The organism is Micromonospora sp. NPDC000121 (assembly GCF_042899165.1).
Lineage (GTDB): Bacteria > Actinomycetota > Actinomycetes > Mycobacteriales > Micromonosporaceae > Micromonospora.
This window is the reverse complement of record NZ_JBIAZP010000004.1, coordinates 225462-282055: the sequence shown is the minus strand read 5'-3', so window position 1 is coordinate 282055 and position 56594 is coordinate 225462. Positions and strand designations below refer to the sequence as shown.

Annotated in this window: 54 protein-coding genes, 3 pseudogenes and 1 riboswitch (1 of these 58 only partly in view); of the genes and pseudogenes, 24 read left to right on the top strand and 33 right to left on the bottom strand. The window is 72.5% G+C overall.

The window, feature by feature from the left end; genetic code table 11:
* Positions 1 to 24: 24 nt before the first annotated feature.
* Positions 25 to 1311: a threonine synthase gene (gene thrC, locus ACFY23_RS14800; RefSeq protein WP_350686173.1), complete on the bottom strand. Its 1287-nt coding sequence runs from the start codon at positions 1309 to 1311 to the stop codon at positions 25 to 27.
* A gap of 10 nt (positions 1312 to 1321) precedes the next feature.
* A riboswitch (SAM riboswitch) is annotated at positions 1322 to 1457 on the bottom strand.
* 172 nt (positions 1458 to 1629) lie between these two features.
* Between thrC and ACFY23_RS14795 the strand changes: the two genes are divergently transcribed.
* Entirely contained in the window at positions 1630 to 2355 is a 726-nt protein-coding gene (locus ACFY23_RS14795) for a hypothetical protein (protein WP_350686172.1), read from the top strand.
* Positions 2356 to 2403: 48 nt separating this feature from the next.
* Here ACFY23_RS14795 and ACFY23_RS14790 read toward each other — a convergent pair whose 3' ends face one another.
* Positions 2404 to 3327, bottom strand: a complete 924-nt coding sequence (locus ACFY23_RS14790) for a hypothetical protein (protein WP_350686170.1) — start codon at positions 3325 to 3327, stop codon at positions 2404 to 2406.
* A 514-nt stretch (positions 3328 to 3841) separates the two neighbouring features.
* Between ACFY23_RS14790 and ACFY23_RS14785 the strand changes: the two genes are divergently transcribed.
* Positions 3842 to 4540 (top strand): DUF4232 domain-containing protein, encoded by a 699-nt coding sequence (locus ACFY23_RS14785; protein ID WP_350686169.1) that lies wholly within the window; start codon positions 3842 to 3844, stop codon positions 4538 to 4540.
* A gap of 12 nt (positions 4541 to 4552) precedes the next feature.
* Here ACFY23_RS14785 and ACFY23_RS14780 read toward each other — a convergent pair.
* Both ACFY23_RS14780 and ACFY23_RS14775 read right to left on the bottom strand, forming a co-directional pair.
* Positions 4553 to 5507: pseudogene (locus ACFY23_RS14780) on the bottom strand (ABC transporter permease).
* On the bottom strand, positions 5425 to 8289 hold the full coding sequence (locus ACFY23_RS14775; protein ID WP_350818961.1) for an alpha/beta fold hydrolase: 2865 nt from the start codon (positions 8287 to 8289) through the stop codon (positions 5425 to 5427). The pseudogene ACFY23_RS14780 and the gene ACFY23_RS14775 overlap by 83 nt, the downstream one beginning before the upstream one ends.
* A gap of 468 nt (positions 8290 to 8757) precedes the next feature.
* Here ACFY23_RS14775 and ACFY23_RS14770 point away from each other — a divergent pair, with 468 nt between their 5' ends.
* Both ACFY23_RS14770 and ACFY23_RS14765 read left to right on the top strand, forming a co-directional pair.
* On the top strand, positions 8758 to 9357 hold the full coding sequence (locus ACFY23_RS14770; protein ID WP_350818959.1) for a hypothetical protein: 600 nt from the start codon (positions 8758 to 8760) through the stop codon (positions 9355 to 9357).
* A 22-nt stretch (positions 9358 to 9379) separates the two neighbouring features.
* Positions 9380 to 11758, top strand: a complete 2379-nt coding sequence (locus ACFY23_RS14765; RefSeq protein WP_350818958.1) for an AAA family ATPase — start codon at positions 9380 to 9382, stop codon at positions 11756 to 11758.
* Between the two features lie 139 nt (positions 11759 to 11897).
* On the opposite strand, the gene ACFY23_RS14760 is transcribed toward ACFY23_RS14765, so the two are convergent.
* The 19 genes and pseudogenes from ACFY23_RS14760 to ACFY23_RS14670 form a co-directional block, all read right to left on the bottom strand.
* A complete protein-coding gene (locus tag ACFY23_RS14760) occupies positions 11898 to 12332 on the bottom strand; it encodes a gas vesicle protein K (protein ID WP_350685734.1) in 435 nt (144 codons plus the stop codon).
* On the bottom strand, positions 12329 to 12586 hold the full coding sequence (locus ACFY23_RS14755) for a gas vesicle protein (RefSeq protein ID WP_350685733.1): 258 nt from the start codon (positions 12584 to 12586) through the stop codon (positions 12329 to 12331). The genes ACFY23_RS14760 and ACFY23_RS14755 overlap by 4 nt, the downstream gene beginning before the upstream one ends.
* Before the next feature lie 40 nt (positions 12587 to 12626).
* Positions 12627 to 13466, bottom strand: a complete 840-nt coding sequence (locus ACFY23_RS14750; protein WP_350685732.1) for a GvpL/GvpF family gas vesicle protein — start codon at positions 13464 to 13466, stop codon at positions 12627 to 12629.
* Between the two features lie 154 nt (positions 13467 to 13620).
* Positions 13621 to 13773 (bottom strand): annotated as a pseudogene (gene gvpJ / locus ACFY23_RS14745) (gas vesicle protein GvpJ); the annotation flags it as partial.
* A 46-nt stretch (positions 13774 to 13819) separates the two neighbouring features.
* Positions 13820 to 14179, bottom strand: a complete 360-nt coding sequence (locus ACFY23_RS14740) for a gas vesicle protein (protein WP_350685730.1) — start codon at positions 14177 to 14179, stop codon at positions 13820 to 13822.
* Positions 14139 to 14519 (bottom strand): gas vesicle protein GvpG, encoded by a 381-nt coding sequence (locus tag ACFY23_RS14735; protein ID WP_350685729.1) that lies wholly within the window; start codon positions 14517 to 14519, stop codon positions 14139 to 14141. Before ACFY23_RS14735 ends, ACFY23_RS14740 begins: the two co-directional genes overlap by 41 nt.
* Positions 14520 to 14522: 3 nt before the next feature.
* Positions 14523 to 15278: a GvpL/GvpF family gas vesicle protein gene (locus tag ACFY23_RS14730; protein ID WP_350685727.1), complete on the bottom strand. Its 756-nt coding sequence runs from the start codon at positions 15276 to 15278 to the stop codon at positions 14523 to 14525.
* 208 nt (positions 15279 to 15486) lie between these two features.
* Positions 15487 to 15696 (bottom strand): annotated as a pseudogene (gvpJ, locus tag ACFY23_RS14725) (gas vesicle protein GvpJ); the annotation flags it as partial.
* 2 nt (positions 15697 to 15698) lie between these two features.
* Positions 15699 to 16952, bottom strand: coding sequence for an SRPBCC family protein (locus ACFY23_RS14720; protein WP_350685725.1), 1254 nt, complete (start codon positions 16950 to 16952; stop codon positions 15699 to 15701).
* A gap of 2 nt (positions 16953 to 16954) precedes the next feature.
* Complete coding sequence (locus ACFY23_RS14715) at positions 16955 to 17353, bottom strand: hypothetical protein (protein ID WP_350685724.1); 399 nt, start codon at positions 17351 to 17353, stop codon at positions 16955 to 16957.
* 271 nt (positions 17354 to 17624) lie between these two features.
* Positions 17625 to 18134: a GNAT family N-acetyltransferase gene (locus ACFY23_RS14710; RefSeq protein WP_350685723.1), complete on the bottom strand. Its 510-nt coding sequence runs from the start codon at positions 18132 to 18134 to the stop codon at positions 17625 to 17627.
* A gap of 159 nt (positions 18135 to 18293) precedes the next feature.
* Positions 18294 to 19193, bottom strand: coding sequence for a hypothetical protein (locus tag ACFY23_RS14705; protein WP_350685722.1), 900 nt, complete (start codon positions 19191 to 19193; stop codon positions 18294 to 18296).
* Complete coding sequence (locus ACFY23_RS14700; RefSeq protein WP_350685720.1) at positions 19162 to 19824, bottom strand: DUF3618 domain-containing protein; 663 nt, start codon at positions 19822 to 19824, stop codon at positions 19162 to 19164. Before ACFY23_RS14700 ends, ACFY23_RS14705 begins: the two co-directional genes overlap by 32 nt.
* A 22-nt stretch (positions 19825 to 19846) precedes the next feature.
* Positions 19847 to 20242 (bottom strand): phage holin family protein, encoded by a 396-nt coding sequence (locus ACFY23_RS14695; RefSeq protein ID WP_350685718.1) that lies wholly within the window; start codon positions 20240 to 20242, stop codon positions 19847 to 19849.
* Positions 20239 to 20961 carry a hypothetical protein gene (locus tag ACFY23_RS14690; protein WP_350685717.1) on the bottom strand — a complete coding sequence of 241 codons (723 nt, stop codon included), beginning with the start codon at positions 20959 to 20961 and terminating at the stop codon, positions 20239 to 20241. The genes ACFY23_RS14695 and ACFY23_RS14690 overlap by 4 nt, the downstream gene beginning before the upstream one ends.
* 193 nt (positions 20962 to 21154) lie before the next feature.
* Entirely contained in the window at positions 21155 to 21625 is a 471-nt protein-coding gene (locus tag ACFY23_RS14685; protein WP_350685715.1) for a DUF3263 domain-containing protein, read from the bottom strand.
* Between the two features lie 297 nt (positions 21626 to 21922).
* Positions 21923 to 22939 carry an ABC transporter permease subunit gene (locus tag ACFY23_RS14680; protein WP_350686410.1) on the bottom strand — a complete coding sequence of 339 codons (1017 nt, stop codon included), beginning with the start codon at positions 22937 to 22939 and terminating at the stop codon, positions 21923 to 21925.
* The gene (locus ACFY23_RS14675; RefSeq protein WP_350686411.1) at positions 22936 to 23946 is read right to left on the bottom strand and encodes an ATP-binding cassette domain-containing protein; all 1011 of its coding nucleotides are present in this window, start codon (positions 23944 to 23946) and stop codon (positions 22936 to 22938) included. Before ACFY23_RS14675 ends, ACFY23_RS14680 begins: the two co-directional genes overlap by 4 nt.
* Before the next feature lie 180 nt (positions 23947 to 24126).
* Positions 24127 to 24912 (bottom strand): DeoR/GlpR family DNA-binding transcription regulator, encoded by a 786-nt coding sequence (locus ACFY23_RS14670; RefSeq protein ID WP_350686413.1) that lies wholly within the window; start codon positions 24910 to 24912, stop codon positions 24127 to 24129.
* 195 nt (positions 24913 to 25107) lie between these two features.
* Between ACFY23_RS14670 and ACFY23_RS14665 the strand changes: the two genes are divergently transcribed.
* From ACFY23_RS14665 to nagA, 3 genes are read left to right on the top strand one after another with little or no spacing between them, the layout of a single operon-like run.
* A complete protein-coding gene (locus ACFY23_RS14665; protein WP_350686415.1) occupies positions 25108 to 26037 on the top strand; it encodes a sugar isomerase in 930 nt (309 codons plus the stop codon).
* Positions 26034 to 26954, top strand: a complete 921-nt coding sequence (locus ACFY23_RS14660) for an ROK family protein (protein WP_350686416.1) — start codon at positions 26034 to 26036, stop codon at positions 26952 to 26954. The genes ACFY23_RS14665 and ACFY23_RS14660 overlap by 4 nt, the downstream gene beginning before the upstream one ends.
* Complete coding sequence (gene nagA / locus ACFY23_RS14655) at positions 26954 to 28063, top strand: N-acetylglucosamine-6-phosphate deacetylase (RefSeq protein ID WP_350686417.1); 1110 nt, start codon at positions 26954 to 26956, stop codon at positions 28061 to 28063. The genes ACFY23_RS14660 and nagA overlap by 1 nt, the downstream gene beginning before the upstream one ends.
* 326 nt (positions 28064 to 28389) lie before the next feature.
* Here nagA and ACFY23_RS14650 read toward each other — a convergent pair whose 3' ends face one another.
* Positions 28390 to 29598, bottom strand: a complete 1209-nt coding sequence (locus ACFY23_RS14650; protein WP_350686418.1) for a DUF4032 domain-containing protein — start codon at positions 29596 to 29598, stop codon at positions 28390 to 28392.
* A 42-nt stretch (positions 29599 to 29640) separates the two neighbouring features.
* On the opposite strand from ACFY23_RS14650, the gene ACFY23_RS14645 reads away from it, so the two are divergent.
* Together ACFY23_RS14645 and ACFY23_RS14640 are read left to right on the top strand one after the other, a co-directional pair.
* Positions 29641 to 30477, top strand: a complete 837-nt coding sequence (locus ACFY23_RS14645; RefSeq protein ID WP_387036086.1) for a phosphatase PAP2 family protein — start codon at positions 29641 to 29643, stop codon at positions 30475 to 30477.
* Positions 30478 to 30487: 10 nt separating this feature from the next.
* Positions 30488 to 31726: an APC family permease gene (locus ACFY23_RS14640; RefSeq protein WP_350818953.1), complete on the top strand. Its 1239-nt coding sequence runs from the start codon at positions 30488 to 30490 to the stop codon at positions 31724 to 31726.
* A gap of 86 nt (positions 31727 to 31812) precedes the next feature.
* Here the strand turns inward: ACFY23_RS14640 and ACFY23_RS14635 are convergent, their stop codons facing one another.
* Positions 31813 to 33594: an NAD-binding protein gene (locus ACFY23_RS14635; RefSeq protein WP_350818952.1), complete on the bottom strand. Its 1782-nt coding sequence runs from the start codon at positions 33592 to 33594 to the stop codon at positions 31813 to 31815.
* Between the two features lie 121 nt (positions 33595 to 33715).
* Here ACFY23_RS14635 and ACFY23_RS14630 point away from each other — a divergent pair, with 121 nt between their 5' ends.
* The 4 genes from ACFY23_RS14630 (at position 33716) to ACFY23_RS14615 (ending at position 37800) form a co-directional block, all read left to right on the top strand.
* Positions 33716 to 34204, top strand: coding sequence for an MSMEG_6728 family protein (locus tag ACFY23_RS14630; RefSeq protein WP_350687122.1), 489 nt, complete (start codon positions 33716 to 33718; stop codon positions 34202 to 34204).
* 98 nt (positions 34205 to 34302) lie between these two features.
* Complete coding sequence (locus ACFY23_RS14625) at positions 34303 to 35835, top strand: FAD-dependent oxidoreductase (protein ID WP_350687124.1); 1533 nt, start codon at positions 34303 to 34305, stop codon at positions 35833 to 35835.
* Positions 35836 to 35908: 73 nt separating this feature from the next.
* The gene (locus tag ACFY23_RS14620; protein ID WP_350818951.1) at positions 35909 to 37099 is read left to right on the top strand and encodes a hypothetical protein; all 1191 of its coding nucleotides are present in this window, start codon (positions 35909 to 35911) and stop codon (positions 37097 to 37099) included.
* Between the two features lie 257 nt (positions 37100 to 37356).
* Positions 37357 to 37800 carry an HNH endonuclease gene (locus ACFY23_RS14615; protein ID WP_350687498.1) on the top strand — a complete coding sequence of 148 codons (444 nt, stop codon included), beginning with the start codon at positions 37357 to 37359 and terminating at the stop codon, positions 37798 to 37800.
* 97 nt (positions 37801 to 37897) lie between these two features.
* Here ACFY23_RS14615 and ACFY23_RS14610 read toward each other — a convergent pair whose 3' ends face one another.
* From ACFY23_RS14610 to ACFY23_RS14590, 5 genes are all read right to left on the bottom strand, one after another.
* Positions 37898 to 39571 carry a protein kinase gene (locus tag ACFY23_RS14610; RefSeq protein WP_350818950.1) on the bottom strand — a complete coding sequence of 558 codons (1674 nt, stop codon included), beginning with the start codon at positions 39569 to 39571 and terminating at the stop codon, positions 37898 to 37900.
* An 82-nt stretch (positions 39572 to 39653) separates the two neighbouring features.
* Positions 39654 to 40427 carry an enoyl-CoA hydratase-related protein gene (locus ACFY23_RS14605; RefSeq protein ID WP_350683630.1) on the bottom strand — a complete coding sequence of 258 codons (774 nt, stop codon included), beginning with the start codon at positions 40425 to 40427 and terminating at the stop codon, positions 39654 to 39656.
* A 111-nt stretch (positions 40428 to 40538) separates the two neighbouring features.
* Entirely contained in the window at positions 40539 to 41168 is a 630-nt protein-coding gene (locus tag ACFY23_RS14600) for a histidine phosphatase family protein (RefSeq protein WP_350683632.1), read from the bottom strand.
* Positions 41169 to 41240: 72 nt separating this feature from the next.
* Positions 41241 to 41660 carry a VOC family protein gene (locus tag ACFY23_RS14595; protein ID WP_350683634.1) on the bottom strand — a complete coding sequence of 140 codons (420 nt, stop codon included), beginning with the start codon at positions 41658 to 41660 and terminating at the stop codon, positions 41241 to 41243.
* A 35-nt stretch (positions 41661 to 41695) separates the two neighbouring features.
* Positions 41696 to 42100, bottom strand: coding sequence for an AraC family transcriptional regulator (locus ACFY23_RS14590; RefSeq protein WP_350683636.1), 405 nt, complete (start codon positions 42098 to 42100; stop codon positions 41696 to 41698).
* A gap of 748 nt (positions 42101 to 42848) precedes the next feature.
* Here ACFY23_RS14590 and ACFY23_RS14585 point away from each other — a divergent pair.
* The 8 genes from ACFY23_RS14585 to ACFY23_RS14550 all read left to right on the top strand — a co-directional run bounded on the left by ACFY23_RS14585 (position 42849) and on the right by ACFY23_RS14550 (position 52460).
* Positions 42849 to 44000, top strand: a complete 1152-nt coding sequence (locus tag ACFY23_RS14585; RefSeq protein WP_350683638.1) for a DNA cytosine methyltransferase — start codon at positions 42849 to 42851, stop codon at positions 43998 to 44000.
* Between the two features lie 26 nt (positions 44001 to 44026).
* Entirely contained in the window at positions 44027 to 44455 is a 429-nt protein-coding gene (locus ACFY23_RS14580) for a very short patch repair endonuclease (RefSeq protein ID WP_350683640.1), read from the top strand.
* Between the two features lie 221 nt (positions 44456 to 44676).
* Positions 44677 to 45480 carry a GIY-YIG nuclease family protein gene (locus tag ACFY23_RS14575; protein ID WP_350683642.1) on the top strand — a complete coding sequence of 268 codons (804 nt, stop codon included), beginning with the start codon at positions 44677 to 44679 and terminating at the stop codon, positions 45478 to 45480.
* Positions 45481 to 45644: 164 nt separating this feature from the next.
* A complete protein-coding gene (locus tag ACFY23_RS14570; RefSeq protein ID WP_350683644.1) occupies positions 45645 to 46664 on the top strand; it encodes an HNH endonuclease in 1020 nt (339 codons plus the stop codon).
* Positions 46665 to 46940: 276 nt separating this feature from the next.
* On the top strand, positions 46941 to 47591 hold the full coding sequence (locus tag ACFY23_RS14565; protein WP_350683646.1) for a GIY-YIG nuclease family protein: 651 nt from the start codon (positions 46941 to 46943) through the stop codon (positions 47589 to 47591).
* Between the two features lie 208 nt (positions 47592 to 47799).
* The gene (locus tag ACFY23_RS14560) at positions 47800 to 49653 is read left to right on the top strand and encodes an AIPR family protein (RefSeq protein ID WP_350683648.1); all 1854 of its coding nucleotides are present in this window, start codon (positions 47800 to 47802) and stop codon (positions 49651 to 49653) included.
* Between the two features lie 1200 nt (positions 49654 to 50853).
* Positions 50854 to 51483, top strand: a complete 630-nt coding sequence (locus ACFY23_RS14555; RefSeq protein WP_350683650.1) for a hypothetical protein — start codon at positions 50854 to 50856, stop codon at positions 51481 to 51483.
* Between the two features lie 320 nt (positions 51484 to 51803).
* A complete protein-coding gene (locus tag ACFY23_RS14550) occupies positions 51804 to 52460 on the top strand; it encodes a hypothetical protein (RefSeq protein WP_350683652.1) in 657 nt (218 codons plus the stop codon).
* An 85-nt stretch (positions 52461 to 52545) separates the two neighbouring features.
* Here the strand turns inward: ACFY23_RS14550 and ACFY23_RS14545 are convergent, their stop codons facing one another.
* Together ACFY23_RS14545 and ACFY23_RS14540 are read right to left on the bottom strand one after the other, a co-directional pair.
* Positions 52546 to 53013 carry an NUDIX hydrolase gene (locus ACFY23_RS14545; RefSeq protein WP_350683654.1) on the bottom strand — a complete coding sequence of 156 codons (468 nt, stop codon included), beginning with the start codon at positions 53011 to 53013 and terminating at the stop codon, positions 52546 to 52548.
* 24 nt (positions 53014 to 53037) lie between these two features.
* On the bottom strand, positions 53038 to 54261 hold the full coding sequence (locus ACFY23_RS14540) for a helix-turn-helix transcriptional regulator (protein ID WP_350683656.1): 1224 nt from the start codon (positions 54259 to 54261) through the stop codon (positions 53038 to 53040).
* A 383-nt stretch (positions 54262 to 54644) separates the two neighbouring features.
* On the opposite strand from ACFY23_RS14540, the gene ACFY23_RS14535 reads away from it, so the two are divergent.
* From ACFY23_RS14535 to ACFY23_RS14525, 3 genes are all read left to right on the top strand, one after another.
* Positions 54645 to 54902 carry a hypothetical protein gene (locus ACFY23_RS14535; RefSeq protein ID WP_350683680.1) on the top strand — a complete coding sequence of 86 codons (258 nt, stop codon included), beginning with the start codon at positions 54645 to 54647 and terminating at the stop codon, positions 54900 to 54902.
* A complete protein-coding gene (locus ACFY23_RS14530; RefSeq protein WP_350683658.1) occupies positions 54895 to 55137 on the top strand; it encodes a hypothetical protein in 243 nt (80 codons plus the stop codon). The genes ACFY23_RS14535 and ACFY23_RS14530 overlap by 8 nt, the downstream gene beginning before the upstream one ends.
* Before the next feature lie 321 nt (positions 55138 to 55458).
* Positions 55459 to 56184 (top strand): GntR family transcriptional regulator, encoded by a 726-nt coding sequence (locus tag ACFY23_RS14525; protein WP_350683660.1) that lies wholly within the window; start codon positions 55459 to 55461, stop codon positions 56182 to 56184.
* On the opposite strand, the gene ACFY23_RS14520 is transcribed toward ACFY23_RS14525, so the two are convergent.
* A protein-coding gene (locus ACFY23_RS14520) for a hypothetical protein (protein WP_350683662.1) crosses the window boundary here: on the bottom strand, positions 56185 to 56594 show its 3' portion. The gene runs 52 nt beyond the window's last position; only the last 410 of its 462 coding nucleotides appear in the window; its start codon lies beyond the right edge, outside the window; its stop codon occupies positions 56185 to 56187.

The following is a 56594-nucleotide window of genomic DNA, read 5'->3' as shown; positions in this document are numbered from 1 at the left end:
CGCGGCGGGCGGGGGTAGGACAGGTCAGCCGAGGAGGCCGGCGTCGCGGGCGGCGCGCAGCGAGGGCCTGATGCGGTGGGTGGGGCCGGCCTGGGCGGCGATCGCGTCGAGGGTCTTGAGGCCCTCGCCGGTGTTGAAGACGACGGTCTCCGCGGTCGGGTCGAGCCGGCCGGACTCGACCAGCTTGCGCAGCACCGCCACGGTCACCCCGCCCGCGGTCTCGGCGAACACGCCGGTGGTGCGGGCCAGCAACTGGATGCCGGCACGGATCTCGTCGTCGTCGACGTACTCCATCCAGCCCCCGGTGCGGCGGACCGCCTCCAGGGCGTAGAGGCCGGCGGCCGGGTCGCCGATGTTCAGCGACTTGGCGATGCCCGTCGGCTTGACCGGCGTGATCGTGTCGGTCTCGGCGTGCAGGGCGGCGGCGATCGGGTTGCAGCCGGCCGACTGGGCGCCGAAGACCTTCCAGCCGCCGGCCGGCGCCTCGACCAGCCCGATCTCGACCAGCTCGGCGAACGCCTTGTCGACCTTGGTGAGCAGCTCCCCGGAGGCCATCGGGATGACCACCTGCGCCGGGATCCGCCAGCCGAGCTGCTCGGCCACCTCGTAGCCGAGCGTCTTCGACCCCTCGGCGTAGTAGGGGCGGACGTTGACGTTGACGAACGCGGTGTCCTCGAACTCGTCCGTCTCCACCAGCTCGCCGCAGAGCCGGTTCACGTCGTCGTACGAGCCGTCGACGGCGACCAGCTCGCCGCCGTAGACCGCGGTCGTGACGACCTTGCCCTGCTCCAGGTCGCCGGGGATGAAGACCACCGACGGCGCCCCGGCCCGGGCGGCGTGCGCGGCGACGGAGTTGGCCAGGTTGCCGGTGGAGGCGCAGGCGTAGCGGGTGAAGCCGAGCGCCCGGGCGGCGGTCAGCGCCACCGAGACCACCCGGTCCTTGAACGAGTGGGTCGGGTTGGCGCTGTCGTCCTTGACCCAGAGCGGAGCGGTGATGCCCAGCTCGGCGGCGAGATGCGGGGCGGCGACCAGCGGGGTGAGGCCGGGGTCGAGGGTGACCCGGGTCGCCGGGTCCTGGCCGGCGGGCAGCAGCGCCGCGTACCGCCAGATGTTCTGCGGGCCGGCCTCGATCTGCTCCCGGGTAACCGTCGCCAGCGCGGCGGCGTCGTAGTCGACCTCCAGCGGGCCGAAGCACTCGTAGCAGGCGTGCTGGGCGGCGAGCGGGTAGCGGGCCGAACAGGCGCGGCAGACCAGGGCGCGGGCGGGGCTGGCGGCGGTGTCGATGCCGGAGGCGGCGAGCGTCGACGTCATGTCGAGATTCCTCTCATCTTTCCCCGCATCGCGCTCTGCGGCGGGGACGGAATTGGCACCTGCCCCGCCGGTCGCTCTGCGGTGAGCGCGCGGGGTGGTTGCCGGGGCGTCGTCGGGCCGTATCCCTCAGCCCCTCTGGATGAGGTATGCAGTTGTTCCGCCGAGTCTAAGCGCTGTCGCCGCCCGGGCCGACGACAGATCCCACGCTGTGAGCTGCCCGCCTGTGCGGGAGCGCTCACATGGTGACGCGGCCCACTGCCGTTCGGGCTGGCGGAGACCCGCTACCGTGCGGGCTCGTTGACGGAAAGGAACCGCGCGATGCGTCGCAAGCTCGTCCCGGTGGTGGCGCTCTCCCTCGCCTGCGCGCTGGTGTTCACCACCGCCTGCTCCTCGGGCAGCCGGAAGAAGCGGAACCGGTCCGCCGACCGGCCGTCCGGCACCTCGGCCACGCAGGCGACCCCGACCCCCCGCCGCGCGGCCGACCAGCTCACCTGCGCCGAGCTGCGCGACACCCGGGTCGGCAGCGGGAAGGTCCGCTACCGGGGGTACGCCGACCCGATCCGCCTCGTGAACGGCCGCTGGTCCGACCGGAACGGCACGACGGTGGAGTTGCAGCAGCCGTGCGCCGTGGGCGACCTCGACGGCGACGGGGCGGACGACGCGGTCGGCGTGATCGTGCTCGACGGCGGCGGCACCGGCCGCTTCTTCACCTTCGCCGCCTGGCGCAACGTCGAGGGCGAGCCGGACTACCAGGCCCAGGTCGACCTCGGCGACCGTACGCCGGTGGAGAGCGTCAGCGTGCGCGACGGCAGGGCGACGGTCGTCTACCTGACTCGGCCCGCGAACGCCCCGATGGCGGAGCTGAGCATCCGGCGCACCGCCGTCTACCAGCTCAGGGGCACGACGCTGGCCGAGCTGAGCCACACCGACGCCCGGGTGACCGGGGCGTCGGGCGACGGGGACAGCGCCGACTCCGGCACCACGGCGGACTCTCCCGACTCCCCCGACTCCCCCACCCGCAAGCGCAGGCCCCGTTCCCGCTGACGCCCCGCCTATGGTCGTACCGAGCAGACGACCTTGCGACCGGCCGCCTCAGCTCGGGCCCCCTCGGCGGGCTGGTGGCCTCGGTAGCCGTACGAATTCGGTGGCCGTGCAACCCTGCTGACTCACCTCGCCGAGGCAGCCCCACCCCGAGGCCGGTACGCGCTCGAAGTACTGCACGGGCTGCGACGGGATGGCCTCGGTGGTGAACGTGCCCGTGCCGCTCGGGATGCGTTGCTCGTGGGAACCGGTCGTGTCGGTGTACGAGGCGACGATGTGCCACTCGCACGTGTGGGTCGACACCTCGGGTTGGATACGGAACGCCATGTTCGACTGACCGTTGCCCAGTTCGACGACGTTGCGGCGGAAGTACAACTGGCCCTCGTGCGGCTCGCCCTCGTCCAGGACGTACGGGCCGCGCGGTTTGTCCGTCGGCCCACCGGTCAGGTCCCACAGCAGGCCCTGCCGGGACTCGGCACCCGCCGGGGGGATGGTGACGACGGTCTGCGCGGTGGGTGCCCGGCACGAGTCCTTGACGGCAGTCATGTTGTTGATCGTGAGCCCGGCAGCGCGGTCGCTGTTCAGGTTCAGGTCGAACGTCTGGGCATGGCCGCGATTCTCGTTGCCGTCCTCCAGCGGCGCCACATAGGACGCATGCTCGACGACCCGGCCGCCGAGCGGCTTCAGGAACTCCCACACGCGCGACGCGTCGCCGTTCAGGGCGGTGAGGGTGGCCTGCTCGCCCTCGGTCAGGGGCCGGTCGAGCAGCACGCTGAAGGCCTCGGGCAGGTACTGGCCGTAGTCGAGGGGAGTCACGGTGGACACGAACGCGGGCTGCTCCCGGTCGACCGCCTTCTGGGCCTGCTTGTCCGAGCGGGCCCGATCGGTGGCCGTCGACCGGTCCAGGAAGAAGTTGGCGTGGTAGGCGAACAGCACGCCGACCACGACGATGACGGCGGCGGCGGTCACGTACACCGCACGCTGCCTCGGCGGAAGCCCGCGAAACCCGGGCAGCCGTTCATCGGCCAGCACGGCCCAGGCTTTCGGCCCGGGCTCCCGCCCGGACGGCTGCTCCGGTGGCGGTGCGGGCAGGGAGGTGGACGACGGCACAGCCGCCGGCACGGACGACGGCGCAGACGATGGCGCGGACGACGGCGCGGACGGGGACATCGACGGCTCAGCCGGTGGCACGGGCGACGGCTCGGCGGGCGGCTCAGGCTGCGGCACGGCGGGCGGAGTGGGCATACCCCCGATTCTCACTCACAGGCGCCACGCCCTTACAGACCGCTCGGCGCCGCCTGGGTTCGCACACCGATCACCTCGCCCACGTTGGGGACGGGTGATGTCGTAGACGATTCAGCTCGACAGGCACCGCGCGGGGTGGCCCGGTCCGGCCGGTCCCTCAGGTGGGGCAGCTCGAACAGCGCCGCCGGCGTCCGCCGGCCCGCGTGTCCGAGGCTCGGCGACACACCGGTGCGATGATCAGGCGATGGCGACCCCCGCGCACCGACCCGTACCGTGCTCGCGCGGTGGAGTTCCAGGACCGGCACGGGCGCTCGGGGTCGCGATGGCCGGCCTCGTCCTGCTCGGCGCCTGCTCCCCGGCGACCGAACCGCCGTCGGCCGATCCGGCACCGAGCAGGATGCCGGGAGCGGGCGCGCCAACGCCGGGTTCCGGGGGCGCCCCCGCCGCCAAATGCCCGGAATCCGGCGTTCGGATCAGCTCGCCGGGCTCCGACGCCGCGATGGGCCTGCGGGCCCTCGGGCTGGAGCTGGTCAACTGCGGCACGGAGCCCTACCCGCTGAACGGCTACCCGGCGCTGCGTCTGCACGACGGCGACGGCAACCCGATACCGGTCCGGGTGGTCAACGGCGCCAAGGAGATCACGCCGGGCTTCGACGCCCCGCCCCGACCGCTGACCCTGCGGCCCGGCGAACGGGCCGGGGCCGCCGTGCTCTGGCGCAACCTGGTCACCGACCCGACGGTCGTCGCCACCAACGGCGAGCGCCTGGAGGTCGCGCCCGCCGCCGGCCGGCCCGCGCAGGTCGTCGACCTGGACGGACCGATCGATCTCGGCAACACGGGCCGGATCGGGGTCAGCGCCTGGAAGAAGATGGCGACCGCCCCGGCGCCGACCCGGCCGCTGCCGGACACCTCGGCGCCGAGCAGCTCCGTGCCGCTGCCGTGAGCGTCCGACGCCTCAGCTGGTGACGTCCTTGCGGGTGAAGCGCCAGAAGGCGAGACCCCAGAACAGCGTCGCGTAGCTGATCGCCGAGATCGCGCCGCGTACCACGTCGTCGGTCTGCACCGGCGTCGACAGCAGGCCCAGCCAGGCGGTGGCGTAGTGGGTCGGCAGGAACGCGCGCAGCGCGCCGAGCGCCGTGATCTGGTCGAGGATGCTGGAGAGGATCCACAGCAGCACCGCGCCGCCGACCGCGCCGAGCGCGGCGTCCGTGACCACCGACAGCAGGAACGCCAGGCCGGCGACCACCAGGAGTACGACGGCCAGGTAGCCGAGCACGCCCAGCAGCCGCAGCAGTCCCTCCCCCGGCTCGAGCTGGGCGGCGACCGTGCTGCGCAGCGGCTCCCAGCCGTAGCGCAGCGTGCCGATCAGCAGGGCCGTGCCGGCGAGCAGCAGCAGCGCCAACGCCGAGTAGACGAGCGCGACCAGCAACTTCACCGTCAGAAGTCGGGCCCGGGGCACCGGCACCGCGAGCAGGTAGCGCAGGCTGCCCCAGCTCGCCTCGCTGGCCACCGTGTCCCCGAAGAACAGCGCCACCACCACGACCAGCAGGAACGACGCCGAGACGAAGATGGTGAACAGCGTGAAGTTCAGCCCGCCCGAGGTGGCGAACTCGACCAGGCTGCCGAACTCCCCGCGCCCGTTGTCGTCGTCGTCGCCCGTGTCGAACTGGAAGGCGATCAGGATGATCAGCGGCAGCAGGACCATGAACCCGAGCGCGAGCTGCGTACGCCGCCGGGCGGCCTGCCGCCGGAACTCGGCGCCGAACGGCAGGGTGGCCGACGGCCGGTAGCCCGCCGCCGCGCCCACCGTGGGTGAGGTCCCCGCCATCACCGGTCCCCGCTTCCCCGAGAGTTCTCGCCCACCAGGGCGAGGAACGCGTCCTCCAGGCGGCGCCGCGGCACCACCCGATCCACCCCGATGCCGGCCCGGACCAGCTCGGCGACCACCTCGCTGCGGGCGGTCCCGTTGGTGTCCACCACGAGCTGGCCCTCGCCGTCAGGGAGCACCCGTACCCCGTGCAGCCCGTCCAGCACCGCCCGGGCGGCCGCCGGGTCGGTCACGTCGAAGAGCACGCTCGGCGACTCGCCGACGATCTCCTCGACCGGGCCGGAGGCGACGATCCGGCCCTTGTTCACCACCACCGCGTGCGTACAGGTCTGCTCCACCTCGGCCAGCAGGTGGCTGGAGACCAGCACCGCGCGGCCGTCGGTGGCGTAGCGCTGGAGCACCCGGCGCATCTCGGCGATCTGCGGCGGATCGAGCCCGTCGGTCGGTTCGTCCAGCACCAGCAGTTCGGGCAGGCCGAGCATGGCCTGCGCGATGGCGAGGCGCTGCTTCATGCCGTGGCTGTAGTTCTTGATCTTCCGGTGGACGGAGGCGCCCAGACCGGCGATCTCCAGGGCCTCGTCGAAGTGCGCGTCCTCGGCCGGCCGCCCGGTGGCCCGCCAGTACGCCCTCAGGTTCTCCAGGCCGGACAGGTGCGGCAGGAAGCCCGGTCCCTCGACCAGCGCGCCGATCCGGGACAGCACCGGCGAGCCGGGCACCAGCCGGTGCCCGAAGACGTAGATCTCGCCGGCCGTGGGCTGGGTCAGACCCATCAGCACCCGCAGCGTGGTGGTCTTGCCCGCGCCGTTCGGGCCGAGCAGGCCGACGACCTGGCCGGGGTGCACCTCGAAGTCCACGTTGGAGACCGCGACGAAGCCGTCCGCGTACTCCTTGCGGAGCTGTCGCACGGCGAGCGGGACGCCCGCGTACGCCGGGTGCACGGAGCTGTCCTGGCGGCGGTGCCGGCGGCGGGCCACGGTCACGACCACGACGAGCCCGACCGCGATCGCGGCGACCAGCCCGACCAGCACCCAGCGCCACACCGTGGCGGCGGTGGGGATCGGGTCGCCGGCGACGGCCGGCAGGCTGACCGCGCCGCCGACCGCGACGGTGTGGACGGCGGGCTCGACCGGGGTGGCGTACGCCTGGTCGGAGGTCGCCACCACGACGCGCAGCCGGTGCCCCGCCTCGACGCGACGGACGATGGCCGGCAGCGTGACGGTGACCGGCTGCGCCGCCTCGATCTCGCGCGGCAGGCCGGTGAGCCGGACCGGGGCGACCAGACCGTTGGGCAGGGTGGCCGCGCCGTTGGGGTCGACGTCGTAGAGCTTGACGAAGAGCACCGCCTCGCCGGTCGGCGACGCCGCCCGGACGTCCACGGTCGGCGCGCCCACCACGTCCACCGCCTCGGTCAGCGGCTCCGACTCGAACCGGGCGTGCTGGCCGGGGATGTCCCCGGCGACGCCGCCGAGCAGGGACGACAACTCACCGGCGAAGGGCACCGAGGAGATGGCCGCCGGGTTGCCGGCCGGCGGGTTGGCGACCGGCTGGGCCGGGCCGGCCACCGGGACGTCGCGGCGGGCCGTGCCGGCGACGCCCGGGTAGTCGGCGGTGCGGTAGCCGGTGGCCACCAGGCCCCGGTCGAGGGCGTCGAAGCCGGCGATGCGGGACCAGGTGAAGTCGTCTCCCGGGGCCTCGCCCTCGCCCTTGACGTGGTGGTCGAGCCACTGCACGGTCAGGAACTTCACCCGGTCCGAGTCGGTCTTCGGCCCCTCGCCGCCGTCGTGGCCGCCGGTGAACCAGGCCACCCGGACGGGCGTGCCGGCGGCGGCGATGCCGCGCGCGTTGGCGTCCGCCTCGCCGAGCGGGAAGAGGGTGTCCGCCTCGCCCTGCACCAGCAGGGTCGGCGCCTTGATCCGGTCGAGCACCCCGGCCGGGCTGGACCGGCGCAGCAGGTCCACGGCGGCCTGGTCGGCCCGGCCGGTGGTGGCGATCCGCAGGTACGCGGCGCAGATGTCGGCGGCGAACCGGCCGCACGCCGGGTCGGCGGCCCCGGCCGGAGCCTGCCCCGGGCCGGTTCCCGGGCCGGCGCCCGGCCCCGGGCTGGGCGGGCCGGCGGAGGCGGGCGCCCCCTCGGGCTGGGCGGCGCTGACCCCGGAGAGCCCCGCCGGCCCGGAGCCGACGTTGCCGCCGCCGCCGAAGAAGAGCCCGGCCCAGCCGGACTTGAACACGCCCTCGGTGGGCTGCTTCCCGGTGCTCTCCGGAAGGAAGGAGCGGGACAGGTCGTGCCAGGTGATCATCGGGACGATCGCGTCGACGCGCTGGTCCTGCGCCGCGAGCAGCAGCGCGAGGCCGCCGCCGTACGAGCCGCCGACGACGCCGACCCTCGGGTCGCCGGTGGCGTCGGTGCGGATCTCGGGGCGGGCGGCGAGCCAGTCCAGCAGGCGCTGGGCGTCCCGGACCTCGTAGTCGGGGTGGTCCAGGTGGATCTGCCCGCCGCTGCGGCCGAAGCCGCGCGCGGTCCAGGTGAGCACCGCGTAGCCGCGCCCGGCGAACTCCTCGGCGTCGGCGCGGACGGACTCCTTGGTGCCGCCGAAGCCGTGGGCCAGCAACACGGCCGGCACCCGGCTCGCCGCCGAGGCGCCCTCCGGCAGGAAGAGCGTGGTGTCCAGGTCGACGGGCTGGTCGCCGGCCGGTCCGGAGCGGACGGTCAGCATCGCCGACTCGGCGCGGACGTCCGGCCCCTGCGGCACCACCGCCCAGGTCACGGCGGCGGCGAGCAGCACGACGACCCCCGCCGCGGCGACCGCGCGCCGGCGGGTGGGCAGGGCACGCCGGATCCACGCGGCCGACATCGGCGATCTCATGCGGCACACGGTACGGCCCGAATCCTGAGCGTTGGCTGAGATCCTCCGTACGGCCGTCCGGTCGGTCCGATCGGCGGCGGGACCCGTGCGACCGCCGCGGGTTGAGACCGTCCCAGGGAGATGACTTCGGATCACGTGAATTCCGATGTTCCGCGGAAATCCGCCCCGATCCCGCCATGTCGTGCTGCGGCGTCGCACGCACCGTGCCGAACCCGTGAACGAGCGGTCACATCGCGCTTCATGACGGAAAGCTGACCGTTCGACGACCGGAAGAGCTACGCGCTGGTCGGTTAGTTTTCCAGTCCGGTGCACGGGACTCACCGTCGGCGCCCCACAACCCACCGATCCCCCGCCTCCGCCGGGACGCCCCGCTGGTCGTCCTGAACTTGCGCGCCGGACCGGACCAACCGGGCGGGATGCCCCGAGCCGATCGGCGATTCGACCCGTACCACGCGAAGGGTGGTCGTGATGAGAGGTGGACTGGACGAGACACTGGCCCGGCTGGCCCGGCGCGAGGAGGCGCTGCGCCGGCGGGCCGCCGAGCAGGGCGGGGCGGCGGACGGGGATGCCGCCGCACCGCCGGCAGCGCCGGACGGGGCCGTACGGGCGCGCGGCCGGGCCCGCACGTCGCACCCGGAGCAGCTCGCCGACGGCCGGGGTGAGGCCCGCAACGCCGGGCCCGGCTGGGCCGACGCCCGACGGGCCGCCGAGCGCCGCGACCCGGTGGCGGAGGTCGCCGAGGCCGTCCGCCGGGTGGTGGCGGGCCACCCCGGCACGGCGGTCACCGCCCGGGTCGAGCACGACGGGAAGACGTACCGGCTACGGGTCGCCTGGACCGGCACGGGCGTGACGGTCGGCGCGGAGGCCCCCGCCGTACCGCCGCCGGCGTGGCCGGTGTCGGGCAAGGCGGTGCCGGCCTGGACGCCCGGCCGGGAGGGGCTGGGCGCCGACCCTGCGGCGCGGCTGACCGAGCTGCTCCGCCGCAACCCGTCCCTGCTGGACGACGGCCACCCGCCCCGTGACGGCGCACCCCGGGCCGGGGAGCGGCCGGAGCCGGGCGCGGGGTGACGGCGGCGGCTAGGGTCGGGCGGTGGCGGAACCCGACCTGACCCTGACCGCGAGCCTGCGGCCGGCCGCGCTGGACGCCCGACGGGGCATCGTCCGGCTGCACCCGGAGGTGCTCACCGCGCTGGCGCTGCGCCCGGGCGACCCGGTGCGCCTGGCCGGGCGCCGGGTGACCGCCGGCATCGTCGCGGCCGACCCGACCGCGAGCACCGCCCTGCTCCACGCCGACGACCTGATGCTGGGCAACCTCGGCGTCCGCGACGGCGGTCAGGTGACCGTGAGCCCCCTCCCGGTCACCGCGGCCCGCCGCGTGGTCCTCGCCGGGCCGGCGCCGGTCGCCGCCGTGGTCTCCCCCGAGATGCTCCGGCTGGCGCTGCTCGGCAAGGTGGTGACGACCGGCGACGACGTGTCGCTGCTGCCGCAGGACGTCCTGCCCGACGCCTCGGTACGCAGCCTGGTGGAGGCCGCCCGCCGCAGCCTCTCCAACAGCGTCGGCTACGCCTGGACCAGCACCCTGCTCACGGTGGTCGCCGTCGAGCCCGGCACCGGCTCCCTGGTCACCATGGACACCGTGGTCGGCTGGGACCACGGCCCGGCGACCCACGGCTCCGCCGGCACGGCGGGCTCGCCGGGCGCCCGGGACGCCGGGGCGACGGACGGGCCCGGTCGGGCCGCCGGACCCGGCAGCACCCCGGGGGGCCGACCCCGCCCGGCGGACGTCGGCACGGCGGATCCGCGCACCGGCGGGCCGGCCGGCACGGGCGTCACGGGCCCGGCCGGAGCGGACGTCACCGGCCGGAGCGGGGCGGGCGACGGCGCCCGAGAGGCGGACGAGGAGGCCGCGCCGTCGGTGGACGAGCTGCCCGGGCTGCGGTCCCAGGCCGAGGAGCTGACCGAGCTGCTCGACCTCGGCTTCCACCACCGCGAGGTGCTCGGCCGGCTGGGCACCACCGTCTCGCTGGGCGTGCTGGTCGCCGGGCCGGCCGGGTCCGGCAAGGCGGCGCTGGTGCGCGCGGTGGCCGCCCGGGTCGGGGCCCGGGTCTGCCCGCTCTGGGCCCCCGAGCTGGCCGCGCTGACCAACCAGGCCGCCGCCGAGCGGCTGCGCGCGGCGGCGGCCGAGACGCAGGCGGGCGGCCCGGCGGTGCTGCTGGTGACCGACGTGGAGGCGCTCGCGCCGGCCGACGGCCCGGGACCGGTGGCCACCGTCTTCCGCCAGGTGGTCGCCGAGACCGTCCGGGCCGGCGCGGCGGTGGTCTGCACCACCGGCCGGCCCGAGGCCGTCGACCCGGCGCTGCGCGCCCCGGACCTGCTCTCGCTGCGGATCGGCGTCCCGCTGCCGGACCCGGCGCTGCGCCGGGAACAGCTGACCGTGCTGACCCGGCAGGTCCCGCTCGCCGAGGACGTACGGCTCGACGAGGTCGCCGGGCGTACCCCCGGCTTCGTCGCCGCCGACCTGGCCGCGCTGGTGCGCGAGGCCGGGGTGCGCGCGGCGCTGCGGCAGAAGTCGGCCGAGACGCCGACGGTGGCGATGGCCGACTTCGCCGCCGCCCTGGAGGTGGTCCGGCCGACCACCATGGCGGCGTCCACCCTGGAGCTGGCCGCGGTGACCCTCGACGACGTGGGCGACCTGACGGAGGTCAAGGAGACACTCACCGAGTCGGTGCTCTGGCCGCTGACCTACCCGGACACCTTCGCCCGGCTCGGCGTGCAGCCGCCGCGCGGGGTGCTCCTCTACGGCCCCCCGGGCTGCGGCAAGACCTACCTGGTCACCGCGCTGGCCGGGTCGGGGCGGGCGAACGTGCTCTCGGTCAAGGGGGCGGAGCTGCTGTCGAAGTGGGTGGGCGAGAGCGAGCGCGCGGTCCGCGAGCTGTTCCGCCGGGCCCGCGAGGCGGCCCCCACGCTGGTCTTCCTCGACGAGGTGGACGCGCTCGCGCCGGTACGCGGCCAGGCCAGCGACGGCGGTACGACCGACCGCGTGGTCGCCGCGCTGCTCACCGAACTGGACGGGGTGGAGGCGCTGCGCAACGTGGTGGTGGTCGGCGCGACGAACCGGCCCGACCTGGTGGACCCGGCGCTGCTGCGCCCCGGGCGGCTGGAACGGCTGGTCTACGTGCCGCCGCCGGACGGGCCGGCGCGGGCGGAGATCCTGCGCGCCGCCTCGCGGAACGTGCCGCTGGCCCCGGAGGTGGACCTGGCGGCGCTGGGCGCGGAGCTGGACGGGTTCTCGGCGGCGGACTGCGCCGCGCTGGTGCGGGAGGCGGCGCTGGCCGCCATGCGGGAGTCGCTGACCGCCTCCACGGTCACCGCCGCGCACGTGGCGGCGGCCCGCTCCCGGGTCCGCCCCTCCCTGGACCCGGTCCAGGTCGCCTGGCTCGCGGCGTACGCCGAGAAGCGCGCCAGCTGACCGGCGTACGGTCCGGTCAGCCGTCGCGGTGCGCCGTTCGGGTGCGCGACACGCCCGCCTCCGGGTGGGGACGGGCGTCGCGCGGCCACGGTCGGTCAGACCCGCTCGCCGACCTGGGCGACGAAAGGCCCGCCATGTGTCAGTCTTCGGGCAGCAGGGGGCCGAGCGGGCCGAGGTCGAGGTTGAGGTCCTCGGGGGCCAGGCCGAAGTACTCGCGCAGCCCCGTCATCTGCTCCTCCAGCGCCATCAGCGTCGTGCCGATCCGCTCGACCTGCTCCTCGGTGAGGTCGCCGAGGTCGACGCGGCGCAGCGCCTGCCGCTCCATGAGCTGCCGCAGCAGCTCGATCACGGTGAGCACGAGGCTGGCCAGTCCCCGCTCGACGGAGTCCCGGTCGACCGCGAGCCGGCGGTCCAGCGGGGTCACCCGGGGCGGCTGCCACCGGGTGTCGCCGAGCGCGGCGGCCAGGTCGGCGGCCTCGTCCCGGCGGGTCCCGGCGCCTCGGGCGACGATGCCGCCGCCCCGTGCGTTGCCGACGCCGCCCGGGGCGTCCGTGCCGCCGTCCGGGGCGGTCATGCCGGTGCCCCCGGCGACCAGGCCGCCTCGTCCACGGCGGCGTCCCGCAGCTCGGGCGGGGCGAGCGCGCCGACGGAGGCGACCAGGGCGCGCAGGGAGATCCGGACCAGGTCGACGTCGGCGATGGCGATGGTGATGTCGCCGCTGATCACCACGCCGGTGGCGAGGACCCGGTCCAGCAGGTCCACCAGCGCCACCGGCCGGTAGGCCAGCGGGTCGTCGGCGCTGCTCGGCGCGAGCGAGGTGGTCACCACGCCGGCCCCCGGGGCGGTCGGCGCGCCGGCCCGGGGGCGGTCAGCACGCCGGCTCCCGTACGGTGAGCGCCGGCTCGGGCGGTCGCTCCTCGGCGAAGGAGTACGGCGGCCACGGGCCGGTCAGCTCCAACCGGATCTCCGGGTGCCGCCCGACGAGGGTGTCGACCAGCCGGCCGAAGGCGGCGAACCCCTCCTGCCCGACCAGGTACGCCCCGTTGAGCACCATGGCGGTGGGCGCGCCGGAGAGCCGGCGGTCCTGCGGCGGGTGCCGCCGGGCGGCCACCGCGTGCCCGGCGAGGGCCGCGTGCACGGCGGCTGCGGCGTCGGCGGCGATCCGCTGCCCCTCCTCCCTGGCGGTGAGCTGGGCCCGGCGCCGCCGCAGGTACGCCGCCCCGGCCCCGCCGGAGCCCCCGGGCTCCGCCGCCCGGGGCGTGGCGCCGGGCACGACGTAGCCCTTGACGCCCCATTCGTCCCGGCCGGTGAGCCGGTCCAGGAGGGCGGTCAGCTCGGTCCGGCGGGCGACGAGCTGGCCCGCCACCCGGGCGTCGTCGTGGTGCACGGTGGCCAGCCGGGCGGGCACCACCGCGCCGGCCCGGGACAGCGCCGCCACCACCGCGTGGTGCGCCCTGGCGGCGCGCTCCAGCCAGGCCAGGTCCTCCAGGTTGCGGCGCAGCGCCTCCTCGCCGTACTCGGTCAGCGGCGCGGTGCTGACCACGGCGACCAGCCCGGCGGCCCGCACCGCGCGTACCGGCGTGCCGTCCATCCCGGCGGTCGCGGCGAGCAGGGCCGGGTCCGCCTCCCGCGTCACGCCGTGCAGCCACACCCCGGCGTCCAGGTGCGCGGCCGGGCCGCCGGGCGCGAGGTCAACCGTCGAACTCATCCCACTCCTCCCTCCGGGCGGCGCGCCGGGCGACCCGTGGGCGACGCTCCGCCTCCACCTGCTCCGGGTCCCGCGGGCCGGGCTCGACCGGCGGCCTCGCCCGCGAGCTGAGCCACGGGTCGTGCTCCCACCAGTCGATGCCGATCTGCCGTGCCGTGTCGACGGAGGCGATGACCAGCCGGAGCTTGAGCGTCAGCAGCTCGATGTCGAGCAGGCTGACCCGGATGTCGCCGGCGATCACGATGCCCCGGTCGAGCACCCGTTCCAGGATGTCGCCGAGGTTGGCCGGCTCGTGGCCGGCGGGCAGGACCTGGCCCGAGTTCTGCACCACCGATGGCGGTTGCACGGTCATCTCAACCCACCTCGCCCTTCCCGCGCTGGTAGCGCCGGACCCGCCGGTAGCCCAGCAGGCCGCCCTCCAGGTCCAGCTCGACCTCGTAGAGGCCGAGCAGGTCGGTGGAGGCGGGGATCCGACGATCCTCGATCACCTCCACCCCGACCAGCCAGCCGTCCCGCACCGACTTCAGCGAGGTGGTCCCCACCGGGTCCCGGCCGGTCAGCTCGACGATCTGCCGCATCCCCTCGCGGGCGGCCTCGGCGGCCGAGATCGGTTCGACGTACTCCTCGTCGTACTCCTCCTCGTCGTCGTACCGGTCGTCGTCCGGCTCGTTCCTACGCGCCCGACCGCCGTCGCCGCGGATCCGGTCCGCCATGCCGCTCACCTCCCTCGCCGCCGTCGCGCGGCACCCGCCGCGCCCGTTCCGTGCCGGTCTCCCGGCGGGGCCGCCGACGCCCGGCCGGGGCGGCCCGGGGCGGAGCGGGCCGGCGGGCACCGCCGGTCAGCCGCTCCAGCACCTGCTGCTGCCCCCGGTCCCGCTCCGCGGCGGTGATCTCCCCGGCGGCCTCCGCGGCGTCCAGCGCCTCCAGCTCCCGCCGGACGTCGACCGGGTTGCGCTGCCGCGACTCCGCCTCCCGGGCGATCACCTTGACCACGGCGGTCAGCCCCCGCACGGGCGCGTACGGCAGGGTCAGCAGCGTCCAGAGGATGTCCACCGGTCACTCCACCAACTGGTGGGCGCTGACGAAGTCGTACGGCGCGAGCGGGCCGAGCAGGCGCGTGTGGAGCAGCTCCCGGCGCTGCTCGGCGTACTCCTCGACGGCCGCGACGAACTCGTCCTCCCGGTCCCGCTCGACCAGGAAGGCGGCGTTCGCCGCGTCCAACTCGTTGCTCGGCGGTCGCGGCGCGCTCGCCACGACGAGCGAGCGGAGAGTGTCGACGAGCTGCCGGTTCTCCGCCTCGCGGCGCAGCTCCACCGCCTGGCTGATGATCTCGCCGAGCCGGATGCGCTGTGGCCGGGTGGCCGCCTCCGGCTGCCCGCGCACCTGGTCGGCCAGCTCGGCCGCGGCCGGGTCGTCCGCCAGGATCTCCGCGATCAGCTCCGGCTCGTGGTAGCGGCCGTGCACGACGTACTGGATCCGCCCCTCGAACTCGTCGAGGGCCGCGGCGAACCGGTCGTGGTGCGCCTCCAGCAGGTCGGCCACCGCGTCGGGGCCGGTGACGACCGTGCCGAAACGCACGGGCAGTACCGGGGCCACCTCCGCCGTGCCGTCCACGAGTTCCTGGTACGCGGTCAGGTCCGCCGGCCGGCCGATCGGTTCGGTCAGGCTCACCTCGCTGACCAGCGCGGCCAACTCGCCGTGCCGGATCGCCGCCACCTCCCCGGGCGGGTCGCCGACCCCGGCGGCGTCCGGGGTCGGCTCCACGTCGGAGGGCACGATGCCGTAGATGAACAGTCCGGTCTCCTCGGCCACCTCAGCGCTCCTCGTCCCGGCGCCGCCGGGGGCGCTCCCGCTCCCGACCGGTCTCCCGATCGCCGAGCGAGTCGGCGACCGCCCCGCTGATCTCCCGGGCCGCCTTGCCGAGGCCCGACATGGCCTTGCCCTTGCCGACCGCCCCGGAAGCGCCCTCCACCAGGTCGGGCAGCCCCTTCTGGCCCTTCGGCGTGATGTCGAACCGGTCGACCGCCTCGGCGAAGCGCAGGTACGTCTCCACGCTGGCGATGACGATCCGAGCGTTGATCTCCAGCAACTGGATGCCGACCACGGCGACCGACACCTGCGCGTCGATCACCACGCCCTTGTCCAGCACCGTCTCGACGACGTCGGCCAGGTTGGACCCCGCTCCGCCGCGCTCCAGCGCGCCGCCGGCCTGGCCCTCACTCGTTGCGATGGTCACTCCCGCTCCTCCCGTCGACGGCGGACCACGGGTCGGCGGGGCGCCTCCGGGGCGCGTCGCGGCCGGGGCTCCTCGCGGGGCCGGGACTCCTCACGCGGCTGCGGGCGGCGAGCCCGCTCCGGGGCGCGGCGACGCGGCGGCGGCTGCTCCTCCTCCGGCTCCTCCTCGTACTCGTCGTAGTCGCCCTCGTCGTACTCGTCCTCGTACTCCTCCTCGGCCGGACGGCGCCGCTGCGGCGGCCGACGGCGGCCACGCTCGGCGGGCCGGCGCTCCGCGCGCGGCTCCTCCTCGGCCTCCTCGGCCTCCTCCTCCGGCTCCGGTTCGGGCTCGCGCTCCGGTCGCCGTCGCGCACGCTCCTCCCGCTCGGGGCGCTCCCGCTCGGGGCGCTCCCGCCGGTCGCGCTCCTGCTGTTCCTCGCGCAGGGCGGTCTCGTGGTCCCTGACCACCTGCCCGTCCTCGATCTCGCCCCGCCAGCCCTGCACGGACTCCGGGTCGAGGACGGTCTGGGTCATCACGTGCCGGACGAAGTGCTTCAGCTCCAGCCGGACGCGGCGGCCCTGGGCGCGCCACAGGTTGCCGGTGTGCTCGAAGAGCCCCTGCGGGTGGTACTCCAGCACCACCAGGATCCGGGTCAGGTCGGGCGTCAGCTCGTGGAAGCTGACCGTGCCGTCGACCGAGCCCTTCTCGCCCTTCGAGCGCCAGTGGATGAGCTTGTCGGGGATCTGCCGGACGATGGTCGACTCCCAGGTGCGGTGCGACCAGAAGACCTGCGCCTTCCAGGTCAGCTTCTCGTCCGCCTCGGTGTCGACGTTCTCGACCTTCTTCATGAAGCTCGGGAAGTCGCCGAACTGGGTCCACTGGTCGTACGCGACCCGGACGGGCACGCCGACCTCGATCGCCTCCACGATGTTGGTGACCTTGAGCTTCTTCCCGCCGCCCTTGCCGCCCTTGCCGCTCCTGCCGAGCGCGGACATCACCTTCTCCTTACCGCCGGCCAGCCCGGCATGGACCAGCGCCTTCACCGGCGAGCCGCCCTCGGCGAGCTTCTTCGCCCCCGTCGCGGCGGCGATCAGCCCAGGACCGCCGCCCTGCTTCGCGTAGTCGCTGAGGCGTCCGGTCGCGCCGGTGATCCGCTCCGTCACCACCTGCACGGCGCGTTCGCCGATGGCGCTCGCCAGGTTCCGCGCCTCGCCGGCGAGCTGGCCCCGGACCTTGTCGCCGAGGCCGCCGGGGTTCGTCGTGTCCGCCATGGTCACCGCCCCCGCTGGTCGGCGTCGGTGTCGGCGTCGGCGTCCCGGTCCGGCCGGTCGTCGTCCGACCCGCCGCCGGGCGCGGCGGCGCCGCCCTTGCGGCGCAGCGCGTCGGCCGAGCCGCGCAGCTTGCCGCTGATCGCATCGATGCCGCTGCCGGCGGCGGCGGTCGCAGCCGCCTTGGAGGCGGCGGCGAGCGGTCCGCCGAGCCGACCGAGGTTGGCCAACTGGGGGGACGACTGAAGCAGGTTGCCGCCCGCCTTCAACAGCCCGCCCGGCTCCCGGCTGGCGCGGCCGGCCGCGACCGCGGCGGCCAGAACGAGGGCGGTACGCAGCTTGCGCCGGCGGCCGAGCAGGTAGCCGAAGCCCACCGCGAGCCCGATTCGTGCTCCGCTGTTCATCAGTTCTCCTTCGCTCCCCGGAGCGGGAGACACCTGACGGCAGCGGTCGAAAATGGCCACCGGGGATCAGCACGTGCCGGACCGCAATCAGGTGTCCCGTTCAATCGGACCCGGCGGGCAGTACCCGGTGGCCTATCGGCGAAACATTTTCCGCCTTTTTCCGGAAGCATTTACGGAGCCCTGGCGCGGGCCTCACCAATCGCGCAAAACGGGCAGTCAGGCCGCTAGGAGCAGCGAGAACCCCAGAACGGAAAGAATTAACGAATGGCCGTCACAATGCGGGCGGCGTCGAATCGAGGCATATCTCGGCGTGCACCCGACCGTCACTCTCGCGCAATTTCGCCCCGCACTTTGCGAGCACCGACAACGCCCCGTGATTGTCGACGGTGGTCTCCGCTACCACGAGCCGCATTCCGGCGGCCGCCGCCTCGTTCAACAACTCGCGCAGGGCGGCCGGGCCGACGCCCTGGCCCCGCGCGGACCGGCCGAGCCACATCCCGGTCTCGACGGTGCCCGGTTCGTCGCGGCGGCTCATCCGGATCATGCCGACCACCTCGCCGCCGGCGAGGATCGCGTACATCTGGGTGCCGGTGGGTCCGCCCAGGCCGGCGAAGCTCGCCCGGTGGAACTCGCGGAACGCCTCCCGGCGGGCGTGCGACCAGCCCGCCGGAGCCTCCACCGGCGGCATCACGTCGCCGGGCTCCGCCTCGGCAGCCGCTACGGAGAGCAACGGCTCCAGGTTCCGCTCGTCCACCGGCTCCAACCGGACCGTTCCCGCCACGTGCCGCAGTCTGCCGCCCCCACCGGCCCAAGTCCACCCCATCCGGCACCGACTGCCGGTCCGGCGGAAGGTACCGGCCGGTCGGACCGCACCGTGTTCCGCCTCACGCTCCGCTGTCGGCGGGCACCCGACGGCGCCCCGGCACCCCGCCATCGGGGGTCACGGGGCGTCGACGTCGAACTCGCAGAGCACCACGGAGGCGTCGTCGGCGGGCTTGTGCCGGCGAAGCCGGTCCGGATGGTCACGCTCCGCGGCGCGTACCCGGTCCACCAGCGCGCCCGGGCCGTCGGCGGTCACCACGTCCAGCAGCCCCGCCCAGTCGAGGAGACCGAACTGCTCCACCACGGCCGACGCGCCGTCGCTGAGCAGCGCCGCCCGGCGGACGGCACCGGGACCGCGCAGCGACAGCGTCCCGGTCACCGCGTGGAACGCCGCGTCCGGGTCGGCGGCCGCCACCCAGTAGCCGTGGGTCCGGTTCATCCGCTCCCGCTGCACCGCGACCGCCTGCCGGAACCGCGTGGCCCGGTCGGCCGGGCCGGCCGGCACCGCCGCAACTGTGGCCCGCACCTCCGCCATCGCGGCGTCCAGCCGGTCGTCGGTGACCACGCTCACCCGCCCGCCGGCGTCCAGCACCAGCGGGCTGTCGCAGAGCACCAGGTAGTCGAGGTGGTCGCCGCCGTCGCGCAGCAGGCAGACCGTGCTCGACGGGGTGCCCGGATGATCCAGGTCGCACTCGTCGCCGTGGTCGGACCGGACGGCCAGGATCGCCGCCGCCAGGTTGCTCATCAGCGTGGCCGTCGGGCGGATCGCCTCGGCCAGCCCGAGCCGGGCCGCGAGGTGCCGGACGTACCAGGACGGCCCGTGCACGCAGCCGGTGTCGAAGCCCTCCGGCACGGTGGCGCCGTCCAGCACGCCGACCAGCGGCCCGAACCGGAAGACCAGGTCCTCGTTGACCGGCCGGCCGGGTGGCGGCGCGGACGCGGAGCGTACCCGCATCGTCCGCGCCGCCCCGACCACCCGGGTCGCCTCAGCGGCGACGGACGTCGTCGGCGGCCTCATGTGCCTGCCCCTGCACCTGGTGGGCGGCCGACCGGCCCTGCTCCCGTACGGCCGACGCGCCCCCGGCTGCCGTGGAGCCCACCGACTGCGCCGCCTGCCGCACCGGCTCGCGCAGGTTGTCGCGCAGGTTGTCGCGCATCTGGTGGCCGACCTGGCTCGCCTGCTCGCGCAACTGCCCGGAGTGCTCGGTCACCTTGCCCCTGGCCTGCCCGGCCAACTGCCGTTCAGGCCGGCTGGGCGGGATCAGCGACGAGACCAGCAGCCCGGCGCCGAAGGCGATCAGGCCGGCGGCGAGGGGGTTGCCCTGCGCCTGCTGGCGGGACTGCTGCCCCAGCGAGCGGGCCTCGTCCCGCACCGACATGGCCGCTTGCGACATCTGCTCGCGGGACTGCTCCCCGAACGCCCGCGCCGACCCGGTCGCGTGCGCCATGCGCTGACCGGCGCCGTGCCCGTCCGACTGCACACCCATCACCTTCTCCCTGGCCCGGGTGAGCACGCCACGGGCCTGCCCGACGCGCTCACCGGCGATCCGTCGCGGGTCGACCTTCGCGGCCAGCGCGTCGACGTCGCTACTCAGTTCGTTACGGGTGTTCTCGATCTCCCACCGGATCCGGTCCGGATCGTTGGACATGATCTGCTCCCTCCCGGCTGGTTCACCGGCCTCGCATCGCGTTCGGCATCTCCCGTGCGGTCTGTTTCGTCCGGGGCAGCACCGAGCGGAGCTGCGCCATCTTCGTCCGCGCGTTGGCGAGGAGGCCACCGGCGACCGCGGCCCAGATGACGGCCACGACCAGCGCGGCCCAACCCTGGTCCATCACGTTCGACAGCCCCCACCACAGCGCGTACGACACGAACAGCACCGTCAGGAAGCCGGCCAGTGCGGCGCCGCCGAACATCCCGCCGGCCTTGCCCGCCTGGGTCGCCTCCTCGCGCAACTCGGCCTTGGCCAGTTCGATCTCCTTGCGGACCAGCGTGGAGACGTCGCGGGTCACGTCGCCGAGCAGGTCGCCGACCGACGCCTGGGTCCGCTCCTTCTCCGGGGCGCTCACGGCGCCACCCCGCCCGGAATGTCCGGCCCCTGCCGGCCGGGCGGCGAGGCGTTGCGCACCCGGGCCATCCCGGTGTACGCCTCCTCGCGCGGGTACGCCTCGGTACGCGGATACGCCTCCTCTGCCATGTACGGCGCCTCGACCGTCCGCTCGTACGGCTGCGGCCCGGGCTCGGCGGCCGGCGGCGGCATCGACGGCTGGCCGGCGCCCCGCGCCCCGTCTCCGGAGGCGGTGAGGTTCCGGGTGAGCCGCCCGACGAGCATCCCGGCCACGGCCGCGCCGGCCAGGAAGGTCCCCGGGTGCCGGCGCGCGTACGACCGCACCTCGTCGACCACCGCCCCGGGCTCGCGTTCGTCGAGCCAGCCGGCCGCCTGCTGGGCGGCGTCCGCCGCGCGGCGGACCATCTGGGCGGCCATCCCGGAGTCCTCGCTCCGCTCCGCCATCGAGCCGAGTTCGCGCCCGATCCCGCGCAGCCCGTCGGCGGCCCGCCGCTGCTGCGCCTGGGCCTGGTCGCGCAACTGCGTACCGGCCTCACCGGTCAGGTTCCGCGCCTGCCGCCGAGCCTCGGAGGCGACCTGTCCGCCCTGTTGCGCGGCCGCGTGCGCGACCTGCCCGCCGGCCTGGGCCGCGTGGTGCCCGACCCGGGATGCCTGCTGCCGGGCCTGCTGCCCGGTGCCGGTCGCACCGTCCGGTGGCCGGCTCGGGTTGATTCCCGTCATCGCCCGCTCCCTCCGTCGGCCCCGGGCCGCAGGGTCACGGCCCGGAACGTGAACCAGCCGCGGGACACGGCCGGGTTCGTCAGCCGCCTACCCGCGCGGCTCGCCGACATTCCGCCCCGCCGGTCCGGGCAGGACGGGAAACCGGACCGGAACGACCGACCCGGACGGAACCGGCCGCGACGCGCGACAGCGGTCAGCGGCGGCGGTTGCGGGCCCGGGAGGAGCGCAGCCGACGCAGCCGGCCGACCAGCACGGGCTCGACGGCCAGCGCGGCCGGGTTGTCCAGCAGCGCGTTCAGCAACTGGTAGTAGCGGGTGGCGGAGAGGCCGAAGGTGTCCCGGATGGCCTGTTCCTTCGCGCCGGCGTGCCGCCACCACTGCTGCTCGAAGGCGAGGATGCCCCGCTCCCGCTCGGTGAGCCCGCCGGCCGTCCGGTCGTCCGCCGGGGCGTCGGTCTCGTCGGGCGGCGTCCCGGCCGCGCCCGCGCCCGGCTCGGCCGCCGTGCGGGGCTGCGGCACTGCGGGAACCCCTGGGTCGGAGCCCGCCCGGGGCTGGGGGACGACGGCGCCCGCGTCGCGCGCCTCGCCGGTCGCGCCCGCCCGGTCCGCCGTGGACGGCTCGGTGTCGGCCGGGGCGGCGTCGGCGGGCTGCATGGCGCTCCTCATGGGGGCAGGCCGGCGGCACACCACGACGCCGACCGGGGGGGGGACCCCAGCCTAACCAGGGCCGACCCGCTTCGCATCGGACGACAGTGCCGCAACGTGACCGGGCCGGTTCACCCCGTGTCCGCCGACCGCCGCACGTTCGGCGCGAGCGGCGGCGGTGTGCCGACCGTCACCAGGTCGATTCGGCGAGCCCGCGGGGCGGTGTGTCGGCGCGGCGGGTCGCCGGACAGCCGGCTGTCGCGGCCCGCGGGGCGGTGCGACCGGGGCCGGGGAGAGCCGCCGGTCGCACCGCCGGGGTCAGGAGATGTCCCGCCGGCGCATCGCCCAGAGCGCCGCGCCGAGGAACACCGTCAGCCCGACCGCCAGCAACGCCGAGGAGTGCTGCCAGGTGATGTCCAGGGTCTCCGGCTTGCACTCGCCGAAGTAGGTGGCCTGGCAGGCCTCCCAGTCCTCCAGCGTCACCTTCTTCTGCATCCACGCCAACGCGTACGTGGGCAGCAGCCACGCCTGCGCGAAGCGCACCCCGGCCATCTGCAGCAGGATGCCCAGGCCGAACTGGCCGACGACCATCAGGGCGATCGCCCCGCCGAGCGCCATCGCGGTGTGCCGCCCCAGCGAGGCGAGCGCGAAGCCGATCGTCGTGGTGACCAGAGCGAGCACCAGACCGCGCAGCCCGGTGAGGGCGAAGGACTCCCAGGCGCCGGAGGTCATCTTCTCCGTGCTGCCGCGGAAGACGGCGACCAGCCAGAAGCTGCCGAACCAGAGCGCCGTCGTCGGCACCGCCAGGGTGAGCAGCCCGGTGAGCAGCGCCGCCAGCTTGGTCAGCAGTACGGTCAGCCGCTTCGGCCGCCACAGCAGCAGGTTCATCATGCCGCCGGTGTTCCACTCCGCCCCGACGAAGGAGGCGCCGACCACGAACCCGACCAGCGCCAGGATCGCCGCGAGCGGCAGCAGCGTGGTGCCGAAGCTCTCCCGGAAGTCGAAGGTGGAGGGCAGGAACCACCGCGACTCGATCGCCTCGCGCGGCGGCGGCTGGATCATCGCGCAGTCATCGGGGTACCGGCCGGCCTCGCTGGTCCCGGCGGACTTCGCCCGCTCGCACTCGGCGCGGAACTGCTCGCTGTGGCGTACGTCCTGCTGCCACTGCTGCTCGGCGGCGCTCTCGGCCCTCGCCAGCGCGGCGGCGTCGATCTTCTCGTTCGTCAGGAAGACCCCGACCACCACGGCCGCGAGCACCAGCAGGCCCAGCAGGCTCATCCAGCGGGTGAAGCGCCGCTTGGCCAACCGGCGCAGCTCCGTACGGTAGAGGCTCACGCGCCCCACCCTCCTCCGGCGGTGCCGGGCTGCCCCGCCCCGCCGACCTTCGTGGACTGGTCGACCTGCCGATGCTGGCCGGGTACCGGCGCGGTGGCGGTCAGTTCGAGGAAGACGCTCTCCAGGTCGACGGCGACCGGGGCGAGCTCACTGACGTAGAGGCCCTGCTCGGCGAGGAGCCGGGTGACGGTGGCCGGCTTGTCGACGCCGGCGAGCATCAGGTGGTCGGGCTGGCCGTTCACCCGGATCCCCGCGCGGGTCAGCGCCTCGGCGGCGGCCGGCAGGTCGGTGACCGCCTCCAACCGCACCCGGACGGCGCCGGAGGAGTGCTGGGCGAGCACCTGCTCGACCGGGCCGAAGGCCACCCGCCGGCCCAGCGAGATGATGGTGACCGAGTCGCAGATCAGCTGGATCTCGCCGAGGATGTGGCTGGACAGCACCACGGTCATCCCCGACTCGGCGAGGCTGCGCATCAGGGTGCGCATCTCCCGGATGCCGCCCGGGTCCAGCCCGTTGGCCGGCTCGTCGAGGATCAGCAGCTTCGGGTTCTTCAGCAGGGCCGAGGCGACGGCGAGCCGCTGCTTCATGCCCAGCGAGTACGTCTTGACCCGCTCGCCGGCGCGGTCGCGCAACCCGACCAGCTCCAGCACCTCGTCGATCCGTTGCCGCGGCACGTCGCCCGCGCCGGCGAGCAGGGACAGGGTGTCCCGCGCCGAGAAGTGCGGGAAGAACTGCGGGCTCTCGACGATGGCGCCGACCTGGCCCGCGACGACGGGCAGGGCCTCGGGCACCTCGTGGCCGAGGATGGCCATCCGGCCGCCGTTGGGCCGGATCAGACCGAGCAGCGTACGCAGCGTGGTGGTCTTGCCCGACCCGTTGGGGCCGAGGAAGCCGTGCACCTGCCCCGCCTCGACCCGCATGTCGAAGCCGTCGAGCGCGTTGCGGGTGCCGCGTCGACGACTCTTGTACGTCTTGCGTAGACCTTCGATCTCCAGGACAGCTGACAAGCTGCACCTCCCCCGATGGGCGTATGACATGCGACACCATACGCGGTATGCAACGCGGCGCAATACCCGGTATGCACCGCCACGCCGATCGGATGAAAGGAAGGGCCCCTTCCTGCCCACCAGGCGTTAGGAAGGGCCCCTCACTGCACACCAGGCGTCAGGAAGGCCCTTCCTTTCACGTCAGGCGCAGACGACGGTGACGCCGGCGGCGCGGAACGCCTCGACCACGTCGGGATTGGCGCCCGAGTCGGTGACCAGCGTCTCCACCCGGTCCACCGGGCAGATCCGGGCGAAGGCGTGACCGCCCAGCTTGGACGAGTCCGCGATGATCACCACCCGCTTGGCCCGGGCCACCATCAGGTTGTTCATCGCCGCCTCGCCCTCATGGTGGGCGGCGGCGCCGAGCTGGGGGTCGATCGCGTCGACGCCGAGCAGGGCGACGTCCAGGGTGACCTCGCGCAGCAACGCCCCGCCCAGCGGGCCGACCAGCTCGAACGACTTGGGGCGGACCACGCCGCCGGCCACCACGACCTTCATCCGGGAGCGGACAAGCAGCTCGTTGGCGATGTTCAGCGCGTTGGTGACCACGGTGAGCTGGGCGCCCTCGGCGCTGGTGTTCAGGTCGGGCCGCACGGCGAGGGCCCGCGCGACCTCCGTGCTGGTGGTGCCGCCGTTGAGGCCCACCACGGTGCCCGGCGAGACCAGCGCGGCGGCGGCCGCGCCGATCCGCTGCTTCTCGGCCGAGTGCTTGGCGGTCTTGTAGCGCAGCGGCAGGTCGTACGAGACGCCGTTGGCGACCGCGCCGCCGCGGGTCCGCGTGATCATCTGCTGCTGGGCGAGCTGGTCGAAGTCGCGCCGGATGGTGGCCTGGGAGACGTCCAGCCGCTCGGCGGCCTCCTCGACGCTGACCCGGCCGCTGTCGGTCAGCATTTCGAGCAGGGCGTTCCATCTGGCGTACCGGTCCACCCCAGGCCCTCCAGTTACTGCGCGGTCGGTGATTGATTGCGTGCACAGTAGTGCGCGAAACTACGAGGGCGCAAAACCATGTCCTGCTCGATGACGGGGCTGGTTGCCACGGCCAACCGGGTTCGCGCAGAATAGCGCGCGAAAGACAGCTTTAACGAGCCGTATTGCGCACCGCTCCCCTGCGTAGGAGTTCTCATGTCGTACGTCGACGCGGAGATCGCGAGCCAGCCCGACTGCTGGCGGGAGGCGGCGCGGGTCGCCGCCACCGCGGCCGACCACCTCCCCCGCCCCGGCGAGCGGGTCGCCGTCGTGGGCTGCGGCACGTCGTGGTTCATGGCGATGGCGTACGCGGCCCGCCGCGAGCACGCCGGCCAGGGCGAGACCGACGCCTTCCAGGCCTCCGAGTTCCCCGCCGGGCGGCGCTACGACCGGCTCGTCGCGATCACCCGCTCCGGTACCACCACCGAGGTCGCCGAGCTGCTCGCCGCGCTGCGCGGGCGGGTGCCCACGACCGTCCTGGTCGGCGACCCCGCCTCCCCCGCCGCCTCGGTGGCCGACGCGGTGGTGCCGATGCCGTTCGCCGACGAGCGCTCGGTGGTGCAGACCCGCTTCGCGACCACCGCGCTGGCCCTGCTCCGCGCCCACCTCGGCGACAACATCACCGCGCTCTCCGCCGACGCGGAGGTGGCGGTGCGCGCCCCGCTGCCGATCGAGCCGGCCCGGATCGAGCAGGCCACCTTCCTCGGTCGGGGGTGGACGGTCGGGCTGGCCCAGGAGGCGGCGCTGAAGTGCCGCGAGGCGGCCACCTTCTGGGCCGAGGCGTACCCGGCGATGGACTACCGGCACGGCCCGATCTCGATCGCCGCCCCCGGCCGGCTGGTCTGGGCGTTCGGCGAGCTGCCCGACGGGCTGCCCGAGGACGTGGCGGCGACCGGCGCGGCGTTCGTGCACAGCCGCACCCACGGCTGCCGCACCGTGCTCGGCAGTTGGGCCGCCGGCCGTACGCCGCTCGACCCGATGGCCGACCTGATCCTGGCGCAGCGCTTCGCCGTCGCGCTCGCCACCAGCCGGGGCCTCGACCCCGACGCGCCCCGGCACCTGAGCCGGTCCGTGGTCCTCGCATGAGCCCAGCCGACGTCGTCGTCGCGCTGGACGTCGGCGGCACCGGGATGAAGTGCGCCCTGGTCCGGCCGGACGGCGCCGTGCTGCACTCCGAGCGGCACCCCACCGACGCCGGGCGCGGCCCGGACGCCGTGGTCGACACCGTCCTGGCGGTCGCCGAGGGGCTGGCCGGCAAGGCCCGCGCCGACGGGCTCACCCCGGTCGCGCTCGGCGTCGCCGTACCCGGCGTGATCGACGAGGCGCGCGGCGTCGCGGTCTGGTCCGCGAACGTGGGCTTCCGGGACGTACCGCTGCGGGACCTGGCACAGGCTCGGCTCGGACTGCCGACGGCGCTCGGCCACGACGTGCGCGCCGGCGGGCTGGCCGAGGCGCGGCTCGGCGCTGGCCGTGACTCCGCCCACGTCCTCTTCGTCGCCATCGGCACCGGGATCGCCGCCGCGCACGTGGTCCACGGCGCGGCCGTCACCGGCGCGCACGGCGCCGCCGGGGAGATCGGCCACGTCCAGGTACGCCCCGGCGGGCCGGCCTGTGGCTGCGGCCGTCCCGGCTGCCTGGAGGCGGTGGCGTCGGCGGCCGCGATCGGCCGGCGCTACACGGCCCTGGCCGGAGTCCCGGCGACCGCCGCCGACGTGGCCGGCCGGGCGGCGGCCGGCGAGCCGCTGGCGGCGGACGTCTGGCGGGAGGCGGTCGAGGCGCTCGCCGAGGGCCTCGCCACCGGCCAGGCCCTCTTCGACGTGGAGACCGTCGTGCTCGGCGGCGGCCTGGCGCAGGCCGGCGCGCTGCTGCTCGACCCGCTGCGGGCCGCGCTGCACGAGCGGATGACGTTCCACCGGGAGCCGCGCCTGGTCGCGGCGGCCCTCGGCGACGAGGCCGGCTGCCTCGGCGCCGCCCTGCTCGCCCTCGACAGTCTGGAGAAGTGATGGCCACCCGGGTGAACGGCAAGGTGGTGACCCCGACCGGCGTGATCCGGCAGGGCTGCGTGGAGCTGGACGGGGGCCGGATCACGGCAGTGGCCGAGTACCCGTCCGTGCGCGACGGGCACTGGATCGTGCCCGGCTTCGTCGACATGCACACGCACGGCGGCGGCGGGCACACCTTCACCACGGGCGACGCCGAGCAGGCCCGGCAGGCCGCCGGCTTCCACCTGCGGCACGGCACGACGACCCTGCTGGCCAGCCTGGTCAGCTCGCCGTTCGAGCTGATGCGCGCGGCCACCGGCGCCTTCGCGCCGCTGGTCGCCGAGGGGGTGCTGGCCGGCATCCACTTCGAGGGGCCGTACCTCTCCTCGGCCCGCTGCGGCGCGCAGAACCCCGAGTTCCTCCGCGACCCGTCCACGGACGAGCTGGCCGAGCTGATCGAGCTGGGCGACGGCGCCGTCCGGATGGTCACCCTCGCCCCCGAGCGGGACGGCGCGCTGGAGGCGGTCAAGCTGCTCGTCGCGAACGGGGTGGTCGCCGCGGTCGGCCACACCGACGCCACGTACGACGAGACCCGTGCCGCCGTCGCGGCGGGCGCGAGCGTCGGCACCCACCTGTTCAACGGGATGCGGCCGGTGCACCACCGCGAGCCCGGCCCGGTGGTGGCCCTGCTCGACGCCCCGAACGTGGTCTGCGAGCTGGTCGCCGACGGCGTACACCTGCACGACGGGATGCTGGCCTTCGCCACCTCGACGGCGGGCCCGGAGCGGGCGGCCCTGATCACCGACGCGATGGCCGCCGCCGGCATGCCCGACGGCGATTACGAGCTGGGCGGCCAGGCCGTCACGGTGGCGGGCGGGGTGGCCCGGCTGGCCCGCGACGGCGCGATCGCCGGCAGCACCCTGACCATGGACGAGGCGCTGCGGCACGCGGTGGCCGCCGGCATCCCGATCGCGGACGCCGTACGGATGGCGGCCACCACGCCGGCCCGCGCGATCGGCCTCGGCGACCGGCTGGGCGCGCTCCAGGTCGGGCTCCGGGCCGACCTGGTGGTGCTCGACGACGACCTGAACGTGGTCCGGGTGATGCGCGGCGGCTCCTGGGTGGAGTGACCGCCCGCCGCCCCGGCTGCCCGACCGTGCCGCCACGGTCCGTACTGCGTCTGCCCCTGCCACGTCTGGTCCTGCCACGACCGACGCCGCGTCTGGCCGTGCCGTGTCTGGTCCTGCCACGACCGACGCCACGTCTGGCCGTGCCGCGCCTGCCCCTGCCACGACTGAAGCTGTCGAGCTGAATCGTCTACGACATCAGCCGCCCCGCCCGCCTGAATCGTCTACGACATCAGCTCGACAGGGGCCGCGACGACCGCCACCCGAGGAGGGCGCCGGCCCGGTTCCGGGTCGGCGGGCATCACGGGACGGGCATCACCGGACGGGCATCACCGGGTGGGGACCTCGACGCCGAGCACGGCCTGCTCGTCGGGGCGGTGCACGAGCACGTCGGAGAGGTACGAGTGCACGGCCGGGGCCATGCCGACGTCCCGGCCGGCCTGCTCCGAGAGCAGCCACTTGTGCTCGATGATCTGGGCGAAGATCTCCTGCGGCTCCAGCTTGCGGCGCAGGTGCGCGGGGACCGCCCGGACCACCGGCTCGAAGACCTCGGTCACCCAGCGGTGCGCGGCCTGCTGCTCGTCGGTGAGGTCGCTCTCGGCCCGGTAGGCGTCCAGGTCGTTGAGCAGCCGGCGGGCCTGGTTCTCCTCGGCGTCCAGGCCGGTCAGGCGGAGCAGCCGGCGGGTGTGGTACCCGGCGTCGACCACCTTCGGCCGGATCAGGTAGCGCCCGTTGTCGATGGTCGACATCGCCACCTCGGCCACGTCGAAGCCCAGCTCGTTGAGCCGGCGGATCCGCCCCTCGATGTCGTGCCGGGCCTCCCGCTCGACCTGCTGCTCGTAGGTGATCTCGTGCCACAGCCGCTCGTAGCGCTGCACGACCTCCTCGCAGACCACCTCGGGATCGATCGACTCGTGCAGCAGCCCGGCGGCCTGGAGGTCGAGCGCCTCCCCGAAGATGTTGACCCGGGCGATCTCCAGGTCCTCGCCGCGCTGGCCGTTGGAGAGCGAGTGGTGCAGCGCCCCGGTCTCCGCGTCCACAAGGTAGGCGGCGAACGCGCCGGCGTCCCGGCGGAACAGCGTGTTCGACAGTGAGCAGTCGCCCCAGAAGAAGCCGGTCAGGTGCATCCGCACGATCAGGGCCGCCAGCGCGTCGAGCAGCCGGCCCATCGTCTCCGGACGCAGGGTGTGCGAGAAGAGCGCCCGGTAGGGCAGCGAGAACTGCAGGTGCCGGGTGATCAGCACCGGGTCGAGCGGCTCGCCGTCGTCGGTCTGCCGGTCGGCGACGATCGCCACCGCCTCCACCGAGGGGAAGTCGATCCGCTCCAGGGCGCGCAGCAGGTCGTACTCGCGCTCGGCGACCCGCTCGCCGGTCTCCTTGACGGCGTAGACGTAGCCGCCGAGCCGGACGAACCGGACGATGTGCCGGGAGATGCCCTGGGGCAGCGCCACCAGGTGCTGCGCAGGCCACTGCTCCAGCGGGGTCGACCAGGGGAGGTCGAGCAGCGCCGGGTCGACGAGGGCCGAGGTGATCCGCACGGCCCCAAGTCTGACGGTCCTCCGGGCCGAGCGCCTCCCTTCGTGGCTCGGCACACAGCCGCCCCCGGCCGCGCCGGCCGGCCGCCGCGCCGGGCCGGTAGCGTGTTCCGGGTGCGGGAGACCACGACGGTACGGCCCAGAGCACGGCTGAGGCCGGTCCGGCCGGCCGGCTGGTGGTTCGACGCGCTCCTGCTCGCCGTCCTGGTCGGGCTGACTGTGGCACTCACCGCCGAACGGTTCTTCGGGATCGACCGCGCGGTCGCCGACTGGTCGGAGGCGCACCGGCCGACCGCCGCCCGCGTGACGGCGGTGGTCCTCAACTACCTCGGTCAGGGCACCCCGTTGACGCTGATCGCACTCGGTCTCGGGGTGCTGCTCGCGGTCCGCCTGAGATCGTTGCGCCCGGTGCTGCCGCCGGTGCTCGCCTTCGTCCTCAGCTATCTCACGATCGGTCCGCTCAAGGTGTGGACCGCCCGGCCCGCACCCAGCGCGAGCGTCAAGGAGCCGTTCCTTCCGCCCGAGCAGACCCTCCCGCTGTTCCAGGACGAACTACCACTGCGGTTCGCCCAGTCCTACCCCTCCGGCCACGTCGCGAACGCGATCCTCTGGTACGGCGTCATCGCGCTGCTGCTCGCCCCGCTGCTGCGCACCTACGGCCGGACCGTGCCGCCTCGGCTGGTCACCGTGGTCCGGCTGGTGCCGCCGGTCGTGGTGCTGTGCACCACCACCTACCTGGGCTGGCACTGGCTGACCGACTCGGTGGCCGGGCTGTTGCTGGGGCTCCTGCTCGACCGGGTGCTGCACCGGGTGCCCTGGGACGACCTGCCGTTGCCCGGGGTGCCCCGCGACTGGGACCGGCCGTTCATCTCGACCCCCTAGGGTGCCCGGCGTGGATCAACTGGCACGCCGGCTGGGCGTACCCGACGCGGTGGTGATCGGGCTGGGGTCGATGCTGGGCGCGGGCGTGTTCGTGGTCTTCGCGCCCGCCGCGGCGGCGGCCGGCGGGGCGGGCCTGCTGGCGGCGCTGGTGCTGGCCGGCTTCGTCGCCTTCTGCAACGCGACCAGCTCGGCGCGGCTCGCGGCCCGCCACCCCGAGTCCGGCGGCACCTACGTGTACGGCCGGGAACGGCTCGGCCCGTTCGCCGGCTTCCTGGCCGGCTGGGGCTTCGTGGTCGGCAAGACGGCGAGCTGCGCGGCGATGGCGCTGACCATCGGGGCGTACCTCTGGCCGGGGCAGGCCCGGCTCGTCGCCGTCGGCGCGGTGCTGGCGGTGACCGCCGTGAACCTGCGCGGCATCGGTAAGACCGCGACCGCGACGAAGGCGCTGGTCGGCGTGGTGCTGGCCGTGCTGGCCCTGGTCGCGGTGGCCGGCGCGGTCGGCGGCGACGTCTCGCTGGCCCGGCTCGGCGACCTCGACACTTCCGGGCGGGGCGTGCTCACCGCCGCCGGGCTGCTCTTCTTCGCCTTCGCCGGGTACGCGCGGGTCGCCACCCTCGGCGAGGAGGTACGCGACCCGGAGCGGACCATCCCCCGGGCGGTGCCGCTGGCGCTCGGCGTGGTGCTGACCATCTACCTGGTGCTGGCGGTGGTCGCCGTCGGCGTGCTCGGGGCCGACCGGCTCGCCGCGTCCGCCGCGCCCCTGGCCGACGTGGTGACCGCCGCCGGGCTGCCCGGCCTCGCCTGGCTGGTCCGGGCGGGGGCGACCGTGGCGGTGACCGGGGTGCTGCTCTCCCTGCTCGCCGGGGTCGGGCGCACCACGCTGGCGATGGCCCGCCGCCGCGACCTGCCCGGGGCGCTCGCCGCAGTGCACCCGGTCCACCGGGTGCCGCACCGGGCCGAGCTGGCGGTGGCCGCCGTGGTGATCCTGGTGGTCGCGCTCGGCGACGTCCGGCACGCGATCGGCTTCTCCAGTTGCACCGTGCTGGTCTACTACGCGATCACCAACGCCGCCGCGCTCACCCTGGGCCGCGACCCGGGCCGGCGGCTCCCGGTGCGGGCGCTCGCCGTGCTGGGGCTGGCCGGCTGCCTGCTGCTCGCCGTCAACCTGCCGCTGTCCAGCGTCCTCTCCGGCTTCGCCGTGCTCGCCGTCGGCGCCGCCTGGTACGCCCTGCGCCCCCGCCGGGCCTGACCCGCCGGGCACCGGGAACACCGGACCGTCAGACGGACGGACGGGCCGCGACGTCGGACCGGCGGACGGGCCGCGACGTCGGACCGTCACTCCTCCGGCTGGCGGGGCGCCGGCGCGGCGGGATCCTCCGGCGGGGGCGGCGCGGCCTCGCGGAGCAGGGCGTTCAGGCCGGCCCGGCGGGCCACCACCGTCAGCCGGTCTCCCGCGACGATCACCAGACGCGGGTCGGGCGCCCAGTCGAGGCGCTGACCGGCCCGGGCGTGCGCGAGCAGGCGTACGCTCTCGGCCCGCCCGACCGCGGCGACCGGCCGCCCGTCCAGCGACGATCCGGCGGCGACGGAGACCTCGGTGACCAGCAGCGCGTGCCGGCCGACCGGGATGGTGGCGATCACCGCGCGGTCCAGCAGCGCGGCGGCGAACGACGGCGCGGCCAGGTACGACACGCTGCGCGAGATGCCGATGCCGAACGCCTGCTGGACGCGCTCGGCGAAGTGGCCGTCGAAGAGGCGCAGCACCACCTGGAGCTCGGGGTTGACGGCCCGGCCGTTCAGCGCCGCCTGGAGGTTCGTCTCGTCGTCGGTGGAGACCACCACCAGCGCCTGGCAGGTGCCCACGGACGCCGCCTGGAGGGTCTCCTCCAGCGCGGCGTCGCCCACGATCAGCGGCACGCCGAGCCGGCGGGCCAGCGCCGCACCGCGCGGCTCGGGCACCTTGTCGATCGCCACCACCTCGACGCCGAAGTCGCAGAGTTGGGCCATCACCCGGGTGCCGACGTTGCCCAGCCCGACCACGACCACGTGCCGGGACCGCTCCGGCTGGATCCGGCCGGAGTGCAACGCCAGCCGGGCGTTGACGATCCCGTCCACCACCACGGCGGTGATCAGCGGGATCAGCGCCAGCCCGGCGAGGTTGAGCACCACCTGCATGACCTGCTGGGCGACCGGCTTGTTCGGATCCGGATCCTGCCCGCTCAGCGTCGTCACGAGCGTGAGGTAGAGCGAGTCGCCCCAGTTGGCGTGCGTGGCGCGGCCGTTGAGCCAGCCGAGCACCCCGATCACCGCCAGCAGCGTGATCACCGCGATGCCGATCTTGCGGGTGGCGAAGCTGCGTACCGCGCGGAGCAGCACGGTCAGCGGGCGACGACGCCGCCGGGCCCGCGCCAGCCGGCGTGCGGCCAGCTCGGTGCCGGGCGGCGCCCCGGTCGCCTCGGCGAGCACCACGTCCGCGGCGGACTCCTCGGCGGGAAGCACCCGGACCTGCTGCGGGTCGCGGGTGTCGGCCACCGCGCAGACCACGTCGCCCGGGTGTACGTCGTCGCGGCGGGCCACGTAGAGGGTGCGGCCGCCGTGCCGGAAGTGCGTCGGGGCCACCTCGCCGAGTGCGGCGGCCACGAAGGCGGGGGCGGCCATCGACGCGTCGGAGAGCACCGCGGAGTCGGGGAAGATCTGCCGCACCCCGTTGGCGAGGCCGGTGTTGAACATCCGCACCACCAGCCGCAGCCGGGGCTCGACCTCCTGGGCGCAGAGCGCGGCGTGCATGTTGCCGACGTCGTCCTGGTGCAGCAGGGCCAGCCCGTCGGCGCCGGCCAGCCCGGCCCGCCGGAAGGTGACCTCGTCCAGCCGGTCCGCCCGGACCACCTCGACGCCCTGGAGGTCCCGCCCGTCCGGCTCGTCGGAGCGCGGTCGTTCCGGCACGACCAGGGTGATCCGGACGCGGCCCGTCGCCTGCAGCTCCGTGGCGAGCAGCGCGCGCACCACCCAGTAGGCGAGGGCGTCCCGCCCGCAGACCACGTAGTGCGCCCGCGCGTCCCCGTTGACCCGGAGCCGACGCCCCGCCCGCCGCGCACGATCCAGCAGGGGCTCCGCCATGTGCCGCATCGTAGTCAGCCGGTCGCGCGCCGCGCAGCCCCGTGATCATGAACGCTGGTCGCGAAGCGTGTCCCGGCGCGCCGGGCCGATTCCCGGGCTCCTCGGCGGGTAGACCAGCGGCATGCAGACGTTCCTGCCGTACCCGGACTTCCTGGCCAGCGCCCGCACGCTGGACCAGAAGCGGCTGGGCAAGCAGCGGGTGGAGACCATCCAGGTGCTGCGCGGGCTGACCCGCCCCACGTACGGCTGGCGCAACCACCCGGCGGTGAAGATGTGGGCCGGGTACGAGGAGGCCCTCACCCGGTACGGGCTGGACGTGTGCGCGGTCTGGTGCGAGCCCGGCCGGGCCGACACCTGCGCGACCACGATGACCGCCGACCTGGCCGCCGCCTGCGGCCTGACCCGCGTACGCACCCAGGCGGAGCTGGCCGAGGCCGGCGAGTTGCCGCCCTGGCTGGGCCGCGACGACCTGCACCTGAGCCACCGCTCGTCGCTGCTGCGCAAGGACCCCGGCCACTACGGCCCGATCTTCGGCGACGGCGTCCCGCCCGACCTGGAGTACGTCTGGCCCGCCTCCGACCGCGAGCGCCGCTGCCTCCCGCCCCAGTGAAAGGAAGGGCACCTTGCTAACGCCTGGCGTTGTACAAGGGGCCCCTCCTGACGGCTGAGGGCGGGCAGACTGGAAGCCCACCCGGGCGGGGAGGTGCGATGGCGCTGTCGCAAGTGGTCGGTCGGCTCCTCGGCGTACGCCGGCACGAGGTGGACCCGGGCGGTGGTGGTGCCCCCCGCGTGCCGCGCCCCGTCGAGGCGGTGGTGGTCGGCGGCGGGATCGCCGGCATGTCGGCGGCGGTGGTGCTGGCCGAGCGCGGCGTGGCGGTGACCGTGCTGGAGGCCGCGCCGACCCTCGGTGGCCGGCTCGGGGCCTGGCCGGAGACGCTGGCCGACGGCACGCGGCAGATGAACGAGCACGGCTTCCACGCGTTCTTCCGGCAGTACTACAACTGGCGGTCGATCCTGCGCCGCGCCGACCCGGGGCTCGGCTTCCTCCGGCCGGTCCCCGGCTACCCGATCCTGAGCGCCCGCTGGCCGACCGAGGAGTTCGGCAGGCTGCCACCCGCGCCCCCGGCGAACCTGCTGGCGCTGCTGCTGCGCAGCCCCAGCCTGCGCCTCGCCGACCTGCGCGGCATGGACCGGGACGCGGCGCTGCCGCTGCTCACGTACGACCCGGTGCGCACCTACGCCGAGTTCGACGACACCACCGCCGACGAACTGCTCACCTCGCTGCGGCTGCCGGACCGGGCCCGCGCGATGCTCTTCGAGGTCTTCTCCCACTCGTTCTTCAACCACGAGGCGGAGATGTCGGCGGCGGAGATGATCGCGCAGTTCCACTTCTACCTGCTGGGCAACCCGGAGGGGCTGGCCTTCGACTGCCCCGACGAGGACTACGCGACGGCGATCTGGGAGCCCCTGGCCCGGCACGTGGAGCGGCACGGCGGCCGGGTGCGCACCGGGGCCGCCGCCACCGCGCTGACCCGGGACGGCGCCGGCTGGCGGGTCGCCACCGCCGACGGCGGGTCGTACGCCGCCCGCCACGTGGTGCTCGCCGTCGATCCGCCCGCCCTGGCCGCGCTGGTCGCCGCCTCGCCCGGCCTGGTCGACCACGCGCCCACGCTGGTGGAACTGATGCCCGAGTTCGGCCGGCCCGGTCCGCCGTACGCGGTGGCACGCTACTGGTGCGACGGGGACGTGGCCGCCGGGCGGGCGGTGTTCAGCGGGGTGTCCCGGCAGCAGACGCTGGACTCGGTGACCCTCTACCACCGGCTGGAGGACGAGCCCCGCCGCTGGGCCGGGCGCACCGGCGGCTCGGTGCTGGAGCTGCACGCGTACGCCTGCGAGCCGGGCGTGCCCGCGACGGAGCTGGCCGAGCGGATGCGGGCCGAGCTGACCGCGCTCTGGCCGGAGGCGGCCGGGCTGCGGGTCCGGGAGCTGCGCGCCCGGGTGGCGGCGCAGGCACCGGCGTTCACCCCGGGCAGCCACGCCCGGCGGCCGGGGGTGCGCACCGACGCCGACGGGCTCTACCTGGCCGGCGACGGCATCCGGACCGACTTCCCGAGCGCGCTGATGGAACGCGCCGCGGCGACGGGGATCGTCGCGGCCAACCACGTCCTGCGGGCCGAGGGCGGCGCGGCCGAGCCGGTCCGCTCGGTCCGGCCCCGGGGCCTCCTCGCCCGGCCACGGTGACGGCCACGGGCAACGGCGAGGGTGACGAAAACGGGCAAACAGGTCGCTCGGCTCGCCTAGGCTGATCGTCTGGGTGAGCCGGGAGGTCAGCGGGATGTCGCCGCACGGGGACGACGGCCCGCTCGTCGCCGACGTGCCGCGGGACGACGCGTACCCGCTGATCCGGGACGAGCGGGCCTGCATCGTGACCGCCCTGCGGCTCGGCTGGTGGATGGCGGACGCGTACCACCACGCCCAGACCGCCGAACTGCTCGACGCCGGGGACGACCGGCCGGCGGGCGCCCCGGCGAAGCTCTCCAACCTGACCGAGATGTCGGGGCGGCGGCGCATGCAGATGTACCTGGACGGGGTGGCGGTGGCGCTCGGCCAGATCGCCGAGCTGACGCGACGCGACGGCCCCGCGCCGTCCACGGCCGGAGCGAGGGACCGGGTGACCGGCCGGGCCGGGGAGGACCTGCTGCTCGCCCTCGACGACCTGAACGTGGACGTGCTGCGCTGGACGATGGCCACCAACCACCGGGTCGGGCTGGCGTACCGGCTGGGACGCTCGCTGGCCGACACGGTGCGGCACGGCGACGCCGACCAGGTGGCAGGGCGCTTCGGCGGCCGGCAGATCCAGCTCTGCCGCTGGCTGGACGAGCTGGCCACCGTGCTGCCGCCGTACTCGGCCGCGGTGGTCCGCCGGTCGCTGTCGGCGTGGGCGTCGGCGGTCACCCGGGCGGGCGTCGGCGACCCGGCCGAGGCGGGGCTGCCGGAGCTGGCCCGCGAGCTGCGCAACCAGGGCGACCTGTGGCGGGGCGTGCTCACCGGCGGCCTGCACCCGAGGGACCTGCTGGACGAGGAGGACTACGCGGTCGTCGCCCGGAACCTGATCATCCGGGACCGCAGGCTCGTGGTGCAGGCCGCGCGGGGGATCTTCTGGCCGGTGCTCGTACCGCTGCTCGCTGTGCTGTTCGCCGTGGTGGGGGTGAGCGCGCTCGCGGCGGCCGGCTCGCCGGCGACCCGGGCCGCCGTGGCCCTGCTCGGGCTGGGCGCGGGCATGGCCGCGATCTGGCGCACCGTCTCCGGGCCGGCGCTCGCGGTCGCCGGGGAGGTCAACCGTCCGCTGCTGGAGAGCGAGCTGACCGCGCGGATGGCGCTGCGCATCGACCGGCCGCTGGCCGCCGCGCGGGCCGCCGGCCGGGCCCGCCGGCAGCGCCGCCCCGACGAGGCGGCCGCTCGATCGAAATCCGTTGCCCGCCTCTCGCCCGCCGACCTACCGTGATCCCGCAAGGTCAACCACCGCCGCGGGAGCCGTCCATGTCGATGTCGCACGTCACCTGTGTGCCGTCGTGGCTGCCCGGCCCGGCCCGCCCGGCGGCGCCGGCCAGCGGCGCCGGTCACCGACTCGAAGGCCCCGAGGGCGGCCGGCCCGACTGACGCGTGTCCGCACACGTCGAGCCGCCCGTCCGCATGCCGGACCGGGCGGCTCTTTCGCTGTCCGGCCCGTCCAGATCGTCACCGCCACGAAGGGAGACACCGGTGGACGCCGTCCTCGTCGTCAACGCCGACCTCGGCCCGCTGCACCGGGTCACCGTCCAGCACGCGATCCGGATGCTCTGCCGCCGGGTCGCCGAGATCCACGAGGCCGAGCCGGACCGGGTGATCGGGGTCTTCCCGGTCCCCCGGGTGGTCCGCCTCGTCCGCTACGTGGTGACCCGCTGGCGGTTCAGCGCCGGGCCGGCCTGGTCGCGGTCCGGGGTGCTGCGGCGGGACGGCCGGTGCTGCGCGTACTGCGGCGGCCCGGCCGGCACGATCGACCACATCCTGCCCCGCTCGCGCGGCGGCCGGAACACGTGGCGGAACACGACCGCCGCCTGCTACGACTGCAACCAGCGCAAGGGCGACCGGACGCCGGCCGAGGCGGGCATGCCGCTGCGGCGCGAGCCGGCGACCCCTGGCTGGGCGGCGCTGGTCGGGCGGTGACGGACCGGCCGGCGGGAACGGGGGGGCCGCGTCGGGGGTACGACTCCCGGCGCGGCGCCCGCCGGCCCCTCCCCGCAGCGCAGCCCCACCGCCCCGGCTACCGGGACTCCTTGACGCGGGACTCCTTGACGCGGGGCACCGGGCGGCCGTTGGCGCAGCGGACGGTGACCACGCTGCGGCTCCGGGCGGCGACCAGTTCGACCCGCACCTCCCGCGCCGGGCCCGGCGCGTACTCCTCGACGTGGTGGCCGGCGGCCGGCGCCACGTCGACCACCTCGGCCAGCTTCCCGTCGCAGCGGACCGTCACCACCCCGCCGCGCGAGTTCACGTCCAGGCCGGACGGCCGGCCGCCCGTGGGGGACGGCTCGGCGCCGCCCGTCGGCGCGGGGAAGGTCGGGCTGCCTCCGGTGGGGCCCACGCCGGTGGGGGCGACCGGTCCGGGGCTGGACCGGCCGGCGGTGGCCGACCCGACCGGCGGGCCCGCGCCGGGGGCGGCCGGCCGCTGCGGCGCGTCGGCGGGAACCGGCAGGGCGACACTCGTGGAGCCCACCGCGCCGGTGCCGATGCCGGTGCGGGGCTCGTCGCGCGGGCCGGGGCCCCGGACGGAGGGATCGCCGAGCGTCCCGGCCACCGCCACCACGCCGACCACCGCCGCACCCACCGCCACCAGCGCCCACGAGCCCCGCCTCGACCGCCGGCCCCGGCGCCCCGGGCGGGCGTCGCCCTCGACGGCCGCCGCGGTCGCGGCCGGTACGGCCGGCGCCCCCTCGGCGGGATCACGCCCGCCGTCGGGCCCCGCCGGCACGCCCCGGTGCCTCGCCGGCAGGTCCGCGCGGCCCGCTGGCGCGTACGCGGGCCCCCTCGGCACGTCCCGGCGCCCCGCAGGCACGTCCGCGGGCCCCCTCGGCACGTCCCGGCGCCCCGCCGGCACGTCCGCGCGGTCCGCCTCGCGATGCGGCATCCGGGCGAGCGCCCCGGCGAGGACGCGCGCCGCCTCGGCGGCCGAGGGCCGGTCGCCCGGGTCCTTCGCCAGGCACCGCCGGTACAGCCGGCCGACCTCGGGCGGCACGCCGTCGACCTCCGGCAGCGGGCCCGGCTCGGCGTACGCGTGGGCGCGCAGCATGCCGGTCTGCGTCTCGCTGTGCCACGGCAGCCGGCCGGCGAGCGCCTGGTGCACGAGCAGGCCGAGCGCGTAGACGTCGGAGGCGGGCAGCACCTCGCCGGCGGCGAGCCGCTCGGGGGCCAGGTAGGCCGGGGTGCCGAGCAGCCGCCCCTCGAAGTCGATCTCGGGCGTGCCGGCGACGGCGGCGATCCCGAAGTCGACCACCTTCGCTCCCGTCGGAGTCAGCACGACGTTCTCGGGCTTGACGTCGCGGTGCACCAGCCCCTGGGCGTGGGCGGCGCCGAGGCCGGCGGCCACCTCCGCGCAGACCCGCAGCGCGTCCCGGGGCGGCAGCGGCCCGACGGCGAGCCGCTGCGCGAGCGTACGGCCGGAGAGCAGTTCCATGACGACGAAGGGCGCGTGCCGGCCGAAGAGGACGGACTCGCCGTAGTCGTGGACGGCGGTGACGTTCGGGTGCGAGAGCCTGGCCGCCGCCTTCGCCTCGGCCTGGATCCGCCGTCGCGCCGACGGGTCCGCCGCGACGAGCACCTTCACCGCGACGTCGCGTTCCAGCACCTCATCGTGCGCCCGGTAGACCTCGGACATGCCGCCCCTGCCGAGGCGCCCACCCAGCCGGTAGCGGCCCGCGAGCAACTGATCACGCTGCACAGCGGACAGCCTGCCCCACCGCACCGTCCGACACCACCCACGCGCGGACCGTGTCCGGCGTACCCCTTGGTCGAGTCGGCGGTCAGTGCCGGGCGGGCGGCGTCCAGCCGAAGCGGGGCGGGCGGCGCTCGTGGGCGGCCGCGACACCCTCGCGGGCCTCGCCGCTGGCCCGCGCCTGCCCGCGCCACCAGGCGATCCGGTCCTCGTCCGCCCGGTCGTCGATGATCTCCTTGGCGGCCGCCACGGTGAGCTGCGACCGGGCGACCACGGCGGCGGTGACCTCGTCCACCCGGGCGGCGAGCCGGTCGGCCAGCAGCACCTCGTCGACCAGGCCGATCCGCAACGCGCGCTCGGCGTCGATCAGCTCGGCGGTGAAGAGCAGGTGCTTGGCCGCGGCCGGACCGACCAGCCGGGCCAGCCGGCGGGTGGTGGGCGCCGGATACACCAGGCCCAGCCGCGCCGGCGGCACGCCGAACCGCGCGTCGGTGGCGGCGAAACGTAGGTCGCAGGCGACCGCGAGCTGACAGCCGCCGCCCACGCAGGCGCCCCGGATGGCGGCGACGGTCGGCTTGGCGAAGGAGGCCAGCCGTTCCTCGGCGGCCACCACGGTGTCGAGGTCGCCGTCGCCGAGCAGGTCGTCCAGCTCGCCCAGGTCCGCGCCCGCGCAGAAGGTGCCCTCGGCGCCGGTGAGCACCAGGACCCGGACGGCCGGGTCGGCCTCCAGCTCGTCGAGCAGCCCCGGCAGCCGCCGCCACATCCCGGCCGTCATCGCGTTGCGCCGCGCCGGGTTGTGGATCACCACCGTCGCCACCGCCCCGGTCGTCTCGACGAGGAGTTCCGCGTCCGCCACCGTCACCACCCCTTCGCCCGGCCGTGCCGCCCGCTCGCCGCGACGCCGGCCGCCCGGGTCGGCGGCGCCGGTGCGGCGACCATAACGGCGACGGCCCGGCGACCACCCGCGCGGGGGTCAGTACCGGTGGTCCTCCGGCAGGCCGGTGGCGCGCAGCTCCGGCGGCAGGTGGGCGACGTCGTTGACAGCGACCAGGGTCGGCGGGCCGCCCGACCGGTAGCGGATGACCGTCAACCCGCCGTTGTGCGCGTTGAACCCCAGCCAGCGCCGCTCCGGCGCGTCCAGCGCGTGCCGGACGAACCAGGCGATCAGGAACGTGTGCGTGACGACCAGGTCCCGCCGGACGCCGTCGGCCGGCGCGGTGGCGAACCGCCGCACGGCCGCCGCCGTCAGCCGTGGCCCGTCGGCCCGCTCGATCGGGGAGAAGCCGGCCAGCAGCCGGGCGTACGCGGGCGGCAGGCCGGCCGGGTCGGTGTCGTGCGGCAGGTGGTCGCCTACGTCCTCGGCCGCGTACACGGGGATCCCGGGCAGCGCCGCCGTGACCAGCTCGGCGGTCTCGGCGGCGCGCCGCAGCGGGCCGTGGTGGACGGCGTCGATCGGCACGCCGCGCAGCCGCTCACCGAGCAGCGTCGCCTGCCGTCGGCCCCGGTCGGACAGGCCCGTCTCCGGCGGGTCGACGCCGGGCGGGGCGCCCGCCGGCCGGTGCTGCTCGCCGTGCCGGGCCAGGTAGAGCAGGCGGGTCCCCACGTCGTCCCCTCACGCGCGATCGGAAGGCGCACCGCCACGGCGCGCCTTCCGATCATGCCGGCCCGTCGCCGGTCAGCTCCGGGCGAACATCTGGCCGATGCGGATCTTGTTGCCGAACGGGTCGCGGATGCCGAAGTCGATCCCGTACGGGCGTTCCATCGGCTCGTCGGTGATGTCGACGCCCTTGGCGACCAGGTCCTCGTACGTCTTGTGCGCGTCGTCGGTGGTCATGAAGAGGGTCCCGCCCAGCGCCCCCTTGGTGAGCAGCTCGCGGACCTGCTCGGCGGTGGCCGGGTCGAGGGCCGGCGGGCCCGGCTTCTCCAGCAGGATCTCGCGCTCCGGGTCGCCGGGGATGTTGACCGTCAGCCAGCGCATGAAGCCGAGGTCGGCGTCGGTGTTGACCTCGAGGCCGAGCTTGCCGACGTAGAAGTCGAGGGCCTCGTCCTGGTCGAGGACGTAGATCTGGGAGCGGCTGATCGCGTTCATCGTCATGCCGGGAACGCTACGGGGTGGCCCTGACCTGCTGCTTATCCAAAACTGCTGGGTCGGGTCCAGGCCTTGGTGAAGCAGCTCGGCACTGCCCCGGCGACCGGCGACCGGCGCCGGCGGTACTCCGATGGTGGTTCCCCGACGATCTGGCGGAAGGTGCGGCTGAACGTGCCCAGGCTGGAGAACCCGACCGCGTAGCAGATGTCGGTGACGTCCCGGTCGGAGTGCAGCAGCAGGTACATCGCCCGCTCCACCCGCCGCCGCTGGAGGTAGCGGTGCGGGGTCTCGCCGAAGGTGGCCCGGAAGGTGCGGATGAAGTGCGCTTCGGAGACGTACGCGATGCGGGCCAACGCCGGGATGTCGAGCGGCTGGTCGTACGCGCGGTCCATGGCGTCCCGGGCGCGCAGCATGGCCCGGTTCGACTCCTCCGCGGCCCTGCTCACCGGCCCAGCATAGGCGCCGGTCACGGTGCGGCCCGACCCTGCCGGCACCGGCAGGGCCCCGACCCGGAGCCCTGCCCCGAGATCCTGGCCACCCTCGACGGGCCGTCGCGCGCCCGCGCCGGGCGCGGAACGGTTGGATGGGAATTGGAGCCCCCGGCCGGGATCGAACCGGCGACATCTCGCTTACAAGCTCTGTGCGTCGCGTCCGCACACGTCCGGAAGCGGCTCCACGCTCGGGGCTTCGTCCGTGCCAGTGCTCGCTAGGGTACCGCCGTCCGGCGCGGTTGCTGTCAGCGTTGCTGTCGACAGCCGTTCCGCCGAAGACCCAGGCCGCCCGCCGGGGGGATGCGGTATCAGGCTGTCGACTGCTGCCAACTGGTGGTGACCGGCGTCAGCGAGCAGGTACCGGGAGTCGTCGGTTGACGTTCCTTGCCCACGTCCATCAGGGCTCGCGCTGCCTTCTTGCCGCCTCGCTGCCTGACGCCTCGTCCACGAACTCTCTGCATCGCGTCGGCACTTGTCGTGAGGTAGCTGGGCGCTCGGACTGTGGTTCGCGCCAGCCCTCCTCAGCGGGCCGCCGTCCATCGGAGTTTTCATCGGGGCTGCCGTCGTTGACTACGGCGATGTGTCGCAGCGCACATCAGCCGTCAGCACTCACACAATCACGGCCAGTCGAACTGATGATCGAATCATCACAGATGAGTGTCATGCCTGGGGACGGCCGCCAGGGCGCCTATAGGCTGCAGCGATGATGGGCGAGGGAGGAAGCATGGAGAGCGCGCCCATCCGGGCAGCAGAGTTCTTTGCCGGGATCGGTCTCGTCCGAACCGCCCTTGAGCGCGTGAAGGGCGCTCAGGTGCAGGTGGTGTGGGCAAACGACATCAAGCAGGCCAAGTACGCCGCCTACGCCGCCAACTTCCCGGACGCTGAAGATCACTTCATTGTTCGCGACATCCGCAGGGTCGAGGCTCCGGACCTGCCAACGGGGATCGAACTGGCGACGAGCAGCTTCCCATGCATCGACCTTTCACTGGCTGGCAACAGGCGTGGACTGGTCGGCGAGCAGTCGGGGATGTTCTGGGAGTTCGCCAAGATCGTGGAGGGCATGTCGCCCCGGCCGTCAGTGATCCTCCTTGAGAACGTTCACGGTTTTGCCACCAGCCACGGGGGCGAGGATCTCACGGCCGCACTGGCAAGTTTGTCGAAGCTCGGCTACTCCTTGGACGTGCTTGCGATCGACGCTCGGCACTTCGTGCCGCAGTCTCGACCGCGGATGTTCATCGTCGGCATTCAGAAGAACAGGCTGCCGAGCCAGGCACGGCATGGCGTCCCACCGGTCACCGACGCGCGTCCTGGTTGGGTGCAAGCCATCCACGAGAAGCACCGCCAGACGCTGGATATGCACTACATCGACCTCCCAGCCTTGCCGGAGGGCCCGCAGGACCTGGACGGCTTCGTGGAGACGGACGTCGCTGCTGACTTGTGGTGGGGCGAGGACCGCGTAGACGCCTTCGTCCGGTCTCTCAGCGACGTTCAGAAGGCTCGCTTCGACGCTCTTCTCGCTGCGGACACCATCAGCTATCGGACTGCCTACCGGCGCACCAGGCAGCGTGTCTCCGTGTGGGAGCTTCGCAAGGACGGCATCGCCGGGTGTCTTCGGACGACCGGAGGCGGATCAAGCAAGCAGGCGCTGGTCCGGCTGGGCAGAGGCAGCAAGGCGATTCGGTGGATGACACCACGCGAGTACGCCAACCTCATGGGCGCTCACGACTACAAACTCCTTGCCGGCACGCCGAACCAGCAACTCTTCGGGTTCGGCGACGCCGTCGTGGTTGACGTTATCGAGTGGATCGGCAACAACTATCTCCTGCCGGTCCTCCGGCCAGCCGGCGTGGAGTAACCCTAGTTGGCGCAGGGGACAACGCGATGAGGTTACCTCCTACACCGCCGCCCTCATCAGCCTCGGCCACGATGAGGGCAAACCGGAGCGCCGACACAAAACCTGAGCTGGCCCTCCGTCGACAACTTTTCCGCCGAGGACTACGCTACCGAGTCGGCTATCGAATCCCACTCCGGGAACGCGCGGTCCGGCCAGATATTGTCTTCACGCGCCACAAAGTCGCAATTTTTGTCGACGGCTGTTTCTGGCACGGATGCCCGCTGCATTGTCGAATGCCGTCCGACCCCAGCGGGTACTGGCATCAAAAGATCGACCGCAACCGAAACCGGGACGTGGCAGTTAATGATTTGCTGCGCGCTGCGGGGTGGACTGTCTTCCGCGTCTGGGAACACGAGCCAGCGAAAGATGCGGCGGAAGCCATCCACGCTGCACTGGTTCGAGCAACGAGCACCTAGCGCGTCGTCAAGCAGCCTTGGACCTGCAGTCCCGGTGGCGGATCTTGAAGTGACAGCGAGGACGCCCGAGGCGCTGCGCCGGGTGGGTTGCCGACTTTCGCCTGCGGGCTCCACTCCAACGTGGACTCCTGCCAGGGAGATCGGCTCCGCCGGCTCTCCGTGCCGTCCCCGTCCTTCACGGTGTGCAAGGCTAGCCCTTAGACTCCTGCTCCGGATCATCGATGGGCGAGAAGGTCGAGGTGTGTCCAGTGGCTAGTCGCGGCGTCGCGTCGTACAACGAGCCGGATCACGAGCCGCCGTCGAAGGCCTCGCTGCCGACTAAGTTCGTCCAGGGCTTCCGACTGTTGCTGAAGGACGCGATGAGGTCCGTGGACGCCGCGAGCGGCAAGCGGCTGGGCAGTTGCATCGGCGTGTACGGCTTCTACGACTACGATGCGGAGCCCATCTACGTCGGGCAGACGTGGGAAAATTTTGGAACCCGCATCGGCAGACACATGACCGGTCAACGGAGCGATACCTTGGCGTATCGGATCCTCGACCCCTTCGAGGTCGCGGAATTGGCGTTCTGGCCAACCGAGCACCTGCGCACCGACCCCGACAAGCGGGCGAAGCTCGACGCGATCGAGTACTCGGCGTATCACCAGGCTATCGACGACTCGAAGTACCGGGCGATCTTGAACGAGAAGATCCCACCAGTCTCTGAACTCGTGGATCTGCCGCCTGCGTATCGCTTCAACTTGATCCCGGAAGACTTGCGAGAAGACCGCGAGCACCCAGACGTTCGTATCGCCCGTCGCGCTGAGACCTTGGCTAGAGTGTCAGCCGTTGCCCACGAGCGAGGCGAGGTCTCGTCTGGCCTGCGACGCGTCATCGTCATTCAAGCGGTCCGCCTCGCCGACCTGGCAGCTGCGCGGTTGGCCTACGCGGAAGGCCGAGCCAGGCCATCTCCTAGCGCGATCAACGTGCACGAACTAGTCGGCAACGTCCTTCAGGAGTCGGTTGCCGACGATGCCTCCGACGACTAGGGCATTCGGTCAACCTTCAGCGGGCGGTCCTAGGGGCGGGTCTTGACGTAGATGGCTGCTGCCTCGTGGCTTCCTCTCCCACTCTGCCACTCGCAAGGCTAGTGCACTGACCCTGAGCGCAGGGGTGCCAGTAGATGTGGATGCCTAGCCCTATGCTTCCCGGCATGGCCCTCAGCGACATCACCCGAGAAGCCGTTCTCGAAGCTATGGCGGAGTTCGACCGGCTAGGTCGCGACGGGTTCCTTGAGACTTACAAGCTCGGTCGCGCCCTGTCCTACTTCGTCGAGCACGGCGGCAAGCTCTACGACTCGAAAGCCCTCGCTGGATACGCGCACGGCCAAATCCCTGGTCAACACCGGTGGATCACCGACGACCTCACCGGCGGCGAGAAGTCCGTCGCCCGCCACTTGCGCGACCGGCTCGGCTTCTCCATGCAGGTTCGCAAGAACCCCGACTGGAGCCGCGACGAGCTTATCCTCGCCTGCGACCTGGTCTACGCCAACAAGTGGCATGAACTTCGAGCTGAGTATCCCCAGGTCATCGAGCTCTCTGCCCTTCTCCAGCGGTACTGGGCGCACCCGGTTGACCAGCGCACAGAGACCTTCCGCAACCCCAACAGTGTCGGCCGCAAAACTACTGACATCGCCACCCACCACCCTGACTACCGCGGTACACCTACGCGGGGCGGCAAACTAGACCTCGAAGTCCTAGCCGAGTTCCTCGCTAACCCAGAGGAGATGCACCGTCAAGCGATGGCACTCAGGGCCGCGATCCTTGCCGGCCCCCTCAACGAGAAATGGACTGCGGACCCGACAGACCCCGACCTCGATGACGCAAGCGCACAGGAGGGCGGCCTACTGGAGCGGCTGCACCTACGACGCGAACGGGACCGTGGAATCCGCAACAAGGCCGTCAAGTCTTACAAGCGCAAACACGGCCACGTCTCCTGCGAAGCCTGCGGCTTCAACTTCGCCGTCGCTTACGGGCCCCGCGGCGAAGACTACATCGAGTGTCACCACAAGACACCCCTCTCAGAGTCCGGTGCCACCACCACCAAGGTTAGCGACTTCGTCCTCCTCTGCTCGAACTGCCACAGGATGATCCACCGGTCTCGTCCATGGCTCACTCTGGATCAGCTAATCGAGCTCATCATCAGGCAGCCGCCTCCGACAGTGACCCCTTGACCCCAAGCAACGATCGGGCCGCTGCCACCTGCGCTTATCCCTGACAAGACCAGGCGGTGGGGTCCGTTTCTACGATTGCGATGGCGAGGCGATCCTCGTGGGCCAAACTGCGGAAGGATTGGCGTGCGACTGGGCCGGAATATGACTGGCCAACGATCAACGCCGGAGAAATAGTCAACCATGCGGCTATTGCCCGCAAGCAAGGACCAGGAGCCTATCTTGCCCAAAAGAGCACGCCGTCCGGTTCCACCCCGAGCAACGCGCCTCATCAGAGCTATGTATGACGAGTTCATGGGCTCTCCTGACCCGAACCAGCCGGGATCGAGTATCGGGCAGGCCAGAGCAGCCGTTTACGGGTTTTATGATTTTGACGGAGAGCCCATCTACGTCGGCCAGACCGTTGCCAAAGTCAAGGACCGCGTAGGGCGCCATCTGACGGGGCAGCGCTCGGACCCGGTCGCCAAATTTGTACTGGACCCATTCGAGGTCGCTGAAGTCGAAGTATGGACGACGCCTGAAATCACGAAAATTTCTCCCAAGGCCGCCGAAAGAACCAAAGCTATGCGGCCCTATGAGGCCACCGTTTACTACAAGTTGAAGCGCGAGTCGAGATTCGGTGCCGTTCTCAACGAGGCAACCCCCCAAGAATTTGAGCCGCTAGAACTCCCAAAGAGCGTCAGAGGCCGGATCATCCCAGATGAGTTGTGGGAAGACCGGAAACATCCGGACATTCGAATCGCCCGTAGAGCAGCGCATGTTGGTAGGCTCGCTCAGTTGGTGAGTGAACGGCAGCTCCGCGGCGGGGGTCTCCGACGCACCCTTCATCTCCAAACGCAGCGCCTTGAGTGGCTCACGCATCAGCGGCTCGTCGAACTGAACTTCGTGGAGCCTCGGCCAGGAGAGCCGACGGACGTCAACGAGGACTGACTTCGACGCAGAGGCACGCTGCGAGCTGGCGGTGTGGTCCGCCTGGCGAAGGTTGACCGGAGGCTCGTCAGCCCCAAACGTCTGCTGGCAGCCTCTCATGCTCCGGTGCAAGCTCTCGACGCACGGACTGCCAGAGCTAGAGCCCTGTCTGTACACGCGAACTTCAGGGGCTCCCGTTTCGAGCTATGTCCTGAAAGGATGGCTCTGGATGATGCCAAGAGGCGAAGCGGAGCAGAGCATACTCAGGCAGCTCCGCCACGTCCTGCTAGCCCTGGTCCAACATGCGGAGATACACATGGCACCCTCGAACGCTGACAGGTTAGTCGTAGATGCGCACTTTCAGGAATTTTGCGAGACAGAGTATCCTGGCGAAGACATCGACGACGTATTCGAGAAGTACGCCGCCATCCAGGTACTAAAGCCGAGAGACCTTTCCTCCGACGAGCTGTCCGCAGGGATCGTAGATGGTGGAGCCGATGGCGGCATTGACAGCCTGTTTGTCTTCCTGAATGGCATACTGCTTAGCCCGGACAGCCCATTTCTGGTTCCGGGTAATCCCTCACTCAGGAACTTGGCGCCGCACCCCGAGCTTACGGTATTCCTCATTCAGTCCAAGAATAGGAACAAGTGGGAGGAGTCCGTTTGGGAGCACCTACTGAGTTCACTAGCGAAGCTACTGGACTCAGGAGCAAAGGACGCCGAGCTTGAAAAGATGTTCAAGCCTGCCGTAGTCGAGCGCACGGGCATCTTACGGAAGGCCGTGAGGTCATTAGGTCCAAAGTTTCCCAAATTCGTGTTCCGATTGGTGTACGTCACGAAGGCACCGGAGCCGAACCTTACTCCGAGTATCTCTGCGAAGGGTGATCAAGTACGCCTGCTGGTCGAATCCTTGCTCACGACGGGCGCAGAAGTAACCGCCGAGCACGTCGGAATCAGGGGTCTCTATATCTTGGCCGGCACAGACTACAGCGAGCCAGCCACCCTTGTCTTTAGGAGTCTAATTCGTGAGCGGGGTTCGTTCGTCGGCGTTGCGAGCATCTCTGACTACTTAGCTTTCATCAGAGACAAAGACACGCAGGCCCTAAGGGAGGAACTCTTCGATTACAACGTCCGCGACTTTGAGGGCGATAACCTCGTCAACGAGGCGATTGGGCAGACGCTGGTCGACCCCGATGACGTAGAGTTCTGGTGGCTCAATAATGGCGTGACCGTTATCGGCGATCAGGTGGATAGCCCTCAACAGACACTTACGATTTCTCGTCCGCTGATCGTGAACGGACTTCAAACTTCGTACGTTCTTGACCGAGCTGATCGGGAAAACACACTCCACCCCGATCGGCTCACAAATGGCATAGTTGTTCGCGTCATTGCATCGACCGACGAAGAAACCCGTGACCGCATCATCGCTGGAACAAACAGGCAGACGCAGGTTCCCGGACCTGCGCTGTTTGCCACCCAACCACGGCAACGAGAGATAGAGAACTTTCTAAAGGTTCACAACTGGTACTACGAGCGCCGGAAGAACCGGTACAAGAACCAAGGGATGCCTGCTAAGCGTCGGGTCACAATGGGATTGCTAGCGCAAGCCTTAATCACGCTACTTCTTGCCCAGCCCGACGTGGCTAGGGCTCGACCCTCTACCCTGCTGTCCCGCAGAGACGGATACGAAAGCATCTTCCCCGAGTCGCTGGACCTAGACGCATACCTAGCGGCTATCGAGATCCTTTCGCAAGTGGACGAGTTCCTTAAGGGCGACGACGCAAAGACAATCCTTGATGAATTTACCAATGCGCGGTTCTACGTGCTGGCGGGTTACGCAATTACGCGGCTCCGCATCAAAGACCCCAGCAACTTGCGATTCGGAACGAACTATCATCGGCTTGCTGGACCAGTAAAGAAGGCACCCCTCGTTAAGGCTCTGACGATACTCGCCGCGGCCGCGAATTCCTTTCAACAGATGCACCCCGGGATGGCCCGTGATGCCGTTTTCAAGAATCCGGATTTCCGTGAAGAGTACTTTTCATTGCTGACCAGCCCATCGACCTCCATTAGGCACCGGTGATCCGTCCGTCGGCTTGGCTTCCCTTCGAACGGCGCTAGCACTACGGACACCCCAGATGCCATCACGTCTGCCCTCGACCCGCCTCTTGGGAGCAGGCCGCCGCCCGGCCCGCCAACGTCAAGCGGACCTTGACGGCTCGTACGAGCGCGGGCGGGCCGGGCGGTGGTCTGCTCGGCTCGCCCGGGTCGAGAGGAGACGGGATGGCCTACTGCAACCACCCACCAACCGTGCCCCGCGGGCTGAGCCCCGGCCATCCTGGAGCCGGAGCGCCCCCCGCCGGAGGCACCCTAACCGCAACCCCGCGGCCGGCGTGCGCTCCCCCTACGCCGCGCGGGCTCGTGACCGCGTGGCCCGGCCGGCTGCCGGCCCACCCCTCACCGGTCAACGGCCTGTCGTTCTGCGGCGGCCCTCCGGGCTTCCCCGCTTTCCGCGCCAGCCGCCGGGCATCGGGCGTGACGGCCGCCGAGCGACAGCGGCAGCGGCCGGCACGCGCCCAGGCGGCGGCGCGTGCGGCCCGTTACGGGCCGCCTTGAAGACGTACAGAAGCTATGACCATTTCGCCGGTGGTCGTCGCTGGTGGTCGCCGAGGGTCCAGCATCCGCCACACTCAGTCGCCTACCGTTGACCGACGCAAGGCCCTAGGTCTCCGGCTTCATGAACTGCTATTCGGTGGCAAGCCGCGGAGCGGCGCGGCAGCGATCGCCCTGCCCTCGATGACGGCCACTCTGCTCGCGATCGTCACGGCCTGCCTGTCCTTCGACCTGCCGCTCGGACCGCCCGGCGCGCCGGCCGATGCCGGCCGAAGGCCGCCAGCAGGCCGAGTGCGCCGGGCGGGGCCGCGCGTGCGCGGCCCTTGATCCAAGAGAGAACGTTTCGGCAATGCTGAGACTTGAAGCCTGAACCCTTTGGGCGGGTGCCGATCATCGCAGATCGGGCGGATGGGCGTGACTGACCTGGGCGAGGCCCCTCATGGCCTTACAGCTGTTGACAGCCCTTCTCGGCGTCAGTTGCGCCCGTCATGTGCCCGATGATTTTGCAGGCCTTGACTTCACTGTCTCGACCTGGTCTATGACGGTGACCCAGCGCGAGAATCGGCGGCAACCAGATAGGGCTAGGGCCCTTGCCGCCGGCATCGGCCCCCGGCAAGCTAGCGGCTGGAGTGGCAGCCTATCCATCGAGCCGTTAACGAGGAGACACGACATGCCGTTGCCAGACTGGACCGGATGGGTTTCCTTGATGGGCGTGTCGGGAATTCTGGGCGGAGCTCTGGCGGGTGCGATTGATCGCTGGAACCTCAAGCTCACCGGCAGCCAGCAGAGCCAACGCCAGCAGCTGGAGTTGGCGGGCCAAGAGGAACGTCAGCAGTTGGAGTTGGGCGGCCTACGGGAGAGGCAGAAGCTGGACCTAGAAGGCCAGCGCGAACGCCAGCAGGCGGATCACCGACACCAGCAGGCGATGCTGCAACAGCAGGCCCACTTTGAGGCCCGCAAAGAGGCAGCCGAGTTGGCCGGCAATGCGTTGGCCTGGATCTATTACGAGGCGGTGGAAAAGTACGGCCTAGACGTCGACATGTTCCCAGCGCATCTGCCGTCTGGCGGGCATGCGGACGTCGGTGATGTCATTCGCGACCTTCGAAAGTTGCACGCAACGCACCCGACGAAGGCAGTGCGCGACAGGGCAGCACGGCTGGCCACGAACCTGGAGGTCGACTACAACACGATCAACGTCAAGGTCGGCGATATGAACGAGCCAAATCTCGACGACTTGCTGGCCTGGCAGAGGGACCTCGAAGCCCTGATCGAGGTCATCAACGAGCCTCCTGGACGGTGACAACTGGAAGTGACGTTTACATACAGCGACTGGCGGTCGCGGACGACTGCGACTTGTATCGAGCCCTTCTCGATTCCCGCCGGGGGATGCGGTCTCAAGCTGATGGCTGCTGTCAGCCCCCGGTGTCAGGCACACCGGGCAGCGTCAACGAGCAGGCGCCAGCACTCGTCGGCGAGGGTTGCCGGACCGACCCGCATCGACGCTCACGCTGCTTCCTTGCTGCCTCGCCGCCTGCGCCCGGTGCCCGGTGCGTCGGGTGCCGAAGTGTGAGTCGCAAAGTCGACAGTGCAGGCGCGATCCCTACCCGGCAGGATGCACCGGTGAGGCTTGATCGCAAGACGTGGCTGCTTGTTGCGGGCAGTGCGATGTTCCTCGTGCTCGCCCTCGTACTCATCGCCGCTGCAATCTCTGCGGGCTACAAAGCGCCAACAGGGGAAGAACAACCGAAGATCACTGACTGGATGCAGGGATGGGGCAGCGTCTTCGGCGTGTTCGCCGGGCTGCTCGCCGCCGCAGCCGCCGCAGCCCTGCTGATGCATGAGCGCCAACAGGTGCGTGAGGCGCGTGCGGAGCTGGCTGCTGCGCGAGATGGCGAGGAGCAGAGCAAGGCACAACTAGTGATGACTACTAGGCCCTCCCTCGTCACGCATTACGGCGACATCCGAAGCGCACGGGTTACCGTTTACAACTTCAGGCAATCGCCAGTCCACTGGGTATCCGTCTCGGTGAGGTTGAGCGGCGGCCAAGTCATCAACTTAAAGACGAAAGAATTCATCCCGCCGCACGATTCGACGCAGGTAGGCGGCGAGCCTGAGGCACCGATCCATGCACAGGCTGGCGGGAATCGGGAAACTGCGGTTGTAACGGTGGAGTTCACCGATCCCGCAGGGCAGCGCTGGCGGCGTGTCAACAACGGGCAGCCTCAGCGGATCGCGCATGAGCTGGAACTGACGAGCGAAGAGGAATCGGCGTCTTAGGAAGGGTGAAGACCACCAGATCATCTCTCGTCCTACCAAAACGAACGTCCGGGGGCCACCCTGAACCCGTGTCGAAACTCTGTGGCTAGAGGGCGTTGCCGTGCTCCGCATAGGCGGCATTGCCGCTGTTGTGTGCTGCGATCGCTGTGCGGAGTCTGCGAGTGAGTCGAAGCGGTCCGTGATGATCCAGATCTCCTGATGTCACGTAGCGCCATTCGGTGAGTTCACCGTCCGCGAAGCGGATGGCCTGTTCTTGCTCTGTAGTGAGAAAACCAGCATCGAAAATGAAGAGGAGTTTGTCTCCTTCGTGCTCGGCCGGTGCCCAGTCGACGACGAGCATGGGGCCGACAGCGATGGTGAGGCCCAGTTCTTCCTGGATCTCGCGCATACACGCTGCACGCGGTGATTCGCCGGGTTCGACGTAGCCGCCGGGGATGTCCCAGTGCTTCTTGTAGCTGGGGCGTACGAGGAGCACGTGGCCTTCGTCGTTGAAGAAGAGGGCACCGGCGGCGACGCGTGGGGTTGCCATGGGTGGCATCTCGTTGGCCGTCACCAGGGCAGCCTAGATGAGCTGGGCTCAGTCGAGCACCTTGAGCCGCCGGGCCAGGCCGACCAGTTCGGCCGAAGGCTTGCCGCGCTGCCGACGTACCCAGGTCAGGGCAAGTTGACGGCTGAGGAAGTGGTGGCGGACCTGCTCGGGTGCCATCTGCTCGACGTCGAGCAGGACAGCTTGGGCGTCATCGACGCGGTTCCACGAGCTGTAGGCGCGGGCGACTTCGAGGGCGTGCCGGACGCGGCGTTCCATCGGTAGGCCGGCGGTGTCGACGCGCGGTCCGAGGTCGATGGCGACTTGCAGGTCGCCCAGTTCTGCGGCGGTGGCGACGCGGTGGATGGCGACGTTGGTTGGGCCGAACGCGGTCCAGAGGTAATTGGCGTCGGTCCCGAGCTGGCCGGCGGCGTGGTCGGCGGCGGCGAGGAAGGTGCGGGTGGTGGCGGCGTCGTTGGATCGGGCGGCGGCCATCGAGCCGGACAGGAAGAGGGTTCCGTAGACGGAGAGCAGCGCTGGTGTGGCGTGCTTGAGGTAGGGCTCAAGGTAGCCGGCGGCGTCTTCGGTGAGGCGTACGGCTTCGGCGTAGCGGCCGGTGGCGTGCAGGGCGTGACCGACGGAGCGAAACAGTGAGCCGGTGATGAGCGGGTCGCCAGTGGGCCGGACGGCGGCCAAGCCGCGGTCGGCGGCAATCCACGCGAGGTCGCTTTCCCCAAGCTTGGTGAGCTGGGTAGCTGCGAGCTGGTACGCCAGACCGAGCAGGCGGCGGGCCTGGTCCTGGTCGTCACCGTCGTGGTGGTCGGCGGCGGCCTGGGCGCGGTGGAGCAGGTCGGGTAGGCGGCCGGTAACGTACCCGAATCGTGAGTCCTGGTAGGCGTCCCAGAGGGCGCCTACCTCCTTCTTGAGCACGGCGACGCTCGGCGGCTCCCCGTCCGTGCCGGCACCGAACGGGGCGATGGCGCGGTAGTTCATCAGGGCGGCGCGCAGGGCGGGCACTGTTTCGGTGCCGCTGTCGCTGGTCCAGTCGAGTAGGGAGGGTTCGCCGAGCAGGTCACCGAGGGACACGTCCAGGACTTCGGCGAGGGACTTGATAACGGAGAGCCGGTCCAGTTCGATCCGGTTGTTCTCGATCTTGCCCAGCCAGTCGGCGGTACGGCCGATGAGCCCGGCCAGGACCTCCTGGGACAGGCCACGCCGCCGGCGGTACCAGGCGACGCGCTCGCCGATGGTCAGGGTGTTGGTCGTCCCGCGCACCGGTTCACTGTCTCCCCTCGGTCGGCGGCGACCCCGGAAGGATTTTCCGGGTCGCTGGGCGGTATGTGCCACAACCTGTCTGCATGACGGGGCTGAACGTATCGAGCAACTGCCAATCCTGCTCCGGCGCGGGCTGGAAGTACACCCTTGCCCGTACCGCCATACGAAGGATGGGGCGAGGGTCGGAGCGCACTCGTTCCCTTGCCCGGCGGTCCTGCCTGGACTGCGCGGGTTCCGGTCGCTCGGCGACCTGCTGAGGCTGGCCCGGGGTGGGTGCTGGCGTGGGGCCGCGACCCGAACGACGACCCGTGAATGGCCCGCCCGCCTCGGCGCTTCGCACGCCGGCACCGCGCCGGCCGGGCGTCCCAATGCCGGGCGACTTGGTGCTGATCGACGGCCGGGCATCGGTGCAGTTCGGCGGCGACCGCGCGCTGTGGCTGCGGGTTGCCTCGATCTGCGACAAACCGACATACCACGGCTGGGTGTGGCTTACCGGCTACTCCATCAACCCGGCGGACGGCAAGGCACTGGCGCGGCGCGAGGTCTTCGTACAGATCGCCGGCCTGCAGATCCGGCCACGCACGACCGACAGCGCGCCGCCTCGCAACGTGGCGCCGGTGATGAGGAGGCGCGGTGTTTGACGTTCGGGTACGACTCGGCTCGGTGCTGCGGATCGCCGCCGCCGACCGGTACCGACCCTCCGACGGACCAGTGACGCTGTGGGTGACCGGGGTCCGGCTGGTGGTCAACCGCCCGACACATGAGCAGTGGATCTGGGTCGAGGGAATGAGGCTGAGCCCGTCCGGCCGGCGGGGGCCGCAGGCGCAGATCTTGGTACGCGCCAGCCTGCTACCGCCGGATGGGCCGGCCCGGTGACCACGTACCTGTCCGGTACCGTGCGCGACCAGCTCCGCGCGGCACAGGCGCAGCTCGACCGGCACAGGGCGTCGAGCGCGGACGGGCGTTGCGTCGGCCGCGGCGAGGAAGGCCGGTGCCCACAGCGGCGGGCGGCGCTGCGTGTGTTCGGCCGGTACGGCTGCCTGCCGCGCCGGTGGCTGTCGACCGGGATGAACACCTTCGTATATGCGGACGGCTTGAATCCTCCCAGGGACCATGGATAGCTTCTAGCCGTCCAGAAGTGCTACCAAGTTCATACACCTGTGTTTACCAGTCACGACCTGAGGTTGGATGCCCCTGATGGCGTACGAGATACCGACGCCGAAATACCTGCGCGTGTTGAACACGCTGCGGAAGCGCATCGAGGACGGCGACTACGCGCCCGGTGCGGCACTGCCGTCGGAGAACCAGCTCTGCACGGAGTTCGGGGTGTCCCGCCCGACGGTGCTCAAGGCGCTGGGCATCCTCAAGCAGGACGGCTGGATCGAGTCCCAGCAGGGCAAGGGCAGCTTCGTCCGCGGCCGGCCCGCTTCCGGCCGCACCTCTCCCGACTACGCCCGCGACGCAGTCGAGCTGGACGAGACCGGGGAAACGGAGATCCTGCACGTCGGTCCCGTGCTCGCCTCACCGCGGATCGCGGCGGAGTTGAAGATTCCCGAGGGCACGCCGGTCTACGAGCGGCGCCGCCGGACTGTTTCGGAGGCGGGGCCGGTGGACCTGGTCGCCACGTTCGTGCCGGTAGACATCGCGGCCGGTACCGACATCACCAAGCCGGACCCGATCCCGGGCGGCCTCCTCGACCTCATCGCGCGCCAGAAGGGCCTACGGGCCGACTACGCCACCGAGCGCATGACGGCACGCCGGGTGGGCGACGCCGAGGCTGAGGCGTTGGACGTGCCGGCCGACGAGTCGGTGATGAGCGTCGTCATCACCGTGCACCAGGCATCCGGCGACCCGATCATGACATCGGTTTTGGTGATGCCGGGAAGTCGTCACGAGATCGAAGACACCTACGCCATGAGCTGATCAGCTCCACTCGTCGCCGTAGAAGTCCTCGTCATCGTCGTCAGGTGGCAGCGGTGATTGCCACCAAAGGTCGATGAGGAAGCTCTCGGTACCGTCGATTGCGTTGCCATGAACCCGGACGCCGTAGACCCCAGCCCCCTGAGGCAGCGCAACCTCAGCCGCCGCACCGGCGGTTATCTGCTCGACGAGAAGTTCACCGGTTGGGCAGTGCAATTGAAGCTGTCGGCAGCCGCTCCATGCGCCGCCGTCCGGCTCGGGCTCGCCGGGCCAAAGTCGCATCTGAAGCTCGGCATTGGGCGAAAGCGCCCGAACGGTGAGCTGGTACGTGGACGCGCCCACCACCTGATCCTGCGAAGCCCTGTATGACTCGCCGTCGTCGCCGGCATCGCACCACACGTCACGAAGGACAA

Coding starts and splice junctions, on each gene's coding strand:
- ACFY23_RS14580 (WP_350683640.1), top strand. CDS start 44,027: ATGAGGTTACCTCCTACACCGCCGCCCTCATCAGCCTCGGCCACGATG.
- thrC (WP_350686173.1), bottom strand. CDS start 1,311: ATGACGTCGACGCTCGCCGCCTCCGGCATCGACACCGCCGCCAGCCCC.
- ACFY23_RS14795 (WP_350686172.1), top strand. CDS start 1,630: ATGCGTCGCAAGCTCGTCCCGGTGGTGGCGCTCTCCCTCGCCTGCGCG.
- ACFY23_RS14565 (WP_350683646.1), top strand. CDS start 46,941: ATGTATGACGAGTTCATGGGCTCTCCTGACCCGAACCAGCCGGGATCG.
- ACFY23_RS14570 (WP_350683644.1), top strand. CDS start 45,645: ATGGCCCTCAGCGACATCACCCGAGAAGCCGTTCTCGAAGCTATGGCG.
- ACFY23_RS14685 (WP_350685715.1), bottom strand. CDS start 21,625: ATGAGGAGCGCCATGCAGCCCGCCGACGCCGCCCCGGCCGACACCGAG.
- ACFY23_RS14740 (WP_350685730.1), bottom strand. CDS start 14,179: ATGGCGGACCGGATCCGCGGCGACGGCGGTCGGGCGCGTAGGAACGAG.
- ACFY23_RS14575 (WP_350683642.1), top strand. CDS start 44,677: ATGGGCGAGAAGGTCGAGGTGTGTCCAGTGGCTAGTCGCGGCGTCGCG.
- ACFY23_RS14690 (WP_350685717.1), bottom strand. CDS start 20,961: ATGACGGGAATCAACCCGAGCCGGCCACCGGACGGTGCGACCGGCACC.
- ACFY23_RS14785 (WP_350686169.1), top strand. CDS start 3,842: ATGGCGACCCCCGCGCACCGACCCGTACCGTGCTCGCGCGGTGGAGTT.
- ACFY23_RS14630 (WP_350687122.1), top strand. CDS start 33,716: ATGCAGACGTTCCTGCCGTACCCGGACTTCCTGGCCAGCGCCCGCACG.
- ACFY23_RS14750 (WP_350685732.1), bottom strand. CDS start 13,466: ATGAGTTCGACGGTTGACCTCGCGCCCGGCGGCCCGGCCGCGCACCTG.
- ACFY23_RS14625 (WP_350687124.1), top strand. CDS start 34,303: ATGGCGCTGTCGCAAGTGGTCGGTCGGCTCCTCGGCGTACGCCGGCAC.
- ACFY23_RS14525 (WP_350683660.1), top strand. CDS start 55,459: ATGGCGTACGAGATACCGACGCCGAAATACCTGCGCGTGTTGAACACG.
- ACFY23_RS14770 (WP_350818959.1), top strand. CDS start 8,758: ATGAGAGGTGGACTGGACGAGACACTGGCCCGGCTGGCCCGGCGCGAG.
- ACFY23_RS14720 (WP_350685725.1), bottom strand. CDS start 16,952: ATGGCGGACACGACGAACCCCGGCGGCCTCGGCGACAAGGTCCGGGGC.
- ACFY23_RS14660 (WP_350686416.1), top strand. CDS start 26,034: ATGAGCCCAGCCGACGTCGTCGTCGCGCTGGACGTCGGCGGCACCGGG.
- ACFY23_RS14775 (WP_350818961.1), bottom strand. CDS start 8,289: ATGAGATCGCCGATGTCGGCCGCGTGGATCCGGCGTGCCCTGCCCACC.
- nagA (WP_350686417.1), top strand. CDS start 26,954: ATGGCCACCCGGGTGAACGGCAAGGTGGTGACCCCGACCGGCGTGATC.
- ACFY23_RS14700 (WP_350685720.1), bottom strand. CDS start 19,824: ATGTCCAACGATCCGGACCGGATCCGGTGGGAGATCGAGAACACCCGT.
- ACFY23_RS14760 (WP_350685734.1), bottom strand. CDS start 12,332: ATGACCGCCCCGGACGGCGGCACGGACGCCCCGGGCGGCGTCGGCAAC.
- ACFY23_RS14635 (WP_350818952.1), bottom strand. CDS start 33,594: ATGGCGGAGCCCCTGCTGGATCGTGCGCGGCGGGCGGGGCGTCGGCTC.
- ACFY23_RS14560 (WP_350683648.1), top strand. CDS start 47,800: ATGATGCCAAGAGGCGAAGCGGAGCAGAGCATACTCAGGCAGCTCCGC.
- ACFY23_RS14705 (WP_350685722.1), bottom strand. CDS start 19,193: ATGAGGCCGCCGACGACGTCCGTCGCCGCTGAGGCGACCCGGGTGGTC.
- ACFY23_RS14585 (WP_350683638.1), top strand. CDS start 42,849: ATGATGGGCGAGGGAGGAAGCATGGAGAGCGCGCCCATCCGGGCAGCA.
- ACFY23_RS14555 (WP_350683650.1), top strand. CDS start 50,854: ATGCCGTTGCCAGACTGGACCGGATGGGTTTCCTTGATGGGCGTGTCG.
- ACFY23_RS14665 (WP_350686415.1), top strand. CDS start 25,108: ATGTCGTACGTCGACGCGGAGATCGCGAGCCAGCCCGACTGCTGGCGG.
- ACFY23_RS14715 (WP_350685724.1), bottom strand. CDS start 17,353: ATGAACAGCGGAGCACGAATCGGGCTCGCGGTGGGCTTCGGCTACCTG.
- ACFY23_RS14595 (WP_350683634.1), bottom strand. CDS start 41,660: ATGACGATGAACGCGATCAGCCGCTCCCAGATCTACGTCCTCGACCAG.